The organism is Pseudorhodoplanes sp. (genome assembly GCF_035565855.1).
In the GTDB taxonomy this organism is placed as follows: domain Bacteria; phylum Pseudomonadota; class Alphaproteobacteria; order Rhizobiales; family Xanthobacteraceae; genus Pseudorhodoplanes.
Genome location: NZ_DATMRX010000365.1, coordinates 1 through 50,591, shown reverse-complemented (window position 1 = coordinate 50,591; position 50,591 = coordinate 1). Strand labels below are relative to the sequence as shown.

The following is a 50,591-nucleotide window of genomic DNA, read 5'->3' as shown; positions in this document are numbered from 1 at the left end:
ACAAGCTGATGCGCGACGCGAGCAGCCGGTATGTGCTGGTCGCCGAGTATTACAATCCGCAGCCGACCTTCCTGATGTACCGGGGACACAAGGACCGGCTCTACAAGCGCGATTGGGCGGGCGAGATGATGCACCGCTTCCCCGACCTCAAGATGGTCGATTACGGGTTCTTCTACCACAAAGACCCGGTATTTCCTTGGGACGACACGACGTGGTTCCTGATGGAGAAACGGGCTGGCGCGCCCGCATAGTCGCCATTATTAAGCCTCCGCCGCTGTCCTAAGCCGGCGGGAACGACGCCAGCACCATACAGGGGAACGATTCCGTCGCCCAATCTGCGGTGATGGTCAGGCCGGTTTGAGCCGTTGCAAATTCGGCTGATGCCGATGTCCCGCGGAAGGGTGAATCGTACACCGCGTCTGCATCCTCAGCGAGACCGGTCCACGTACAGTCGTTGTTCGCGTTATTCCCGCTGCAACCAAAAGCAACCCCACGCGCGTCTATATTCAAACTCGCAGACGGCGGAGTCGCGGTCGTGGACGCAGTAGCCGTTGGCGTGATGCTCGCCCCATACATCGCGTAGACATCTATAAAGCACCCCGAGCACCCGGCAGAATACGTGACTGATATCGTTGCAGTCGTTCCGGTTGGGACGGCAGCGGCAATGATGCTCGTGTTTATGCCGGCGTTCGTTGCATCCTTGATGATACTGGCTGAGCCCCCCGCTATGGCCGCGGCCGACATGCTCCGGCCCGCGGCAGCAGCAGACCCCACACAAACGACGTTGATACGATCGGCTGCAGCCGTCCCGATATAGACCGACGTAAACGAGTAGGTTGTCTGGTTGCTGGTGTCTACCGTTCTGCCGATGTAACTTCGCCGCGCAACCGATGCGCCTAAGCTCCTGAACCCCCGCACGCTCGCCGCGCCGAACGTACCCAACAACGGCATTGCGCGATTGATATCGTCCAGCGACGCCGCACGAATGATAGCGGGTTTCGGAGGGGTCCAGAGTTTAGGCGGAAGCGCGTCGAACATCATTCAACCTCCGGCCATGTGATGACGGGCAATTCGGCGATAAGCGCCGCCAGCGTCGGAATCTCGCGCTGTCCGTTCTGCACCTTGACGAGTTCCGAGAGCGCGTAAATCCAAACCGAATCGCGCCAGGCGACGAACGTCTGCGCCTCTGCCTGCCAAAGCGGAATAACGCTCGTGACGTAGCTCGCAAGCGAAACCGCGCTCGAATAGCCGCGCTGCGCTGCGACTTGCAGAATGTGGTCCTCGATCGCCTGTTGATAGGCCGCCTGATCCGGCGCGAATGTTCGGGTAACAACGACTTTCCCGTCAGCAAATTCACGCGCAACATCGGTTTCGATGTACGGATAGTCAGGCGCCGGGACCACCTCTTGCGTCGCAACCGCCTTGTATCGTGGCGAGTGCGCCGGCTCCGCCTGTCCGATTTCGACAAAAATCGTGGTGCCGCCGTCCGGCAAGATCATGCGATGCGGCAGAGAAACGAAGGGCTCGACAATGCTGTCGTCGATAAGATCAACAATCGCCGCCATTAATTGCCTCCTGCGAACGATGCCTGCACGATAAACGTTGCGCTGCCGGTTTTGATGATGGTGAACGTATAAGTGTCGCGCTTGTTGACGGTGCCGGCAGACGGCGCCGCCGCTCCAAGCCATTGCGGCGTGACTGAGTTGCCGTCGATCTTGAAGCCGCTCTGATAATAGGCGGTGCCGGTGTTCGTGACGATTAGCGCGATGGTAATCGCCTCGCCGGTGGCCATGAGGCTGTCAAGGGAATTCGATCCGTCGCCGCGAACATTCAGCGTCCAGTTTGTATCGTTCGCGGTCGTGTAATATTGGATTGCTTGCGTCAGAACGTCGAAATTGTTGTCGCCGGAAGCCGGGTTATCGGCCGTAATCGTGACCTTTTCCAGCGCGGCTTGCAGCTTCAAACCGAGCGCCGCAAGCGTTTGCTTCGCAGTCCAAGTCTGCGCCACGTCGGTTTTTGCTGTGTCAGCGTCATATGCCTGCACAGTGACGCCAATATCCGCGGCGGACAGATCACCCTCGGGGCCATCCCCGGCATAGCGCATCCAGAACGCGGTTTCAGTCGTCGGGTTCTTATTGAGGTTCGCGGACCCGTTCGGCTTGGCGATGTAAGCTGCGCCACGCCCGGTCGAGATCGCGTCGTCGACCCAGACGAGATCGTTCGTGTTGTAGGTCGTCGCGTTGTCCCAGTTGCCGCGGGGGTTGAACCCGGTCGCAACTGGCGCGGCTGCCGAGTCCGTGATCGAGGCGTGGGCCACAATAGAACTAGACTGAGAGGCCGACATGATGATCTTGTCGCCTGCCGCCATCAGGATCGGGAACGGCCACTTCACGACCGTGTTGGCAGCGATCGAATATCCAGAGACGATCGTCGTCGTCTCGTCATCATTGGCGTTGTAGAACTTGAACGTGACGGTTCGCGCCGACCCGTTCACGTTGCCGATACCGAGCACAACCGCGCCCTGCAGCGTTGCCGGCATCTCAAAAACATCAGTATCGCTCGTCGCGACCGCGACGGCGGTTGATCTGAAAGCCATCGATGTGCCTCTGAGGTTTTAGGAGCCGAACACGATCGCCATCGCGACTGCATCAGGCAGTTCGCTTTGGTTCATGGTTGCGAGGTCGCCGAGTTCGAGCGTATCCCGTGCTGCACTTACGTCAGTCAGCTCGGACAGGTTGTTGGACCCATCCATCGACAGAACCTGTTCGAAGGTCAGATCGTCGGTATCGAGGGTGCCTGACTTCGGCGACGTGCATCGCCATTTCGTCGATGCATAGACGTCGCCTTCCATGACGTTGAATTCGGCGGCGGCATGATCGCTGTAAGCCTCCAGCCCACCATGCCGCGATGCTGCGCCGGACGACGGCGCGACATAAGCACCATCAGCGGGATCGCCCCCCGGTGTCGCGCGAAGGATGATGTCGCCGGTCTGCAGCGTTACCCCGTCAATGACCTCACCTGCCTGATAGTCGGTGGCGGGATCGCCTGCGCCGACATCGACCACACGTACACGGGTCAGGGCCGAAGCGCCGTCCGCGCCATTGAGGCCGGCCGCGCCAGGCTCTCCGGCGAGATTGATGATCCAGTTTGAGAAGGTCCCGGAATTGTTGATCTTGTCGGCGATGACGACCATCGCTCCAGTCGTCTGGTTGTATGACGACACAAGACCTTCCATCCACGCCACATCACCGACAGCAGAAAGCCGAACGCGCGCACCGGCGGCATAGGCAAGGTTCGCCTGCGTGGTGAGGTTCTTGGTGCCAGTCCCGATCGAAAGCGGGGTCGAGGAGGTTGCAGCATAGCCACGGCCGGGCTGGCCGATCAGATTGAGCACCCAGCTATTGACAGTGCCGGAGCCCTTGAAGATTTCGACCGTTCCGGTAAAGGCGCCGGTCGACGAATTATAGGCCGTGCAGACGCCTTCCAGATAAGTTTCGGCGTCGTCGGATTTACTCAGGCGATACCGCGAGCCGATGGTATAAGCCAGACCGGTCGTCGCGGTGAAACTGATCGGGGTTGTGGCGCCGACCGAAAGGCTTGTTACCGACGTACCGCGATAGCCAGGCCCCGTTGCGCCGGTCGCTCCCACATCGCCGCGCCAGTCGAAATAGAACAAAACGGTGTCTTCATCGTCGAAGAATCCGTTCGGTGCGGACGGTGACGAGATCGTGAGATCATAACTGTTCGTCTGCTCCGTCACCGTCATGACGATGGCACGGAAATCCTCGATCGCGCCGACCTTCTGGAGTCTGATGCGGCCTTTCTGGTTCGATGTGTTGGATGTGCCGATCCACGCAATCTCTGCTGACCGGTTTCCGCCGTAAATATCCGTCTTGGAAATGCGCAGGACAGTCGCCGATCCCGGCGTTGCGTGGTTGATCTTCACGCCGCCAGCGGATGGTTCGGCGCTCGTTGTATCGGCGTCGAACTCCAGCGCGATCGGAACGCCGCCATGCTCGCCGGGGATGACGTATTCGATCCAGTATTCGGATGCACCTGGCTCTTCGTTCGTGCTTTCCTGCGTCGCGATCCAGAGCTTGAAGTTGTGCCTGACGACCTTGCCGTTGGTGTAGGTTTCGCCGCTATCCCATTCGCCCGCGAATTCGATGCCTGCGGCGAGACCGGACGACAAAACCCACGCGCTGCCATCCCATGACCGAACGAGGTTCGACCCGTTCGGATCGGCCTGCGAGATGATATGCCAGCCATACTCGGGCGCTGAAAAGAACCAGCCACCCTCTTCGGTGAAGCGCGCCACCGCATTGGTCTGACCGTTGAACACGCCCGAAGGTGACGAACCCACGACCAGCATGTCACCGGCCGCATAGTCCTCCGGAGGCGTATTCACGCCGAATTCGACAACACCAAAGATCGGTTTCGAGACATCGAAGATGCGAAGCCTGTCGAGCTGATCGCGCAGCGTGCGCGCCATCGCAATGGCAGGGTTGCGGTGCGGCGAGTCCTGCAGAATGAACCAGTCGCCATCGGATACGTCTTCGAACGGCGTGTCGGGCCAATCGTACCGCAGCCGGATCTTCTGGTCGTCGATCACCTCCTCGATCCGGACGCGGCGTCCGGCGTATTCGAAAGTGTCGTCACGCACCGCATTCGTCAGCAGCAACGCGCCATCGATATGAACGATGTCGAGATCGGTGTCGTCGAGCGACGCGGTGCCGATGTTGTATAGATCGCCGTAGGCCATGCGAATCTAGGTTCCGTTCGGGGCCAGCAATACAAGCGACGTGCCGCCGGCCGGTGATGTGAAGCTGAAGGTGTGAACGATGTTATTGGGCGTAGAGTTGCCCGGAACTGCCCGGTTGAGGCGATAGTAGAGCCGCACCCGGATCGTCGATCCAGGTGCGACATCAAGATATTGTTGAATCGTTGCTCCAATAGCAGGGGCCGCAGATGAAGAACTGGATGCAACGTAGTTGTCGAATATCGGGACGCCATTCTGCGTCACCACAAGCCACGCATTGATGACAGTCTGGCTGCCGATTCCTCCAAGGCCGGCGGCGTTCACCCCGATCAGCATCACAATTCCGTTCGTGCGCGCATCAGCAACGAAGGTCTTGTCGATTAAATCCGGCGTGACATGACTAACTGCCGAACCGCCACCGGGCGGCTGCACATAGGTCCCGGTGTAATTGAAAGCCGCTACATTGCGCGCAACGAAGTTATAGATCGCGTAGTTCGAGTTGATGTTCGCGGCGGTCAGGTCGGTAATGTTGGCGATGTCAAATTGGGCAAGGATTGCCTCGATCGCGCCGGCGCTGATCATCGCGGCCGTGATCGAGCCCGGCGCGATGATGTCGCCGTTCAGATAGATTTTCGGGGTCTCCGGTTCGGTATCGACGATGAAGACCGGGACAGCACCGGCCCCCGTGCCCGTCACATAAAACCGATCGCCGATGATGCGAACCTGACCGTAGGCCCCGCCCATTCCGTCATCGAACGCGACGATGGACAGGCCGGCCATCGCACTCTCGGCCGTGGCTACCGCATCGTATTGCGCCAGCGCACCCTCTGGCGCGACACCTGCAATGAAGCGGACCTTCAGGTTCGCTTCGACGTTGCCAACCGCGGCCGAGACCTGCTCGACAGCCTGAGCGAGCGCGCTATTGGGACCAACCGCAACCGAGATATCCTTGGTCCATGCCGCCCGAAGATTTCCGCGGGCGCGGATGATCTCGTGGAGGACTCGCGCCTTGTCTTCCTGGTTGCCCGCATCCTGATCTGCGATCAGCGTTGCGAGAAGCTGATTAGACGCATCGATCTCGGCCCTGATCTGCGCAATCTTGGTGTTGACCTCGTGGCGAACAGCGGCATTGAAATCATCGAGGCTGAACGACGCATCGGGCGTCGTGACATTGACCCATTCCGACCAGTCGGTCGGTCGCGGTGAACCGGGGATAAAGCGGCCCCGCGCCTGATAGGCGGTGTTCGGCAAAAGGTCTTGCGGGACGATGCCGCTGGCAGCACCGGGGGCATTGAACCGGCCGCGAAATATCTGATCATGATTGGCAGCGAGCCGGACCTCATAGAACAGCCCGGTGACGTCGTCGGTCTGCGGGTCCCAAGTGCAGATGATGGTTGCTCTGCGCGGAAGGCCGAGGCCATCGCGCACGATATACGGCTGGGCATCAAACTCCGCTATGGCCTGCGCGGCGGGGCGGACAATCCCGGTCGGGCCGATAACCGGCGCAACATAGTGACTGCCAGTGTTCCAGTCATAGTCAGCCGGGTCGACTTCCGTGAGGTCGACCAGGACATCAAGGTTCGGCTGATCGACGACGCCGTCGACCCGGAATTTCTTCCCGGAGTAGCCGTTGCGAACCGATGTCCACTCCAGAATGTCGCCCGGCTCGATAGGCCAAAACCGCGGCGGCAGCGTGTGCGTGTGCCGCCGGGCGCGCTGCGCCTCCTGCAACGCCTCGCGCATGAGCTGCTGGACCTGCCGGTCATAAGGCACGGCATCGAGCGAGACATCGGCAAGGAGTCGCCGGCCTCCCGCCTTCGTCTCATACTCCGCCCGATAGATCGGCTTCGCCGGCTTGCTGTTCCATCCCTCTTCTGGCGAGGGATAGGTCGCGGTCAGCCCGGTGACGGTGTCCGAAAGACCGAAAAACGGCGTGAAGGTCTGCTCTTCGGTCGAAATGATATCGTCGTCGGTGAACGACATCACCGCTTCATCCGGCGCGCCGCAATAGAGTTTGTAGACGCCACCGGATTCCGTGAGCTTGCCCTGACATGCCGTCAGAAGGGTTTCGATTGCAGAAGCCAGATCATTGTTGACGAATATCTCGATGCTGGACCGATAGCGTGGCTCGGTGCCACCGCCAGGCTTGCTCACTGCCTCACGGCATTTCTCGATCTGCGTGATCCAGTGGGCGGCCGGGAGCCGTGCCGCGGTGACGCCTTGCAGGCCATACAGCCATTCCCCTTTGTAATGGACCCCGCGCAGAAGGTTGTAGATCTGCACCGCCGGCAGATGATCGCCGTCACCGCCCCACGTTTCGGGGTCATCCCAGCGTTGATCGCCGTCACCGCCGACTGACGTATCCTTCGACGGGTCATAGAGCGGGATGCCCGACAGTTCGAACTTGAACTTCGGCGCGCTGGAAAACAGATGATCGTTGAGTAGTGCGGTGACAACCGCATAAGCGACGCCCGTTCCGACACGCTCGCTTCCGTATGGACGCTCCGCCGACGATACCGTTCCGGTCAGAAACGAATCCGCTTCCGTCTGTGTGCCGTCATAGAACTTGACCCACAGATGATCGCGCGTGCCGTCCGTTTCTTCTATGCTTTTCCCAAAATACTCTTTGACTGGGCATCCGAGATTTGGAAGGGCGCTATCCCAATCGATTGTGCAGAACTCGCCGTTAACCCACAGGCCGACAAGCCCCTCGTCCGCGGGACGAACCGGCATATCGCTCAGGGCTATAACTTGGGACAAAAACGCATTCGGTGCGCTGCCGAAATTGCCCCACGTATTCGCGTAAACGAGCGAGCCCGCCGTCGCCCGCCATCCCATCACGAAAGACCGCGGGTGATCCGCGCCTGAACCAAGCGTGCCCTGAACCGAAAATCCGGGCCCGGACGACGGCCTGTCTGACGAGACGCCCGATATCTGCTGGGCAAGCAGGTTCATGCCGACGCCGGCTGCGACCTGCAGACCGAACGCTGTCGCACCCGCGAGGAATGTGCCAGCGCCGAAGATTGCAGCGCCGACGGCAGTAAAAAGCGGCATCGATCAGAGCTTCTTCAGAAAGTGCGTTTCGGCCGCGACATAGCCGCGCCGCTCATAGATGCGCCCAACCTTCGGGTCTTTTCCCATCCCGGCCATCCCCGAATAGGTGCATGAGCGCGAGCGCGCCCAGCCCTCATAGGCATCGAGCATCCCGTTCACGATCGACAGACGACCGCGGCATCCTTCCTCAATCCACCAGGCGGTGTCCTTTGCAATCCGGTGCCGCGGATCGAACGGGTGAGCGAACAGCGCCGCCATCAGAAACCCTTCGGGCGTCTCATTCGGCGCATAAACGATCAGGCACGCATCGCTATGCGCGAGATGCTGATCGAACAGCAGCACGAGCCGCGCCGGCGACGGATCGAGCGGCATGATCCCTTCCGGGCCAAAGCCCGCCGACAGATTGGCACGCGGCATCATCGCGACAACAGCGTCGCGGTCGGCAGGCGTTGCGTGACGGATCACTGGCCGAATGCCTTGCTGACGATCTCGCGCATCGTCCATTGCTGCGTCACGATCTTCCCATTGGTCTTGCCCCAGAACATTTCCCAATCACCGACAACAGCGGTGTCGGCAAAGAACGCATCAGTCTCGCTGCGGACCTTCTGCGATTCATCCGAACGGGTGTCGGAGTTCGCCCGGGTCATTTCCTGCGTGTGCGTGGTGCAGGTCAGAACAACCGATCCCTCTTCGCCCTCTGGAGGCGTCGTGATCTTGATATCGTCGATGAACCCGAAGGCCCGGCACTCCGCCTGCTCAATCATTTCGCCGGTTTCCGGGTCATACAGCGCACGGAAAACCTGCACCTTGGCCAGCTTGCAGTCATAGGTGCGAACAAGCTCATTCACGCGATCGGCGACCTGCGACAGCGTCACCGTGAAGTTCTGGACACTGACATTCGAAACGCGCTTGATCGCCGATATCTCGATCAGTCCCGCCGCTCCGTCGAATGAGCGGGACACCACATTGCCAGTCTCCGGATCGACGACATCCGCAACCGTCGTGCCAATCCCCGACCAGTAGCCATCCGGTACGGCCGCGCCGCTTTCCCGATCACGCGCGATGATCCAGAGGAAATCGCGGGCGACGAGCGAGCGGGCTTCGAGCGCGGCGATGATTTGGGGGGGACGCTGACGCATCAGAACGACTGCACGGCCTGAAACCGCACGACGCCGTGCTCGCCGCCGGTCATCTGTGACTGAACCGAGCCGGGGACGAGACAGAAGAGGCCGGTGGGGTTCTTGAACCGAACCGTGATGGACGGTGACAACGCGACAGATGGCATGATGAGGCGCGGCCGCACTTCGAAATATGAAGTCTCGCCGCCCGATACCGACGTCACGGTCTCCATGGCTTGATGCAGGGCGCGCCTGCCGTCCGGATAATCGAACGCGAGATAGTCACCACGCGAGACGGTGAAGCCGATGTCTGTTCCGTTTATCTTTATCGCCCCCCCGCCGGCCTGCACCGCGGAGAGATAGGCGGTTTCATTGAACGATCCGGTCGGGTGCGCCTTCGGGTATGGTCGACGGAGATCCCCCGCTTCGAATTGCCGGACCACGCCATCGAGCGAGTTCAGGATGGCCTCGAAATCGACCATGTCGTCGAGCGCGAGAGGCTGAGTGACGAATTCCCCCATCCAGATCGCCGGGCCAAGGTCTTTGCCGATCGTGACGCCGCTGGCGGTGCGGGAGATTTCCTGCCTCGATTGCAGGCGCAACGGCACGGCGTCTGGCTGGTAGCCGCAATAGGCCATGATATCGGTGCGGGGATATGTGATGGTCAAAGCGCGCGCCTCTGCTTCGCCTTCCGCACCGAATCCGTGATCCGCGCATCCATCTCGGGACTGCGCAGTGCGGCCTTGATCATCTTCGCGGTTTTCTCGGCGTCGATATCTCCGCCAGAGATTGAGACCGGAATGGAGATCGACATGCTGTTGTCGTTGCTCGCCGGGCGCATCGAACCGACCAGCCCGCCTTCTGCATAGCCACGATTCATGGCGTTGAGGCGCGGGACGCCGATGCGCTTTACCGCTTCCTGTCGCAGCACAAATTCGTCGCGGTGAACGACGCCGGCCGGCTCGTATTTCCCACCTGGTCCTGTGTAGCCACCGGACGCAAAGAACGTCGGCACTGCCATGCCACCGGCAGCCCCCACCACGCCAATGGCTGGCGCGCCGCCCGAAGCGCCGAAAAGCGACCCGAATATGCCAAGGCCGCCACCGCCGCCCGCCCCGCCGAACGCTGCGGCCCACAGATTATCAGCGGCCATCTGCATCAGCTTGTCGGCGATCTTGTTCAGCGCATTCGCTCCGGCCTCTCGGAACGCCTCCCATGCACTGGCTCCGTTGCGGATCGCGCGACCGAAGTCCATGAACACGCCGCGCATCGTGTCATGGGCAAAGCGCAAATCCTCTGCGCGTTGGGCGGCTTGACCCATTGCCTCGGCTTCACGCCGGATCGCCTCGATATTCTCGTGCGTCAGCGGGACGCCGTTGCGCTTGGCCTCGTTGATGCGCTCCTGTTCGGCGCGATAGGCGACGGCCTGTCCCGTGGACATGCCGATCGTCTCAGCTTCGATCCGGTACGCGTCGGCCTGCGCCTTGATCTGGTCGATTCCGAGCGCGCGTTCACGGGCAAGGCGGGTCAGGTTTTCGGCCTCCGCCTTTGTGATGTTGACGCCCTGCATCCGGGCCTGAGCGATCTGGATTTCGACGGCGCGGACCTGATCACCAACGGTAGCGGTCTGGCCCAGAAGGGTGGTCCGCTGTTGTTCAAGCGCGTTGAGGCGCTGGATGACCTCGGGGTCTACGGTCGGCTTGTTCTGCCCGCTGGCGGTGGCCGGGAGAGGCGGGAGGGCCCCGAGATTGCGGTCGTGGATCCGCTCTTGCGCCGGCGGAGTCCCCCCAAATGCCGGGAGCGATGGCGCCAAGCCTGCCGCACCCTGCCACAGTCGGCCGAGCCCCATCGGAAGCGCAGCAACCGCGGCCTGCTTCCAAACCTCCGGGTCGAAGAATGCGAGTGCGGCCTGCTTGCCGTACTTCTCCAGACGCGCCACGAGCGCCGCGAATTGCTCATCTCGCCTGCGCGCCAGTTCGATTTCGGCATCCGGGATCTTGCTCGCCTCAGCGGCCTGTCGCCGGATCGCATCCGCGCCCTGCTCCATCAGCTTGACCATTTCCCGCGTGGCGGGGAGCCCGGCTTGCTGGAGGATCGAGAACTTGTCCGCCTCGGTTCTGGAATTCCGAACCAGATCAGCGACCTTAAGGAATGCGTCCTCGGTGTCCTTGGCCGCCAAACCATTGGCGCGGAAAAGCGTGGCCAGCGAACCAAGACCGCGCTGCGCCTCCCCGACCTCTCGGTTGAATTTGAGCATCGTGTCGAGGAATTCGGCCGGGTTATTCCCCTTCACCTGCGCGGCGAATTGGAAGCCCTGCAAATTCCCCGAGTTGATGCCGGTGCGCTGCGCGGTGTCTCCGACCTTGGCGAGTTCGGTGTTGAGATTGAGAACGGCGCGCGCCGCTTCCTTCAGTTGGAGGACGAGGAATCCAGTAATGAACCTCTTGGTCAGCGTGTTCGCGAGATTCCCGGCAGACCGATCCGTCTTGTTCTGCGCCTGCTCAAGATCATAAAGCTGACCGGCGAGGCCCGCGACGGTGCGGCCATAGGCGGTGTTTGCCGTGGTGCCGGCCTGACGCAGCGCGACGAGTTGCGCGGCCTCGCGCTTCTGCCCGGCGTTCAGCAATTCGGTCTTGGCGATCTGGGTCTCAAGTGCGCGGATCGCCTTGACCTGCGACGCGGTGAGCTTTTCCTGGATGCCATAAGCTTGCTGCAGGGCCTGCGAATAGCCGCGTTGGCTCTGCCCGCCCATCGCGGCGGCGCGTTCGACCTTCTTGTATTGATCCTCCACGCCCTTTGCGGACGCGCGGAGTTTGTCGAGTTCGCGCGATGCGGCAGCGGCCGGGCCGCTGTCGATTTTGAACCCAAGTTCGGCGATCGTCATTTCTTGGCTCCGAACAGGGCGTCAAACAGGGCGGGGGACATGGGACGGGACGCAACGGATGGCGCTTTCGGATCGGCTGGCTTGTCGCCGCCGCCGAAAATGGCTCGCAACATCTCGTCGCGGCCGGCCTGTGCGTTGCGGATGTAGGAAAGCGAGGAGTCCAGAAACTGATCCTCGGTCCAGCCAAGCCAGCCCCCGCAGAACTTCTCAATCTCGTCGAGAAATTCAGCGGGGGTGATCAGTTTTTTTCGTCGCCGCCCGGCTCGTCTGCCTTGATCGGCCTTCCGCCGTTCATGAGTTGCGAGACGAATTCCGACAGCGGAGCGGTCAGGTCAGGAAGGCCAGTTTTGAAGACCAGTTCCGACACGTCGCCGGGGCGCTTGTTGAGCCCGGCGGCGATCACCGCGTCGTAAGCGTCCGCATCGAATTCTGCCAGGCGGCGGAACACGTTGGAAAATCCGCCGAGCTGGTTGACCGCCTTGAACGCGCGCGGCGTGCATCGAAGCGTGAACGGCTTTCGCTCGTCCTCCGCTCCGAGTTCGATCTCGACCTCGCCGTCAGCCATTACTCACCCGCTGCGATGCGAACGATGTTCGAGTTGATTTCGACTGTCGCGTTGAGGTTCTGGATGGTGTTCGCCTCGCCCATGGCTTCCTGAGCGGACGTGACCAGGCCGACGAACAGGCGCTTTGACGCGGTGGCCGGAGATCCCGTGGGATCGTTCAGCAGCACCTTGAACGGATAGTTGTTCTTGTTCGATGCGTCTCCGGCTGCAAGAAGCGCGGCCTGCCCGGCATCACCCGGAATGATTCCGAATACGTTCTGCATCGAGCCGGCGTTGGCTGTGCCCTTCTGCTTGTAGTCGCGGCCGCGATTGATCAGCGCGGTGGTGATGAGCGCGCCGGCATCGCCAAGCGCACCGGCCTGCGACCAGCCATCGACTTCGATCCACGTCACGGAATTGAAATCCGCCGCAACGAAATCGGTGGCCTGGGTGGCCATCGGGGCATTGCCGATATAGAAGCGGCACCCCGCAACGGGATAAAGGTCTGACATTCTCGCCTCCTATGATGCGAAGCACTGGTAGGGAATCCGGACAGGGATGAAGACCCACGGGCTGTCCGTGACCAGTGGATCGCGAAAGGGCAGTTGATTGATCTGGATCGTGAAGCCGTCGCGTTTCAGGCGCTGGTCCCGGTAGTGTTCGATCAGGGCCGATGCGGTGCGGGCGGGGGCCAGTTCGCCGCCCCCTGCCCCATAGAACGCGTCCACCTGAAACAGCCCGGAATGCGTGTTTGGGCCGGAAATGATGCGGGTTGGCCGGACGGGCAGGAACGTGGCCCGGAGCCAGCGGGTGGTCGGGGTCACAGGCGACGGCGGAGTGAACGCAACATTCGGCTGTGCTATTGTGATGACAGGCGACTGCGCAGCGGCGAAAATGCCAAGATGCGCGAGCAGCGCCGCCTCGATAGCGACCTCGACCGGATCAGCCATTTGGACGACAAGCCTTTAAGCGAGAATGAGGTTGATGACCGCCTGAAGCGGGCCTTGGATGTGCTGGGCACAGCGCCGGGCGCGACTAAGGACGCACACGTCATCATCACGGCTGCGCGAAAGGCGCTCTGGATGTATTCGATCGGTCTGATCGAGGCCGGGGTCAAGCGCGAACGCCAGCGCGATTCCGCAACTCCTGAACAACCTGATTGACCGTGACGTTCCATTGAGCCGCGGCACGGCCGACGAAGGCCACGGGCCGGGTGCCGGGGTGCTTCACGCGGGTGAAAAATACGCCCTCGCCTTTCCAATCGAAGTGAAGCGCGGCCTTTTCCTTCGGTTCGATGATGTGCGGCGCGGTCCCATATTCCAGGAACGGGGCGTAATAGGCCGTATAACCGACATAGATGGTTTGGCCGATCTCCGAACCGGAGATCACCATCGTGACGTCGCCTCCGACCGCCGGCATCGCGTCGCCTTCCTTCTGGATCTGCGGCATCGAGCTATTCGAGGCGCGGACAGAGGCCCGGAGAAATCCAGTGTCGACGTGTGGGGTCAAATACCCCTGCGCGATAGACACGGTGCGACGCGAACTTTCACGGAAAACCGCCGTGATGCGCTGTTCGGTTTCCTTCACCCACGCATCGACTTGCGCGCCGAATGAAAGGTTCGCCATGTCACGCCACGTTCGCCAAGAAATCCACGACCGGCTCGCGCCAGCAGCGGCAGTTGATCCGCTCGGACGCCGGAGCGGATGGATCGCCCGGATAGCGCAGCATCGCCCCCGAGCCTGACCGGAACGGCACGCCCATCGGTCTGGTCTGGCCTTCCATCGCCTTGTGCGAGTCCCTGACCCGCTTGTCGCGCGCGGTGCGCCACGCGAACGTGACTGCGGTCTGATCGATCGCGCCGGCCGACACGGCCTGATTGATCGCTTCGTCTTGTGCGGTGTGAAGCGCGGCCATCGCTTCGGTTCGAGCCAGCGCCTCGGCACGGAAGCGCAGGGCCCGGTTCCTATAGGCCGTCACCATCTTGGCCCGGATAGAGGCCGGAACTGGCTCGCCAGCGTCCGCAGCGCGGCGCACAGCGGCGTCAAACCGCCTGTCCCTCAATTCCCTTGCCAGAGCCGCGCCAGGCGCATCACTGGCCAGTTCTGCCTCGTAGCGGCGCACCCATTCGGCCTGCGATGATGTCAGCCCGATCACTCCGCCCTCACGCCGGCCTGTTGCGCCAATCCGGCCCACAAGATCCAGCGCGGAGGTGCGCGGGTTGACGCCGCGGGCCATCCCGTTCGCGAGATGAGTTCGGATCATGTCCCGCTGATCGTCCAGAATTTCCCGGACCAGTGTTGAGGAGTGATTGCGCAGCCATGCCTCGGCCTGTGGGTTGCGGATGTTGAATTGCACCACGAGCCGATACCCTGCGGCGTCGCGAAGCACCGGGAGCGCAGAAACCGTCGCCGTTCCTCCAGCCTCGAACGCCGCCTCAAATGTCTTGTCCCATGCCCGGAACGATGCCGGGTCAAGCCCCACGGCCCGGAGCGCGCCGTTTACGTCCCCTCGCTCCAGCGCGCGCGAGATGGCATCGAGCTGCGCCTGATCCCGGAGCCGGTAGACCGAGTCCAGAAACGCCTTGCGGAGCGTGGCGTCCCATTGGTCGATCAGTTGGTCCCAACGGTTGGCTGCCATCAGTCGTCCGGGAATATCAAGCTATGTTTGATCCGCTCCATCAGGATCATCGTCTCGCCCGCATTGGCGTTTCCGGTGACCCAGAGCGTACCGTCTTCGAGTTGACCGATCACCGCCATCTTGGCGAAGGGCTTCCCTTTCGCTTCGTCGAGAATGGTGTCTGGCTCAAACCGATATGCCTCACCAATTTCGACCGGCTCGAATTTGACGATCTCGGCGCTCACATGGCCCCCTTACACTCGAAGACCGCTTCGGCCGGGTCCGTCTTCACATCATTGATCGTGAACGTGATGCCGCGGATCGTCACCCTGTCCTGCGGCTGCGGCCGAACCGAAAGGCTCGTGGCGAGGATCAGCACCTTGCGCTCGTTGGCCGCGACCAGCCCCTCGAGCCGGAATTTGTCCGCGTAGGCTTCCACGATGGCCCTGCACGGGTATTCGACAGGGATTGGGCTTGGCGGGTCGAAAGGATCGTAGCTTGGCGAATCCGGGATAACGTCCCGGGTCAACGTCGCCGCCATAAACAGCGATTGGAACGCGGACCCGACTTGCCTCGCAAGCGATCCTTCGAGGGGCGAAGCCATCCAAAATCCCTTTGAAATGCAACCGCGTTGCCGTATTCTTCTTTGGCTCTTGGCGAGCCCCGGTTTGGTGAGACCCGATCCGGCGCGGCGCGGCGTGGCCCGGCTATGAAACCCCTCCGGCTAACCCCGGAGGGGTTTTGCTTTTACCCGCGCGACGCCTCAGCCTGGAACGATGCCATGTCACGCGCCTTGAGCAGCGTGGCGAGAATCCCATCCACGATGGAATAGACGGTGCGCGCCGTGGCGTTGCCGGCGTATTCGATCGAGACCGAACCGGCCCGAAGCGCGCGGATCGCCCCGCCCCGTTCAAGGTCCGGCATGGTCGATCCCGGCTCGGCCAATTCACGCACGGCGAATTCACAGGTCGCCTTGATCACCTCGTCGGGGATTTCGCTCGATGCGATTTCCTCGCCATCGGCATCATAAGCATCGGTGCGGGGCCATTGCAGGGCCTGAGCCCTACCGTTCAGCCGCGCGCCCGGGAAGCGGGAGCCGTAGAGCGCGTCAATGGCCGTCGTGGCCCGACGCAACGCGGCTTCCTTGGCCACAGTCTCGCCGGTCGAGAACATCAGGCCGCGCGCGTCGCAATACGACGCGGCATCCGCAACACTGACATAGCTTTCCGCGCCGGATTTCCCGGTGCCGTCCTCAACCTCAAGCGCCATCGGTCACTGGCTCCTTGCGGGGGCGGCCGGGGGCGCGCTTGATCGGCGCGGGCTCCCGCGCAAACGGTTCGGGCGAAAGGCTGGCCGCGATCTGCCGGTATTCGTCGGCGGCTGGCGCGGGATTCTTCGCCCATCGGTTCGGATCGTAGATCGCGTCGATGATGGTGAAGCCTTGCGCGCGCAATTCCTCCACCCTCTCAGGCGAAACCGGATGCGGCTCGTAAATGATTGTCTCGGACACGATGCCTCCGCGAAAATGCGAAGGCGCGGCGAGGATGGCCCCGCCGCGCCGTTTTCGTTAGCGGCTCTGGATCACCACGCCAGCGAGCGACTTGTCGTCAGTCGCCGCCTTGTCCCAGGTCGCGCCGGTTCCGATCACCGTGTCGTTCGGGTTGATGCCGTTGCCGGTCGCGTACTTGAAGCCCTTCAGGCCGATGTTGTACGCGAACTCGCCCTGCAGGCGGGTCATCAGCACTTCGAGGCCGGTGACGTCATCGATCACGATGTCCGAGGTTTCCGTCACCTCGGCCAGCGCACCGCCCGACACCAGGCCAAGCGTGTAGTAGTCGTTCACGTCCGGCGAGACGATTTTCTTCACGAGGCTGGGGGAGTCGGTGACGATCACCGGGCGGTTGAGCGTGACGGGAGTGCCGGTGCGCACGTTGAACACCGACAAGCCGTCGATATTCGCCGCGATCTGCTCCTTCACAAGGTCGAAGTAGACCTTGGAGTGCATGACCCAGCACACCACGCGGTCGGAACGGTCGCCCATCTTGGACAGGCCGTCCACGAGGGACGGCGTGGTGATGGTGCCGCCAGACGCGACGGTGTGCTTGAGCGCCCCGCCGGAGACGTTGGCAAGCGCCGCGCCGGCCGCGAGCAGGACCGAGTTGAGCATGTCGAGCTGCTGCGCAACCGCGATCTGCCCGCCCAGAATGCCGGAGAACTCCATCTCCGAATACCGGGCAAACACCTTGCGGAACGAGTCGCGCGACTGGTCCACGGGACCGATCTTGCGGTTCAGCTTGACGCGGACGAACTCTTCCTGCGCCATCGACAGCTTCGCCGCCGAGGCGGTGGACGTATTGTCACGCCGCGAGATCAGGTTCGCGATGTCCTTGAAGAAGGACTCGTATTCGTAGTCGCCCGGCTTTTCGACCGTGCGAAGGATGATGCCGTTGTTGACGGCAGCGTTGAACACGTCCGCGTTCTGCTGCAGCGTCTCCGCGGCGCGGGTCTTCAGGTACTCCTGATAGACCTTGAAGTTTGATGCGAGATAATCGGCCACGGGAATCTCCTATGTGAGCCGGGTTGATGATCCCGATCTCAGTCCGGCAGGGCCTTGTATGCGTCGAAGCCGTTTTTCTCGACCCACGCCGCACGGTCCTTCTCGGATTTGAAATCGGACTTCTTCTTCGCGCCGGCTCCCCCGGCGTTGTCAGGCTGCTTCCCGCCGCCCGATTGGTTTGCCCCCTTGAACAGCGAGGGCCATTTCGCGACGGCTTCCTTGACCAGATCGTCAAAGGTTGCGGTGCCGTCTTTCCCGCTGCCGGCCATCGGCGTCTCGCCATCGGCCTGCATGATCTTGAGGACGCGCTTGCCGTCCTCGGTTTCGTACTTGATGCGCCCGGCGAGACGATCCGGGAGAAGGTCGATGCCCTCTTCGGTCGCGCCCGCCTTCGTCAGCGCCGACATGACGCTGGTTCCGATGATCGCGCCGCGCTCCGAAGAACGGGCGGCGGTCAGTTCGGCCTCCAGGTCCGCCTTTTCCTTGGCCCACTTGTCCTGGAGCTGCTTCAGGATTTTCTGGTGGTCGCCGTCGGCTTCGGCCTTCTTGCGCTCGGCCTCCTCGGTCGCCTTGAGCAATTCGGCAATTTCTTCGTCGGACTTGCCGAGCGATTCCCACCGCTTGACCTTCTTTTCGAGGTCGGCGCGGGCCTTGCGCTCCTTGTCGAGGGCGCCCTTCAGAGCGGACGTATCCTCGACGCCTTCGACCTTGAGCTTGAAGGCGTCGCCATCCTTTTCGTAGAGCGGGCGGAACGCTTCATCCACGGATTCGAGCGCATCGATTTTCAGTTTGAGCAGCATTACAGCCTCTCGCTGTTGTGGCGTCCCTGGCGTCTCGCCAGAATTCGACGTTTGATGATGGGCGGTCCCCGCCCGAGGTTCGGCCGGCGTCCTGCCGGTCAATGACGGCCCCGGCTCATGCCGCGGCTTTCGCGACAGCCTGGCCCGCGCCTTGAAGACGGGCATGGCTATGCGTGTTTCTTCAATTGCTTGTGCGATTCCTTGAGGGAATCGAGCGTGTTTTCGATTTCGGACGCGAGGTCCGACGCGGCGGAGTTGAAGTCATCGTCCGCCGTCTCGTAGTCGAGCCCGTATTCGTCCGCGATTTCGGCAACCTTCTCATGCGCCGCTTCGATCGCCGCGACTTGCTTTTCGAGGGTCTTCTGAAGCTGGGCCAGTTCGGCCATCTTCGCCTTGATCTGTTCGGCGGCGTCGTTGATCGTGTCGCGCGCCGCAGCGATCTTTGACATCGCGGCGCGGTGCTTGGCCTGATCCTCGTCGCTGTATTCGTCCGGGCTCTGAGCCTGATCGCCTGACGCCTCGCCACCGGCCGCGGTCCAGCGGCCAATCTTGTCACGCGGGTGTTTGGACTCGTCCCATGTCACCGACATTGCGGACCTCGCTCAGCCATTTCGGGTCAGGACGACCCAGAAGCTCTGCCGTGCGGCCGCTCATGGAACGGACACGGCCTGTCATGTGCGGGATCGATTCCTTCAACCCCACGAGAAACGAGTCCAGTAGCGACCATTCCCGGCCGCGCGTGAAATGCTTGCTCTTCGTCATCGGGACGCCGGCGAGGATGACCCGCTCGCAATCCTCGAGCGCGACCTTTGCGGCGAAGATCCCTGACGAAGCCGAGGAGTTCATGCCAGGCCAGCGATACGAGACGCGCCGGTCGGGCTCGAACGTGTCGTCCTTCTTTCTCGGGTCCAGTTCTTTCTCAAGGCACGTCGCGGTGCGGAACCCTCGGGGATGGCCCAGCGCGGCGCGCTGCTGCATGTACCCTGTCATCCATTCGGGATGCAGGCCGACCCACCAGTCGAAAGGCTCAGGCCAATGCACCCCGGCCAGCTTCACGCAATAGATCAGGTCCGGTTTCTGCAGCGCGATCGCGGCGCGGGCCTCGTCGAAATTGCCCTCTGCGCAGCCGATGACGAGTCCTAGTTGAGCAAGCGCCATAGCGTGCCGTCGATCAATTCCGTCTCGTTGAACTGCGAATAGGCCAGCGCGTTCAGCCAGGGTTGCCGATCGGGATAGACCGGGCTCTCGATTTTCTTCAGGTCCGTCCGGCCGACCAGAGACGCCGCACTATCGGGGTGAACGAACACCGGATAGCCGAGGATCACGGCCTCGACCGCGGCGATGCTGCCGTGCGTTACGAGCGCGTGCGCGCCGTGCAGGTCGGATTGCAGCGACCGTTTCGACTCCTTGTCGCGGATAACCAATTGCCGATCCGTCACCCGCGCCAGCGCGTCTATCGTGTCAGCAATCCAGCTTTCGCAGCAGTGGAAGCGAGCATAGGTCCGGGTCGGCGCCGCGATGACGATGTGCCGACCGCCCACCTTCCACTTTTCGACCGGGACGTTCAGAGCCTTCCATCGATCATTCGGCACGGGCCGGATCGATTGAGCTTGGAAACTGCCGACATGCCATCGGTAATAGCCGCCGTCCTGTCCGCGCGGCAGCCAGGTTGCAAAGACGCGCCGGGCATAGCCGCGATCCCAATAAATCCACGGGCGGCCTTCGCTCCGCCATTTCGCGATCAGCGCGGTCGATTCCGGCTGGCAACCGACTATCGGGATCACGTCGCGCGGGAGCCGATCCAGCGCCTGCGCATCGTGCTCGATCACACCGCCGCCGGCGGCCTTGATATGCGTTCCGATCCGGTTGAACAGGTCGAGCTTGAAGGCGCGCAATCCAGCCGGGATGAACAGGCAGACTTGGCCGGGGTCGATCACGACAAAACCTGCGCAAAAAATTCCTGAAATTATTCCCGCCAGTGCTCACGCACCCACTTCAGATGCGTGAACTGCGCCGGATCGCGCCGTCCCGGAAACGCCACGAGGCGCGCATCAAGCGGCGGAACATCGCCGCCCGGCCATCCCAGCTTCTGAAACGCATAGACGCCATCGGCGGAGCGATACGCCGCCGCATCCGGGATCATGGCGTGCATCCAGCCTTGGTCATCTGGAAACTCGAGCCGGGGAATCCGGTCCAGCTTTTCGAGCGTGAAATCGTCCCACACGTCCGGCCGGTAGCCGGCCCTCAGCATGAATATCGATCCGTTGTACGGACACGGGTGCGTCGGTGAATTGACGCCCTGCAGGATGATGAAAGGCTCCTCGCGGTCGAATAGCGGATCGAGCGGCCCGGTGACGATTGAGTCCAGATCCATGCAGACGATGCGGTCGGTGGCGCCGATGTCGCGCTGCCAGACCTCATCGAAGATGCGAAGGCGGACGATGCAGCCCGGATGCTTGGTCAGGCCGGGGTCTTTGATCGGGGTCGTCTCAACGCCTTCGAGTTCGCGATCCGTGACGCAGAGGAAACGATGCGGCTGTTTCAGGTGGCGTTCCAGCCCCGCCTTGAGCCGGTAGACGTATTCGGGGCCGTATTTCTGGCCCCACCACCACGTCAGGACGGTCAGCATCGGGGCTTTTCGATCTTCGAAATCACGTCGAACGGACATAATCGGCGATCTTCATAGAACCATCGTTCATCACCGATGATCCGCATGACGTTCCCGGCGGGAGTTTCGCGCCCCAGTTCAATCTCGGCGACCGTGAGCTCGCCAGACCGGCGGTCACGAACCCAGTAGAAACCCTCGCTTATTCGCGCCACAGCACACCGATCCCGTTGAACGGCCCGTCGAGGCAGCATTCCTCGTGCCGATATCCGCCCTTGATCACGTTCCAGAGCTTGTCGACTTCGATCGGCTTCGGAGGCTTGTTCGGCTTCGGCCGGTAGGCGATGTCGTGGAACGCCACGATGCGCCCCATCGGGCCGTAATTCTCCCAGTCCTTGGTGACGTAGGGCAGCGTGTGGTTCGCATCGATGAACACGGCATCGAACGGCCCGTGTTGCTTCACCATGGCGACGGTGCGTTCCGAGGTGCTGTCGCCCCAGACCATGTGGACGTCGTAGCCGTCACGGGACAGGTTCGTCACGACGTTGACCAGCGAGGTTTTGGAGTCGGCTTCCCCGGGCAGGTCAACCGAAACAACCTTCGACCCCTTCGGCATTGACCGCGCGATGCGGTCCAGCGACGCGCCGAACTTCGACCCGATTTCGAGATAGGAGCGCACGCCCTCGCGCTGCAACAGCGCGACGAACCAGGCGAACTCTTCCTCGCGCTGCAGGAGTTTCATTCAGATGATCCCAAGCGCCCGCGCTTCCGCGATCATCGACTGAAAAGCGGCCGGCGGGGTCACGATGAACCACGCATCGTCAAGGCGCTCTATGCCCGGATCGAAGGACGCGATCCGGCACGATTCCTCGAACCGGCGCTCGAAATCCCGATACTTCTCGCCGTGACACTTTGGCAGAGCACGCCAGATCATCTCCATGTCGCGAGCGGCATCTGAGATTAAGTCCGCCTCGAAACGAATGCTGAGAGTCCGCACGGAGGCCATCACTTCCGCTCCCAGATCGCCGCCACGCCAAGGTCTTTCGAGAGATACGAGGTGTGGACGCGCTTCAAACCCAGATCGCGGTCCAGCGCCCGCATTTCTTCCTCATTTGCGGCATGGTCGAATGACGTGGCCCGCCACGCGAAATACTTGCCGGTCCGCCGCCCGATCCGCCCGATCAGCGCGCTCATCTCGCCCGCGCTCATCACCCGTTTCAGCTTGTGATACGTCGCGAGCATCACGACGATGGTGTATTGCGCGTCGCACCAGTCCAGAGCATCCGGCTTGGTCAGGTCGCGGACCTCGAACCGGGACTCGCAATTCCGCAGATCGCAAAACAGGTGCCGCGCCGTTTCGATCCCCTCGGCATAGATATCGACGCCGTGGACCTTGGATGCCCCGTTGGCGAAGAACTCGAAGCCGACCAGGCCGCGATTGCAGCCGATGTCGAGAACCGAGGCCCCCGGGGCGCGCAACAGAAGATCGGTCAGGCCGTCAAGCCGGATGTCGTGGTGCCCGGCGACGCGGCGGTGAAGGCGCTCGGTCATGCGGCGCGGTTAATCACCGGTGACGTTCCCATGCCGGTGCGCTCGGCCCGCCTCCAATCACTGTCACCCGGCGCCATCTTTTTCAGAGCCTCGACCGCCTTATCGACCTCGCGCTGCGCTTGGTTCAGCTTGTTCAGCGCGTCGGTGCGCCGCGACCGCGCGATGCTTTCCGCTTGGATGGCCTTCTCGTAGTCCTCTTGCGCTTCCTTCAGTTCCGCGATCAGCTTTTCCATCTCATCCTCCCAAGATCGAGGCCGCGGCCTCGTAAACCTGCTCAACCGTGATCGCGTCCAGCGCGCGCCGGCAGTGCGGACAAGCCGAAAGCGACCCGCAATAGCGCGTGTCCGATCCGATATTCACATGCATGTCGTAGCCCGTGACCTCTGGCGGTATCCACGAGCCGAAGATCACCACGCCTTTCACTCCGACAGCCGCCGCCGCATGGTGCAGGCCGCCTTCAGGACCAACATAGAGCGCCGCGTTCGCAAGGACCGCCGCCGCGTGACGGAACGATGGAGTCGCGATGCTCTCCACATCAGGAAGCGGCATCGCATTCGGATACGAAAATTGAACCACGCGCGCGCCGTCTTTCTTGAGGCGTCGCGCAACCTCTGCAAATCGATCACGCGGCCATTGCTTGTTCGGGGCGCAGGATTTCCAGGCCTCAATGTGCGGCTCGATCACCACGAAGCCGGCACCGACCTTCCGGGCAAAGACCAGTTCCTCACCTGAGAAGAACAATTCCCCCGGCGTGCAGCGCCAGTTCATGTTCCAGCGCCAGCGGTTTCCGGGGACGTCGTGTTCGTTGTAGAGGCGGTTTCCCTTGCGGAACGGATTCCACTCGATATCGCTGTCGCGTTCCGATCCGGGCGGCGCGATGTTCGGGTTGCCCCGGAAGATCGGCTCGCTGTTGTGGTCCCAGATGATCCGCTTGCCGTCACCGAACGCGATGCGCTTGCCGCGCGCCGCCGCACCGCGGGCGAGCCCGGTCGCGATTACATTGTCACCAATACCGATTTTAGCCTCCCGACCCTCGCGCGCGGCGTTTGGCGTCATAAGCGCGATACCGTTCACGCTCTTTCTGCAGGCGTTCCGGGCTCCATGCAGCCCGCCGCGCCGCTTGCTCCAAACGCCGCTTTTCTCGGTTTATTTCGGAATATTTCCGCTGTGCGGCACCGTTTGTCTTGCGGCGGTGGCGCTTCGCGAATTCGTTCCGGCAGGTTTTGCAAGCCCGGTAGCCGCTGGCGTAGAGGTACAGATTGTCGCCGCTGAGAGGGTGCCCGTTCTTGCAGTGTGCTTTGTTCTTGCGCGAGCCGCGCTGTGTGTTCTCACGGGTCGTCACCGGCTCAAGATGCGCCGGGTTAAGGCAACAGCGGCGGCGGCACAGGTGGTCGATTGTGAAGCCTTCCGGGATCGGCCCTACGGTTGCCTCGTAGACCAAGCGATGCGGGCGGACCATCCGGCGGCTGTTGTCTGTTCGGCTCCCGACCTTCATCTGGCGGGCATAGCCGTCCTTATCGAAGGGGCCGGTCCAAATCCAACAACTGTCTATGGTGATCTCGACTGACTTAAAAAGCCGGTCAAGGTCTGATACGACCTTCTTAGCCATCTCGACCTCCTACAAGGTGGGGCTGGTTAGAGCCGGCTCAGTGCTTCCAACACTGCGTCGGCTCGCTGATTCTACGGGCTCCTATGACTGGCGGCAAGCATCATGCCGCCCACCTGCTCAACTCTTCGCGCCATTCGTCCGCGAACTCGCAGCCGTGGTAGCCGGTCATTGACGGCAGCCCGAGCGTGAAGTGCGCGATCTTCGCGTCCGGGTTCACCTTGTTGACGCCAACAAGGTGATTCCACTCGCGCCCGAGTTCGCCGATCGCCTCGTCCGGCATCCAGCAGAACCGGTGCAGATCACGGCCGGGCAGCGTGTTGACCATTTCGAGGGTCAGGGCGCGCGTCGCGGGATGATCGCAGTTCCAGAGGCAGACCGATGACCAGTTCTTGCGGGCGTAGGCGGTCTGCTCCTGCCCATCCATCTTCACGCCTTCGCCCGGCTCGTGCCGATGCTTCACGACCCATACCGCTTTTGACGGATCGGCCCGGGCGATCTCGAACAGCGGTTGCAGCGAGGCCCTGACCAGTACGTCGCAGTCCATGAACAGCGCCAGGCCGTGCCGCTGGATGATCGGGACCATGAATCGGGACACGGCGTGCTGCGTCGCCATCGGCGCGCCGCTGATCACGTCCCACATCACGGGCCGGTCGACGCCGCGCCGCGTTTCGATCGGCCGCGTGTAGAGCCCGGACTCTTTCAGCTTGTCCAGCACCACGCCGCGGATTTCCATGTCGCGCGGCGGCGGGTTGTGCCGGCGGATGCTATGCCTCGCCACGGCGAAGGCGTCCGCCTCCCGCGGGTCGAAACCAAGATAGATGCGGTGCATGTCAGGCCGGATCGCCCGCGGGCTCACAGCGGAACGCGGATCGCACCTCGATATTCCAGTCCGCGTTGAGCCTGCCACGCGCCCAGTCCTGCAGGCGCGGCGTCATTTCAGCCCCGAACGCCTCACACGCGGCCCGGTCCTTGAACGTGGTGCTCTCCGGGATAGTGCCCTGCATCGGTCCTTGAGCGGTCATAACGGCGATGGCCCACAAGAGCTTAAACATCGGCTGGCTCCTTTTTGATCGGCTGTCCGGTGCGAGGGTCGATCTCCTCCTCGCCTTCCATGCCCTGCTGTTCGCCGGCGATCAGTTCTTGCTCTTCTTCGAAGGTGCGCTCGGTCACGATGGTCATCCGGCGCTTCAGTTCGTCGAACCCCGTTTCCTTCGAGATGAGGCCGGCGGCGACCGCCTTGATGATGGCGTCGAGTTCATTGCCGCTTTCCATCTCGACGGCGAAATCGGTGTGGACGACGATCTCCGGCTCAATGGTCTGACCGAGCCACATGCCGGTCAGCTTCCAAGCCTGCTCAAGCGCATCCTGGAAGAGATAGGCCCACGCCTGCACCGCGCTCGATGCCTTTTTCGACACGTTCGCGGTGGTGACGACGGTCAGAGCCGATTGCGTCAACGGCTGCATCCCGAGGTCGCGCATCTCCTTGCGCGTGAGTTCGAGCTGTTCTCGATTTTCCTTGATCGATCCTGCCGAGGGTTCGACGAACTTTGCCTCGCCGGCCGGGCCGGTCCCGTTCTGGTTGGGCGGGATGATGAATGCCGCGTTTGGGCCCACCGCGATCTTGCGCGGCTTCCCGGCATCATCGTTCTCCGACATCCCCGAAATGCAGAGCATCGGGAAGCAGGTCATGATCTTGACCCACTCCAGATTCGACTCTTGCCGGTATTCGGTCATCTGCATGTGGGCCAGGTCCCGGAGCGGCGGCTCTACGACCCACGACCCACCCCGGCGCTTGCCAAACACCACGGGGACGAGCGGGATCACGCCAATCGTGATCGGGCCGCTATCGACCATCGTCCACGCTGTCTTTCCGTCCGTCCCGGTGCGCTGCTCCCAGAGCTCCCACACGGCCGGGCCGAGCCCGACCACGTTGAGCATTTCGTCCCGGATCAATTCCCGCTTCAGGAACCGGATGCGATCGACCTTCGTCTCTTTCAGGTTGTCGTCTACCTCGACACCACATTCCCTGATCCTGGCGTGATAGATCGTCTCGACCCCGCCGATGAACACGGAATAGACCGCGACCATGCTTTCGCACGGGATGCGGACCCAGTAAGGCCGCAGGCCCTGCTCACGCTCATCGGCTAGGGTCAGGGGCTTGCCGTCCGCTCGTGGCCTGGCCCGCGTGTAGTCGACGAGGATCCAGTCGATGCCTTTCTCCAAGGCGGACTTGAACACGACTGAGCCGAACACATGCAGGTTGTTGCCCTGCCCGTCGATATTCTCCGCCAGCTTCTTGTGCTGATCGGTCGCGCCCTTGCCCATTTCGAGGGGCTTTGAGAACGGCTTCGACGCCAGGTTTTTCGAGATGTCCCCGAAGATGTTTGTGAACGGGGAATGCTCCAGCCGCGCCGCGTATTGCGCATCGGTTTCCGACACGAATTTCGGCAGATAGCGTTGCTTCCCGGCCTTGACCGCGGCCTCCCCGCTCAGGATCGCGCCGACCATGGTCCAGAACGCGATCTGCTCGGAGTAATCATCCGACACCGCGTCTGGCTTGAACTCGTCGGACATTTACTCAGCCCCAAGCGGATTGGATGACGATGCGCGGCTCGGCCGGCAGCAATTCAGCGAAGGCCCGGCTCAGCGCGTCGGTCTGGTCTTTGTATGTGCCGGCCGGGAACGATGTGATCTCGTCGAGGAAGGCGTCGTTCCACGGGCCCTTGACGATCTTCACATTGCCGACTGCGGCCTGAGCTGAGACCGGGAGGGCGCGGGATTCCTTGTCGCCCGACTCCGGTGAGAACCGGCAATTGAACCCGGCCAGCAGCCTTGCGAACGCCGCGACCTGGGCCTTACCGGCCTGTCCCGGGTCTTGCGGGATGCTGATCTTGCACCCCATGCCGTCCAGCCTGGCCGTGTTGAGGATCATCCGCTCGACGCCGGCCGCTTCCTCGCGCCCTCGCGCCACGTCCTCGATGTAATAGACCCCGTTCAGGACCGAGAGGCGGACACCAGCGGTATAGGCCGACGTCGACGATTTGCTCGCGGCCAAGTCCCATCCGCGGCACCGGCGGGCATTCGCCGGCGCGGCCGGCACGATCTCGAACCAATGCCGCTTGAAGATGCCGCCCTCGCGCGGCGCGGGCCTCTGCTGGTACTGGCCGGCATAGGCGTACTGCCCCATGCCGTCCTTGAGCCCTTGCACGACCTCACGCGGGAAGCGCCCCGGGTCGAGCAGATCACCATCCCATTGCCGCGGGTCTTTGCCGATCGGCGTGACGCAGGCCCGCTCCGGTTCGAATTCCATCGGCAGCATGACGTGCGTGAAATCCATCCCGAGTTTCAGGATGGTCCCCGCGATGTCGTCCTCATGCAGGCGCTGCATGATGACCACGATTGCCGATCTGGCCTGGTCGTTCAGGCGGTTCAGCGCGCCTTCCCGGAATTTCCGGGTCGTGTTGGCCCTCTCCGTCTCGGACTCGGCGAGCTCGACCGAATGCGGATCGTCTAGGATCAACCGGTCGCCGCGCTGTGAGGTGAGCGACCCGAATGGGACACCTTCCCGCGTCCCCGTCCCGCTATTGGCGAACGAAAGCTCCGCGGTGCGGGTCAGGCTGACCTCTGGCCAGAGCGATTGATACCACTCGGACAGGATCAGATCGCGGGTCTTGCGGGTGTCGCGCTTGACCGGGATCTCGTTGAACGCGGTGGTCAGGTAGCGCATCGAGCGCATACCGCGCGGGCCCCATTCCCACGCCTGCCAGAACACCGAGACCAGCAGCGATTTCATCGAGCCGGGCGGCACGTTGATCAGGAGCCGCGGGTTAAGCCGTCCCTCCGTTACGGCCTGCAGATGGTCGCAGATGAAATCGATGTGCCAGTTGTGGACGTAGCGGGCGTTCGGCTCCAGCACATGCCATGCCTCGCGGACGAAGCCCGCCAAGGTCTGGCACCGGGCCCGGATCGCATCGGCATTCTGCCGGACGCGCTCGCGCTCGCGTTCAGCCTCCCGTCTCCGGATCTCCGCCTGTATCGCCGCCAAGGGCGGCAGCCCCGAGGATTGCCTCAAGGCGCTTGAGGTCCGCATCCGAAACCTTTGTCAGATCGTATTGGCCGACCGCGCCGGAATGCTTGTGCTCGGCCGGCGGCTCTTTCCAGCGGGCGCGGGTCTTGAGCCAGAATATCTGGGCCGTGACGTTGCCGGCCTCGGCGTTCTTGTAGAGGAAGCCCGCCACCTTGGCGTTTGCCATGGTCGAGGCGCGGTCCAGTTCCTCCCGGTAATGCCGGTCGAGCGTTGCGCGGTGGATGCCCAGCACCTTGGCGATCTCGGCGCCAGGGATGCCATAGGCGCTCATCGTCTCGACCTGTTTGCGCTGCTCAGGGGTCGGTGTGTAGGGCTTGCGGCCTGCCATTTTTGTTAGGGAACTATATACATGACTCCCTCGGGAGCAAGTTCTAGTGGATAAGCTTCGAATTTGCGAAAGCGCGCAAGCGAACCGGCTGGTTGACGCCGCAGGCGCGGTCAATGGCGGCGGCCCCGCTGGGCGTGAGCCGCCATGGCGCTTGATGTTCGATGTAGCCGACCCGCACCAGCGAGAGCAGCGTCCGCATCGGCTTATGGAATGCAAGCGCCGCGCTGCCCTTGTGCTTGGCAGACAGGAGCGCACGAAACTGTCTATCGGTCAGGCGTACCGCCGCACTGCCCGTTCTGTGTCCTTCCCGCATCCTTCATGCTCCCCGATGTCCCACTCGCCATCACGGCAAGGCCGGATTCCAACTACTCCGAACATGGAGCCGTCTGCGTCGCCTTGGGCGACGATGGTTTCAACAAAGTCGCCCTTAAGCACGGGGCCATTCTCCTGAGGAAAATCAAAGACGTGGGCGGCAGAGAGAGTAAGTGCGGTGCGCACGTCCATTGGCGTTTCGCATCTGTGCCTTCCGAGACGTTCTTCGGTGCCGTTCGTTTTTCGAAACACGGTAATCCAGCGGGTATGCCGCTCAATCATCGGATTTATTCCTTTCGATCTTTCGGCGCGCACGTTGGCGCTTTTTGGCGGGCTTGCTCGCAGGTTTCGGCCGATAGGCGAGAACTTTATCCACGATGGCGTCCAGCGCCTTTGGGGTCTTGCGGGGCTTCCTCATTGGATCAAAGCCTTGTAGGTCAAGCGCTTGCCCTTCGTGCCTCCCACAAAGCTGTCCAGCCGCTCCATGGTGTGACGCTTCACGTTGCCGTCATTCAGGCGGAAGGCAAACTCGTCAACGTAGCGGCCAAGGTGTTTCTTGCTGGCGTGGTGATAGACGCCGATCAGACCACGCTTCATGACCGCGAACACGCTCTCAACGCCGTTGGTGGTCACGCCGTCGCGGACGTATTCGCCTTCGCTGTGGTTGACCGTTTCGTGGTTGAAGAACAGCCCGCCAAGGCCACGATAAACGCCAGCCTCATCGGTGTGCAGGGTGGAACCGACTACGACGTGCTGGTGGATTTTAGTATGCAGGGTCGCCATATCGGCGTCCTCTACCGCCATCGCCTTCATGCGGCCCTTGCGCTCGCGCATAGCGACAACGGCAGTCTTCCCGACCGTGCCGCGACCCGCCTTGAGCTTTTTGGACTCGTGCTTGTTCTTCTCAATTCCGCCGACATAGGTTTCGTCGATTTCCACAATGCCTTGCAGCTTGGTGAGGTCGTCACCGCAGGCTTCTCGGAGCCGATGCAGGACGAACCACGCGGACTTTTGCGTAATGCCGATTTGCTTGGACAGTTGCAGGCTGGATATGCCTTTGCGGGCCGTCACAAGCAGATACATCGCGTAAATCCACTTGTGCAGGGGAACGTGGCTCCGCTCGAAGATCGTGCCGGTGCGCACCGTGAAGTCTTCCTTGCACTGGTTACATCGATAGAACCCGCCAGCGCGTGCCGTGATCCGCTCGCCAAGGCCGCAAACCGGACACTTCGGCCCTTCCGGCCAAAGGCGGCTTTCAAGGTACGATCGCGCGGTCTCTTGGTCAGGGAACATCTCAAAAAGCTGGAAGGTAGAAATGGTGCTCTTGGACATCGTTTACCCCTCACTCTATGGCGAAAGAATGCCAATAAACGGCGAGGGAGTCAAGTATATAATTCCCAAACCTTTCCGGTCCCGGACGTCGCCCACGACAAAGCAGGCAAACCGATCGGGCTTTAGCAGCGCGCAGGCCGCCGAGATGATCGCCGAATAGGCCGCGCGGAAATCCGCGTAATCCATAGTCGAAAGGTCGGCCGGGTCGTCGCTGTAAACCTCAAGGTCCGCATAGGGCGGGCATGAGAAAACGAAATCCGCCCCGGTCCCGGCCGCGAGCGCCGCTAAATTCCGGCTATCCCCTACGATCCAGCGCGGGGCGGGATCGCCGCATATCCGCGCCGCTTGCGCCTCGTTTGCCGCGATTTGTTCCGGGCGAAGATCAATCCCGAGATAGGCGCGGCCGAGCTTTGAGGCGACGATGCCGCGAACCGAGCCGCCCGCGAACGGGTCAAGGATCAAACCGCCCGGCGGGCAGAACCAACGATAGGCCAGCTCGCACAAGACCGGATCAAAGATCGACGTGCCGTTTCCGGCGGTCTCGCCGGCAAGGCCGGATTTTCCTTGTTCGCGAACCCATTCGGCCGTGCCGACGGCACGGCTATTGGCTTTCCTACCTCCCGCAAGATTCTTGCGGGAGGTTTCGTCCAGTTCCGACGGGGCGCGGTCGCCGCCGACCCATGTTAGATTCTTGGCGGGCTTATTCACCTTGCCCCCCCCCAACAACATGCTCGCCGCGCATAAGGTCTTGGCCGAATGTCCGGGCGTTCTTACCCAATGGCTTGGCCCTTGCCGTTCCCGCGCCGGCGCCTCGAATAATCAGCGGCGGGCATCAGCGATGCCGCCGGGCGCTGCGTTCGCGGTCAAGCGGCATTGCCCCCCAGGGATCGCATTGGTCTTGCGCTTGATGGCCTCGCGGCGCTCAATAGCCCCGCCCATTTCGGCGAGATTTTCGCCGCGCCCAAGCTCGCTTTGGATGCCCAGCGCGATCCAAGCCCGCTTGCGATCCTGCCACCAGCCCTCACGGGCGTTTAGAACCGAGAATGGCGGGATGCCGAATTTCTCCGAAAGCGACCCCGCCCCGGATTGGCCGGCGCTCGCCGGGCCGTCCATGACCGCCGCGAGTTGCGGCCCATCGAACCCGAGCGCGCCGATATCGAACCCCTCTGCCTGCAGGTCCGTCAGTTCCAGCTTGAGCAGGTCTTGGTCCCAGCCGGCATTGAGCGCGACCTGGTTATCGAGAATGACATAGGCGCGGCGCTTTGCGGCCGACCAGCCCTTTGCCACCATGACCGGGATTTCGGCCAGGCCCAGCGCCTTGGCCGCCATGATCCGGCCGTGGCCCGCGATGACGTTGCCCTTGGGGTCGATCAGGACCGGGACGGTGAACCCGTATTCCTTGATGCTGGCCGCGATCTGGGCGACCTGCGATTCCGAATGCGTCCGGGCGTTCCGGGCATAGGGGACGAGGCTATCGACCGGGCGGCGCTCGACTTTATCGGCGGGCCAATCAATGCCTTTTATATTTCCGCTTTTTGCCATTCGTGCCGATGATGGGTTGAGCGGGAAAGGGCCGCCCCGTTTCCGAGGCGGCAGTCTAGGGAGGAAACGCCCAAGGAGGGCAGTCACCGTCGGAGCCTCCAATGAAAAACCCGCCGCGATTTCTCGGGGCGGGCTCACAGGACTGGCCAATGGGTGGATTTATGGGGTGAGTGAGTCCGCGCTGTCAAGCGGTGGTGGCGTCCGTGTCTTGCGAATACCCCATGTTGCGGGTCGGTTTCGGAACAATTTCGATCCTAGATCAAAGCCCTATGTATAATGTCACACGGGAAACAGGCGGTGACGGGGATCAAGATGTTGGGCCTCCTGATTTGAACGGGAGGGGGGCGTCAGTGCGAATCATGCGCTGATGGGTACGCTTTGGCCAACGCCGCGCGCGCGTCCCGCATCGCGACCAAAAGCTCGGCGCAGTCTTCTTTGCGAACAACCGCCGCCCAAGGCCGCCGGTCGATTATCATCTGCAGCCTGTCAATTGCGCTTTTCAGACCGACGATACTGCTGGCCTCCGGTCTGGACGGCGGGCATTTGTGAAAATTCCGGATGCCATCATCGAAACAGTCGCCGCCGCACCGGGTGCAATACCCGCAAAGCTTAGGGGTGCGGTTGGCTGTGATGTTTCCCATCGCGCCTCTCCTTCGGCTTTCCGTAAAGCTTCGTTCCAACCTGTTTCAGTGTTTCCCGCTGGACCCAATCGAGCCTCGGATCGTCGACCGACGCGACCAGCATCCCGTATTCCCGGAAGGCTCGTTTCTTGGTTTCCTCAGCGGATTCCCGGGTGTGGGGGAGATATCTCTGCAAACTCACGACTGGACCGCCTCCAGCGCCTTCGCCCGGTCCTCGTTGAATTTCGCGAACGCGATCCACGTCCGGTCTTTCCGCGCGGAGGCGTGGTAGAAATCGTCCAGCTTGTCGAACGCCGCCGCCATGTTCTGTTTCACGGTGCGGTGGTCGTGTCCGCCGAGCCGGTGAATCTCGCGGGACGTCGCGCCATGGATCACGACAGCGACCACGATTTCCCATTCTCTCGCCCCGAGCGCGGCCTTGCAGTTCTTGAGACGGTTCTGGGCCGATACCCGGGCGGCGTGCGGGCCGTGCAGCGACTTTCCGCCGTCGACGCCGGGCTCGTAGCCCTGCGCTTTCAATGGTGAATACGCGACCTCCCAGTCCTGATTGAACCGCTCGGCCGCTCGGATCTGATGATCCTGAAAGCCCATGACGTGATAGGAGGCGTCGAAGGACCAGACCTCCTGAATGGACCCGTCCGGCGCCCTGACCTGGCGCTTTTTCATCCCGGCGGCTTTCGCCCGTTCGGCCACGGCTTGGCTTTGCTGCGCCTTCACAGCTGATAGTTCTGCGTTGTGGCGCGCGATTTCGTTCCGGGATGCCGGCTCTCCCCTGCGCTCCCGGTTGCGCGCGCGCTGATCTGCTTCGATCCGCTTGCGCTTGGCTATCTGCTCCGCCGTGAGATGCCGGCGCGGCGTGACTTCACTCACTGGGCATCCCCGAAACGCATCCGGCCCCCGTCGAATCTCAACTCGCATTGCTGAAATGCCTTTCTTCTCCGGTGTTTCAAGGTGATCGCCTCCGCCTTACCCTCAAGACGGCGCATCTCGGCTTCCCATTTGTCCGCTTCCTCGGACACGTTCCGCTTTGGCTTCTGCCGGCGCATCCAGTTCGCGGGGAACCACAGACCGACAATGACGTCAGCGTCCCGCTCGATAGACGGGGCATCGGCGTCATTGATTTCGGGTGTGGGATCGTCCCGGCGCTGCGCGCCACGGGTGCGCTGGCCAAGGACGAGGAACGTCACGTTCGGCATCGACTTGGACAGGTTTTTCAGGTCGAGCGTTATTTCGGCCAATCGCTCGAACCTGTCCTTGTGCTTGCCCTCGGCCTTCACCTTGTCGAGCTGGTCGATCACGACGAGAGAGAGTCCGGTGGTGCGCTCCATCGCTTTGCACTGTGCCCCGATTTGCCGAACCGTCATGCCCTCGGTGCTGATCACTTCGACGGGTATCGCGGACAGATCCCGCGCGGCCTGCATGATCTCGGCAAGGTTGAACGCATCGCCCTGCGGCTCTGTGATGGACTCGACGGATAGTCCGGTGCGGGCCGATACCTCACGGGCACCCATTTCCTCCGCGTCCATCTCGAACTGAAAGATCAGAGCGGGCCGGCCTGATTCCGCGGCATGGATCGCGATCTGAGCGGCCAGAGCGGATTTCCCTTCGCCTTGGGACGCGATCAGAAATGACAGCCCGTAGAGCCTGCCGACGATGGCATCCAGTGCGGGGATTCCGGTTGGAATGCCCGGCACGGCACGGTGGTCGTTGCTGGCCTTTGTCGATCGCTCCGCGGCTCGAGCAGCGGCAGCTCCAAGCCGTTCCCGCTGGACCGGGGACGTGATCTCCATGACCTGCTGGAGCTTTCGCGCCGCTTCCGCCGCAATGATATCGGCGTCGCGCTCGCCGCGTTTCGATTCCTGCGCGACCCATTCGTTGATCTCAGCGATGCGGCGCACCGCTTCGCGTTCAATGATGGCCTCGGCATAGTCTGCGGCGGACCCGGCATCCTCCGCATTTGCCTTGAGCGCGGCGATAATTCCCGCGGTCGGGCCCTGCCCTTCAAATTCATCGGGGAGGACGGAGAGGAGCGTTGTCAGGGTGACGGGCCGCCCCGCTTCGGTCAGGTCGAGCGTGGCCTTGTGTACGGCCTGCAGATGCGGCTCGGACAGCATCGGCGGAGTCACAACCGCGACCTGCATCACCTCCTGCGGATTGCGGAGGAGACAGCCGACGAAGGCGCGCTCGGCTTGGCGGAGGTTGCGGGTCAAGGCCGCCGCTCCCTCTCGATCAAACTCGACGCCGCCTGATCCGCCATGTTTTGCAGAAGATCGTAGGTGTATCTCGGGCCATGCTTTGCGATGCAGTGGCAGCAAATCGCGGTCAGGGCGCCTAGCGCGTAATTCGTCGCGACGTGCTCCCCACCAACGGACAGGGGCGCGATGTTCTCCTGCATGTGACGCTTACCGAGATCGTAATTGTCCGCGCTCATGCCGCGCTCCGCTGAGACTGGACCCAGAGGTCCAGGTAATCGGCCCCGGCCGGGGGTTCGGACGCGATGACACAGGGTATGGATTGAGAGTGAAGGCGCTCGCGCAGCTTGCGCGCTGCGGCGCGGCCCGGCGGTTCTGACGGGACGTATTCGCCATCCTTCCGGCGGATGCCCTTGTCGCCGTCGGGGAAGCAAACAATCCGCTCTACGCCTTCCGGGACGTTGAAGCCCACGAGGCCTGACGTGCTGAGAGCGGCCCACACCGGGAATTTGCGTCCGGTCAGGAACCAGGCTCCGAGAGCGGATTCGACGCCCTCAGCGATTCCGATATGCGGGCCTGTGCCGCCGATCCGAACCGCGCACCCGCTCGCGGGGCCAAGCCCGCGCTTCGTCTGTATCAGATCCGCCTTGCGCCCCTCGTTCGTGATGTAGATGCGCCATATCGCGTGCGGGACTCCGCGCGGATTATCGACGCGGCAGATCAAAGCGGGATGCTTGCCATGCTGCGGATAGTTGACCGATGGATTGAACCGGAAGACGTCCGGCCAGCCTTCCGGTGGTCGAGGGATGCCGCGATTGAGGAGATAGCGTTCCGCCGGAGTACCTTCGATCGGCAGGCTCGCATACCAGATGCGTCCAGCAAGCCTCTGATTGTCGCGCTCGTTCGCTTCCTGCTCCTGCCGCCTTCTCTCGCGCTCTGCGGCGGCATGTTCGCGCTGGCGGTCGAGTTGCGCCCGGCGCTCCGGATCGAGCCTTTCACCACGGCGGCGGCTGCCAGGGACGCCCTCTCCCGTGATCTCTCGCACCGCTTGCAGAAAGCCGAGCCCTTCGATGTGCTCGACCATTTTGATGATGTCGCCGCCGACCGCGCCGCGGCAGTTGAAGATCTGCTTCGTCACGTTGATCGAGAATCGATCCGTCCCGCCGCAGAGCGGACACGGCCCGGTCCATTCATGGCCGTGGCGTTTCAGTTGCGCGCCATGCGCCAAGGCTTGCTCGAGAATATCGGCCTCGCGAGCGCGCTGGACCCATGCTTCGAACTCGGGCGAGCGAGACAATCACCCCTCCCGCCAGTAGAGCCAGACGAAGCCGGTGGGGATGGGCTGCTTGCGCCGCTTCACGATTCCAGACGCAAGAGCCTCGAACAGATAGATGCCGCATGAGGACTGCGCTCCGACATCCGCGCGCTTCCATATCGCGCGCTGGCTGATCGCGAATGCCTCTCCGACCGGGACCGCCGCAATGATCTTGTCGCGCGTGGGTTCGGTCATGCGGCCCCCGCGAACAGATCACCGGGCCGCGCCATCTGCGCTTGCTTCAAAACGCCCGAGAGGTGCCAAACGATGCCGATCGCCTCAGCCGCGTCTTTCGATTTCAGGCCGGGCACGATCTGACGCGCAAGTGCGAGCGTGTCCTCTTTCGAGGCCCGGCCGTTCCCGGTGAACGATTTTCGCCAGCTCGACTGGTGAACCTCGATCCATGCGATATCGAGCGCATCCGCGATCTGGATCGCATGGGCGCGCAGCCCGTAGAGGCGAAGATAGGTTTTCATCGTGACAGGGTTGTGCGTCTCGCCCGGTGCGGCACCGGCCCGGCGATCCGGCGCCCTGATATCGGTGACGAGCGGCTGCTCGACAGCGAGATTGGTGACGCCGTTATCTCGCAGCGTGGCGCGGAACCATCGGCGGAACGATGTGAAGATCTCAGCGTCCGTTTCGCCGGTGGCCTTGAATGCGCCTGCAAAAACGATCTTGCCCCCGGACATGAGGGCAAGGCCGCTTGTCGTTGCGCAATCGAGGCCGGCGAGCATGGCTAGTCGTCGTCCCCGTCGTCGTCCGCATCGCCTGCTTCCGCCGGCGGCTGCATCGCCATGACGGTGGCGCGCTCCGATGCGCCCTGCCGAAAACCGTCCAGCCACTTCATGCCTTTCGGACTATTCGCGTCATAACGGTTGTCGGATTCCGACCCGCCGCCGAGGGCGCATTGCCGCCCTTCGATCTCGGCGCGTTCCGACTCCGGGGCCGATTGCGGGATGATGTTGAACAAATCGAGTTGCGCGCGCTCGACCACGATCCCGAGCAAGCCGCATTGACGGACAATTTCCTGCACCTCGTCGAGAAAGTCCTCGACCTCATCCTGGCCGCCATCTGCAATCTTCAAAGCCCGCTTCGCCGCCTTGATGTTGAGTCCTTGCATGTCTGCCTTTGCATAGGCGGAGCGGAGCGAACCGTCCGCACTCGATTTGTCTTTCTTCGCCGCGCGGATGCGTGACAGGTTCACCGTGTCGATCGCAGTCTGGTCAGGCTCGTTCTGTCGCGTCTTGTCGAGCATCCCGCTCTCCTTTGGGTTATGCCGCGGCGAGCGGCGTTTAGCGTTGCTGTTCGACAATCATGTCGATCAAGGCCACGGCGACCGGAAGGCTCACACCCTTTTTCTCGATTAGCCGGCAGACTTGGTAATCGGCGTCTTCTTTGGGCATGTTTTCGTTTTTCATCACGCGGGCGGCCAGGTCCGTCCACATGATCCGATGGCGGTAAACCGCTTCGTTCAATCTTTCGGCGCTCGTCATGCGACCCCCTGCGTTACGCCGCTCTGGCCGCGTGCCAGAGGGAGCTTTTCTCGGAAGATTTCTGCCGCCGCTGGTCGACCGGCTGATAGGCGATGAGGCAATGCGCCTTGCAGTAAGGAAGGCCGGGCGCGGTGGCGTGGCCGCAGAACGTGAAAGGTGTCTGCGTCCCGAATGGGAATTTGCATGTCGCGTCGGTCAGATCGAACAGGCCGATATGCAGCGGCCCGGCATCGGCTGCGTGCGTTTCAGGCGGAAGCGGCACCGACCGCTTCACGAAGAACACCCGCTCCTTGCGCGGGCGCTGTTCCTTTTGCGACTTCGGGCGTCCACCGAGTTGCGCCGGCGCCTCTCGATACAGGCCGAGCCGGTGTGCTTTGCCGATTGCGGCGTTGCGCGTGATGTTTAATTCCGCTGCGATAGCGGCGAACGAAACTCCGGCTTCGAACAACCGGCGCAGCGTGTCGACGCGTTCCTCGGTCCAGCTCACCGCTGCTTCTCCTTGTCGCGATGCAGCCAGCGGGTCTCGGCGCGGCCTTCAAAACCGCGCAAAAACACCAACCAGGCGAAGTCCTGCTTTCCCCCTCTCGGCTCCTTGCCGTTGCGCTCGTATTCAAGCGCGACACGGCCCGGCGGCATCGATGGGCGCGGGGTCAAAAACCATGTGCGGTAGAGCGGGAGCTGCTGGAGCCACACCCCGGCGGCGTTCAACCGGCGCGTTGGAAAAATGATCGCGACCTTGCGCTCTGCGATGGTGCAGGCGTGGCGCGCGAATTCCTCGATCACGTCAAAAGGCGGATTGCTGCACACGTTGACCGCGCGCGTGATGCTGCGGAAATCAACCCCGCCGCCGCCATATCCGCGTGGCTTGATGTCAGACCCGGAAGCGATGAAGCCCGCGGCGCGCGCCGCCTTCACGATCCGTCCCGATCCGCAGCAAGGGTCGAGGATCTCACCGTCGAAGCGTTCCTCGACGAACAGGCGTTCCGAGCACCAGCGATTCTCTATGTACCAGTCGTCCTCGTCGCGCTGCCACGAGTGCGCCCGCACTTCGGTTTTGACATGCGGGACGGCGAGGCTCATGCCGCGACCTTCCCGAGATATTCGGCGAGGAGTTCGTTGACCGCCGCATCCTTGCTCGGCGATCTCGTGCGGGCGGCGTAATCCGCGATGAACCGCGAGACGTGCGGGCTCAATCGCACCAGGTCGTCATCGTTCTCGACCAATTCGATTGCGCGGGCGCGGCGCGGGATGCGCCGGATATAGCCGCGCTCCTCAAGAGCAACGACAAGCCGCGTGACTCCTCCGCGCGACTTTAACCCGAGCCCTGCGGTGATCTCCGCGATGGACGGCGGATAGTCCCGCTCCGCAATGAACGACCGGATGAATTGCAGCGCCTGCGCCTGCTTTCGCGTGAGGCCCATCATGCCGCGGCCCTCAACAGCAGGAAGCCGAACGCGGCAAAGACCATGCCCAAGAGAAAAACCCACAGCGGCAATCCCTCCGGGCACTTGTCGTCTTCAATCGCGACGCCAAAAACGACCGCCAATCCGTAGGAACACAGGAGGAGGAAACACGCCGCTGCGAAGATCATGCCGCCTGCTCCCGCGCTTCCAGTTTCTTTGCGACTTCGATCAGCCAATCAGAGACCGAGAAAATCGCATCGGCGGTGAACAGCGACCGCAGATGCGCCCATTCCTTTTCTGACGGGGGATTGTCCTTCCGCAGCATCGCGCTCAGATGCGCGACGGCGTGGCTTGCGTTGCGAACCTCAGATGGCGTCGGGGTCGTCATTGGCCCCTCGCCTGCACGCGCCGCATGTCGGCGCGAAGATGGGCGACCTTGTCCTCTACCTCATCGGCCTTGCGATCGATCCGCTCGGCCTCCGCAGGCGTCACGGCTCCATCGGACTTCGCCTCGCACATTTCCGACAGAAGATTGCCCGAGGCTTTCCCGATATCGCCGACGTGCTGGTAAAGGTCTTCGGTCGCTTTCCCGCGTTCCGCGCGCACCAGTTCGTATCCGAGCGCAGCCGCATATGCTTTCAGGATGCGCGCGCCGCCGGACAATGCATCCAGGTCCATCGCAACATCGAGCGGGATGAAAACGGATTCCTCCGGGTTGCCGTAGCGGCTGAGGATTGGAGCATCGACGCGGGTGTGTGACGCTATCTCACTGAGGGGCCCCGCTGCTTCACATGCGCGGCGCGTCGCTGATTTGATTGCGAGATAATCGGCACGAGAGAAAGGACGTCCGTTCATCTGTGCGCCCCTTGGTGAAAAGCTTCTCGCGGGCCGGTCGCTACTCCGGCGATGTGTTTCGCCCTTCGGGCTGGCGGCACATGCCTCGCCATTTCCGGTTGGATTTCCGAGGTCCGGCTGATCCCTCTTTGCGTGTCGCTTTCCACGCCGCCGCGAGATTCCGAATGGACTGGACCGCTCGCTACCCATCCCGGCTTGCCACGCCCATCAGCGGTCAGACGGCCCCGCGTGGAACGCGACACCTCCCGCCGACAGGCGCAACTCACGGGCCAAAGCCTCGTCCGTCCGCCATTCGAAATGAATTGGTGGTGAGAGCATTTGCGCTCTCCCCTGCTGAATGGGGCCGGCGGCTGGTGCGGATTTTCTTCCCGGCGGTCACATAGTCCGACCGCCTTGTGTGTCAGGCAGCACCAGCGCTGTGATCCCGACACCATCATGCCCTCGCCACCTTTCGGCAAAGGCCCCTCGTGGATACTCGTTCGCGCAACGTTCGCGCGCGAGATTGCATTGCCTCGCCCGCCACAGCGCGCAACGATTCGCGGCATGGGACGACGAGACGAAATCGTGGAGCCGACCGACGACACGGTGAGACACCGATCGGCTCCAGTCGCGGCAGACGGTTGGGACGTGGCCGCGAAGCGAAAAGGCGAAGGCCGCTCGTTGCCTTCGGGGGGACGACGGATAGAACGAGCGGCCCCGCTCGACACGGACGCGATACCGGCCGTGCAAGCTGAATTGGAATTGATCGCGGCGCGGATCACCGTGCTCGCGTGGGATCTGAACGAAGCGCAGGCGCTGCTACCCGCGGCGGTTCTCGTGCATGAAGCGGCGGTGCGGGTCATGCGGCGCTTGCCTCCCGCGCAAGGAGGTTTGCCTTGAACATCTCCTCCGGGCTGGCCCCGGCCAGCGGCATCACGAGCGCCCAATGACGATCAGGGATGCCAATCTTCGTCCACTTGTAGACGGCCTCAGCCGTCACCGTGCCATTCGAGGCTTCGGCGATTTTGACGGCGCCACCGGCGGCTTTGATGATCTCGGAGATGCTTCGCATGAACTGGAATATCGTGGAATTTAATTCCAGATGCAAGCGGAAAGATTTCCATACCGAAAAAATTTCCAAGACTTAAAAGGATCGCGCCTTTTGGAGTCGGGAATGGTTGTGCCCAAAAAGCGAAAGCGGTTGCCTGATTGGGTGCGGCGGGCGGACGCCCTACGGGAGCGCCGCGGCTGGTCGCTGCGGCAGCTCGCCGCAGTCATGACGGAGATGGGCAACCCGACCGATGTGGAGACTTTGTACAAGATATTTCAGGGTAAAGTCGCACAGCCGCGAGGCTCAACGGTAGCTGACATCGCTGCGGCGCTAGATGTCACCGAGCAATTTTTGCGATACGGTCGAGCATCCGGCGTGGAGGACGACCCGGACGACATAACGCTTCCAAGAAACGGAATTCTGGAAATCGACTTCCGCGCCGGCCTTGGCGGCGGAGGAACCATGGAAGGGCGTGAAGTAGTACGGGACGGTAGTTACGCCGACCCGATCAAGGAGGAGGCTTGGCAGCTCCCGGCGCGATTTATCCGGGAGGAAATCCGGGTCAGCGAAAAGAACCTACGGGTGGTTGAGACTTACGGGGACAGCATGGCGCCGACCCTGCTGTCCGGAGACCGCGTGATCGTCGATACCGGGCACCAGATCCCCTCGCCGGACGGGATCTACGCGCTCCGGGATCAGTTCGGGTTTCTGGTGGTGAAGCGGCTGCAGGTTCTACGGACCCAGCCGCCGGTGGTGCGGATCATTTCCGACAACACCGCGCACGCGCCGGAGGACGTCCCGATCGACAATCTCGCCATCGTTGGCCGCGTCGTCTGGGCGGTGAAGCGGATATGAGACGGTGCGGGGCGGTAATTGCTGGAATGGCGATTGCCGCCCTTGTCGTGCCCGCTGGTGCGTCCTGGCGGATTTCCGAGGCCAAGGACCGGATGACGGGGAAAAACGAATCCTGGGCCGCCCTAGCCGCAAAGAACCCCGATCAGGGAATGACCGCCGATCTGGAATTGTCCTGCGCCGCCGGCGGGCGCCTCTTCACCGTGAAGCTATCCGCGCCCCTGACCCGCGGGAAAATCTCAGCCCGGCTCCGGGCGGACGATGGTCCCGTTCAGAACCTCGCCGGCCTCCGGGTCTATTCCGACCCGCACCGGATCCCGATCGTCACGGCGCCCCGGCTCGACCTGGCCGGGCGGAAGCGGTTCCGGGTCGAATTATTCCCGACCGGCTCCCCGCCCCTGTTCTACGATTTCGACCTGACCGGGATCGACCGGGCCATGGCGGCGGTGCGCTGCCGCTAACCGTTGAGCAACGCCTCGGCCGCCTTGACGTGATCCGGGAGCCATTCCAGCCGCTGCCGGGCGCTTCGCAGGTCCGATTCCGCGGCGCGCAGCGTTTCGATCACCTCGGCAATGCTCGGGGTGAATTTGGCCGCCAGCAAAACCCGGCGCATCGCGATCGCCAGCCCGAGCCGCGTCGGCTGTTCGTCCGCGATGAACTGCACGAGCGTGCGCTGGAAAATCTCGCCGTCCGTCTTGTCGAGGTGCTTGGTCACGGCGATCAGCACGCCGGCGGCCTCCGCGATTTCCACGGCTGTGGCGCGCGGCGGATCGGCCAGCAGCCGCTCGAGCCCGGCGACGTCGACCGCGCGCACCGCGGCCAGCCCATCCCGCATGTCGGACGCCCGCCGCTCCATCACCCCGTCCCGGAGCTTGTCGTAGGCCGGCAGGAAAGCAGCCACCGCATCGGCGATCCGCCTTTCTCGCTGGACCGGTAGAACGGTACTTCCTTGGGTCAACTCGCCGCTTTTGGCCATAGCGTCCCCTCCTCCTCGGGTTGCGTGAACTGAGCGATTTGCCGGCGGGCCACCTCGATCGGGTCATAGGCGGCGCGCTCCGGTCGCCCGCCTCCGTTGGCCCGCCGGTCCCGGCTGTATTTGATTTCGTTCTGCACCCAGGTCCGCCATGCGGCCCGCCAGTCCTTGAACCGCGATCCCTTCGCCTGATGGTGGTTTTTGAACCGCTCCCACAACCTCGGAATATCTTGGAATGGAATTCCAGCCTCTTCCGCGTAGCGGTGCAGGTCGCCGTCGAGTTCGAGTCCTTCCGGCCATGACGATTCTTCCCTCGCCAGCTTCTTTCCGGTCTTTCGGCTGGGAGAGACCTCCGTTGTGGATGGAAGATTTCCAGCGGGTGGGATCAATTCGGCTTGCGCGCTAGCGGAGTCCACGGTCCTAGGTCCATGGTCCACGGTCCTAGGTACTGGTCCAAGGTCAGCATCGAGGCCTCGCGAATGCTCGCGAGTGTTCGGCGAGGCCTCGTCGAATGACGGCAGTCGGCTTTCGGACGGCCGGTCAATCTTCTGATGTTTCAACCAGTTAACGACTTCGAGGTAATGCGACCCGTCGACCTCGTACCTCCGGATGCACCCTTTGGCCTCTAATTCGTCCAACCACCCCGGCATGAGGCCGGGCGCATCATCATCATACGGGTAGAGAAGGCTCGCGAGCATTCGCGAGGCTGCGCGAGACCTCCCCGCATCGTCGGCAATTGTCCAAAGTTGGACGAAAAGCAGCCGGGCGTCGCGAGACAGATTTCCTATCGTTTCAGATTGAGGGAACTCCGGCTTGATTGTGCGGATGCGGGCCAAGTCCGGCCTCCATGTTTGGGGTCTGGAATCGGCTTTACCTCAACGTGGAATTAATTTCCAGATTTATGTTGACACTCCGTTTTGCTGGAAATATATTCCAGAACATCAGAACGGAGATGACGCGATGACCAGCAACGTCAGAAACCGAGCGATAGCGCACCTCGCCTTCCGGGCCGGCGGACAGCCGCTCTGCAAGTCCCGGCGCGGTCACATCGTGGTCGCCATTGATGACTGCGCCGGCTGGGACATCTGCAAGCGATGCCAGGCCAAGGCGGACAAGATGAAGCCTCGGGCCAAAGGCCCGACGGCGGCGCAATTCTTCGCAAGCAATCCCGACATTATGGGCCGCATCGCTGCAGCGGTCGCGGAGTGACAGCCATGCGATCCCCTACCGACAAGATCGAAGCCGCCCGCCGCAACCGGAACAACAGCCCGGCGTCGAAGTCGATCGACAGGCTGGTCCGCCGGGCCGCGCGCAAGGGCGTGCTGTTCGAGGTGATCGACCACAAGGGTTTCGACGATCCGGTCGAGGCGACGTTCCGCAGCCGGTGGTCATATCCCGGCCGGTTCCTGACGGTGTGGCCGCAGACCGGCGTCATCACGCAGCGGATTGATGCGACCAAGGACGGCGAGACCGACCCGAGCGCGGACGCCTGCTATCACCGCTGGTTTTGGGGCGAGATGGCGTCCGTCGCGTTCTGGCGCACGCGCGGCGAATACCGGATGGCCCGCCGCGTTCTCAAGAACGCCCGCAGCTTTCGCGAACTTGCGGAAGGCGACAACGTCATTCGGATGGCCGCATGACCGCGCCAAACCCCGTCTCCGTCCGCCGCCGGCACAAGATCATCGCGCAGCCCAAAGCTCGGGTTGAACGCCGCCGCGTTCTCGAAACCGCAAACCGGCTCGTCACGGAATCCGACTGGCGCGGTGATCTCGCGAGAAGCGTGCTGGACGTGATCGAGACGGAGGAGCACGCGTGATGATCTACATGAACAGCAAAACACTGATGGAGAAATTCAAAAGCAACACGCATCGGCCGGGTGTGGTTGTGACGGACAAGTTGCCGGACGGGGAATTCCGAGCGAGCGAATTGCCTCGCGAAATTCTGGAGGAGTTGCTCGACAATTTCGCGTCCATGGGTGCCGGAGCCATCGTCCAAAGCCATCACGGCTATTCGATCGAGATGGAGAACGGCATCCGCCTGAGCGGCAAGACACTCTCCGATGTGGCGGCCGAAGTCAGGGCTTACGACGAACTCTGCGAGTTCAGAGAAAATATTCGGTTTGTGAGGGTGCCTCGCGCCTAACTAAAGGGGGATCAAACAGTGGAACTAGCCCAATTCCTTCGCCTCGCCGCCGAGACGGTGCATCAAATCGACAGCCGGTTCGCGAAGGCGAATCTGCACGTGGTGATCACGCCGTTGCCCGGTAAAGCGCCCGCGGACCACGAGGTACGGTTCACCGACCCAACGGGACGCGTGGTGAGCCCGCCCATGACGTATTCGGGCCAAGAATTCCCATGGCCGCACGGCGCGTGGACTGGCCCGCTGTCTCAACTCCCAGAAGATCGCATCCAATGACCGAGGATAAGCCCAAATTTGAAAACCCGATCACGCACGGGCCTATGACCGAAGAAACGGCGCGCCTGTCACGCATCCATTGGGCGCTAGTAACGCACGGCGAGCGCGTCGCATCGACGCAGATGGTCGTCGACATGTCTGAGATTATCCAGTTCGCGGTTGATGGGCTTCGTGAGGTTTCCGAAACCAAAACGATAGGCGCGGCAAAGCACGTCGCGTCACGGACGATCCGCCAGATTCAATCTCGCTTCGAGGTCTCATAATGACCACCGCAAAGGATATGCGCAGATACGTTGTCGACGCTTTTGAGCAATCGCGGCTCGCCTACCAGTTTAGCCCCGGCTCCTACACATACGGCGCGATGGCAGCGTGCCTGTTGGCGCTTTCTGCGTCCGATGAGCCGGATTGGATCGCCGAGTTTTCCGAGTGGATGCAATGAACCCCATCGGCAACGCCGCAGCAGCGGTGGTCAACAAGCTGGAGAGGAAAATGGATCGCTACGCATATTGGCGCGCGGCGTTGCGCGGTGAAAGGCCGGAGGCCAACCCCGACAATCCGCAGGACGGCTATTATCGCGTCCGCGATCGCAAGGGCGGCCCACTCGTGCCGGTCGCGGTGTGGTTCGAGAACGATCGCCAGCTTTGCGTGATCGGCGGGAAGCTCGTCGACGAAACCACGGCCTGCGAACGCTGGCCCTATTTCGCGGACAAACCGATCAGCCACGAGGTCTACACGGCGGTCGCGGACCGCGGCGAGAACTGGCCCGATATCGACGACACGGTAGCGGATCAGCAGCGTGCCGGGATCGGCGGGAATAACCCGCCCGAGGACGAAGCGATCATTCTGCAGGAACAGATCGAAGCCGCGGCGGCCGGCGCAAACGCCTACGCGAAGATCACAGACGACGCCACGCTCGCGAAGGCGCAAACGCTGCGGTCCCGCCTCCTGGAATTGTCCCGCACCGCGGACAAGCGCCGCGAGGATCTGAAGCGCCCGCACATGGAAGCTGGCAAGGCCGTCGACGCGAAATGGCAACCGCTGGTGAAGATGGCGAAGTCGTTTGCCGACAGCATCGCGGCGGCGATGAACGCATGGGAAACCGAAAAGCTCCGGCGCGAGCGAGAGGAGCAGCGCAAGGCTGAGGAGGCCGCTCGCAAGGCCGCTGAGGCCGGGAGGCCGGCGCCGGTCGCACCCGCCCCGCCGCCCGCTCCCGCGCCGATCAAGGGCGCCGCGGGTCGTGCCGCATCGGTCAAACTGGTGCGCATCGCCACCGTCACCGATCAGGACGCCGTGTACCGCTACATGAGGGACCGGCCGGAAGTGGTCGAACTGCTGGCCAAACTGGCCCAGCGCGCGGTCGATGCCGGCCGCGACGTCCCCGGCGTCAAAATCGAGGAGGCCCGCCGTGTCGCATAGCTCCGCACCGACGCAAGAACTGGAACGCGATCCGATCGACAAGCGCACCGGCGATGTCATCGCCTTCGCCCCGCCTCGCCTCCCCTATCATCCCGCAATCCAGGATCGTTTCGGGATCGACAAGGCCGGATGGAAAGCCTTGGTCGAGGCGGTGTTTCCCTCGGCGAAGTCTATCGACTCCGTCGCGATGGTTCTGTCCTACTGCAAGGCGCGCAACCTCGATCCGTTCAAGAAGCCGGTTCACATCGTTCCCATGTGGGACAACAAGTCCGGCGGCTACGTCGAGACGGTATGGCCTGGCATTGCCGAACTCCGCACCACGGCGTTCCGCACCGGGCACTACGCCGGATGCGACGAGGCAGAATTCGGCCCGATGCAGAAGCGGGCATTCACCGGCAAGGTGAAGGAATGGAAGGACGGTCGGCAGTCGTGGGTCGAGAAAACCGTTGACGTCGAATTCCCCGAGTGGTGCCGCATCACGGTCTATCGCGAGCTTGGCGGGCGCCCGTGCAAGTTTGTCGGGCCAAAGGTCAAGTGGCTGGAGAACTACGCCACGATCGGCAACAGCGATGTGCCGAACGAGATGTGGCAGACGCGGCCGGAAGGTCAGCTTGAAAAATGCGCCGAGGCCGCGGCGCTGCGCAAGGCGTTCCCGGAAGAACTCGGCGGTGAACTGACCGCAGAGGAGATGGAAGGGCGCAGACTGCACGACGCGGCCGCCGCGGCGCGCGACGTCACGCCGAAGCCGCCGGCCCCACCCGCGCCTCCGCCGCCCGATGACTTGCCGCCGGCCGCAGAGGCAACGCCACCCGCGCCGCCCGCAGAGGACAAGCCCAAGACCACGCGCCGGCAGCGCCAGCATCAGGCCGCCGCGGAGCGCGCCGAAAACATCCCGCCGGCCGACACCGACCCGGACGGGTTCACGAAGTGGGCCGATGACATGCTCGCGACGATCGACGACGCAGCAGATCTGGAGACCGCGTTCAATGAGCAGATCGAGCCGCGCATGGCCGGCATGTTCCCGCCGGCGCGCGAGGACGTCATGGCCGTCTACCAGAAACACGAACGCCGTCTCGGGGGAGAGTGATGCAACCGTTCTTCATGGTCTACGGCATGGGGCAAGGCGCACCTACCGCCCGACACGACAGTTTCGGCCGGGCAAAGGCGGAAGCCGAGCGATTGGCACGCAACAACCCCGGCATCGAATTCTACGTGCTCGCCACGGTCGGATGCGCGCGCAAGACCGATGTCGAATTCACGCTGATCAAGCGCGAACTCGATGACGAGGTACCGTTCTGATGTCGCGCGCGCTGGTCGTTTGCAGGACTGACGCGGACCGCCAGCGCGCGGCGTCATGGGCATTGAAAGCGCCCGACGGCACGAGGATCGAATTCAAAGCCGTGAAGCGCACCATGGCCCAGAACGACCGCATGTGGTCGATGCTGACCGACGTCGCCCGCCAGGTGCGCTGGCATGGTCAGAAGCTGACCGCCGACGAATGGAAGCTGATCTTCCTGGACGGACTCGACCGCGAGACGCGCACGGTGCCGAGCCTCGACGGGCGCGGCGTTGTCAGTCTCGGCCGGTCATCATCGGATCTGACACGTCAGGAAATTTCCGACCTGATGGAATTGATCGCGGCTTTCGGCGCCCGCCGCGGCGTCAAGTTCAAGGTGTTTGCGGAATGACCATTCTCGACCGCCCCCACCCAGACTGGAAGCGCCCGGCTATTCCAACACGGGTCAAGCTCGACGTCGTGATCCGCCAGGAAGGCAAGTGCAAGGCCACGGGCGAAAAGCTCGGGACGTTGAGCAACACGCAATTCGATCATCGCCCCGCTCTCTGGGAGCGTAAGTTCGACACCGAGGCATGGGACACCATCCCGCCGGCGAACGATCCGAATTATATCGAGGCCGTGACGATCGAAGCGCACGACAAGCGCACCAACGGCCCAGGTGGAGAGAAGCGCATCACCACAGCCGGATCAGACGCACACCGGCGCAAGAAGGATCGGCGCGCGGCCGAATCCCGCGACGAATTCCGCCGCAACGTGATTGAGCGCGAGTGCGGACAGAAGCGAAAGCCGAAAGGAACGATCCGGTCTCGTGGATTCGCAAAGCGAGAACGCACGCTGATACCGAACTAACGGAGAATTACACCATGTACGCTGATGCACGCTTTGAACAGAATACCGAGACCAAGCCCGATCCGTTCAAGCTCGAAACGCTTATCGCGTGGCTGGAGAAGCAGCCGGCGGACACGCCGTACAACTACGAATGCAAAGAGCATTGCCTCCTTGCGCAGTATTTCTGCGCGCTTGGGTATCGCGTTCAAAGCATGGGGCCATTCAGTTTCTGGACGGACACCGGCAATTTCGGCCTCCCGGATGGATTCAACGACGTTGCAGTCGGAGGCGAAGACTACGTCTCCGGTTCCAATCCGATTGAGTTTTACTGGACCTTCGGAGCCGCCCTAGAGCGCGCCCGCAAGCTCTCGCGTGCCGAATAATCCGCTAACCACCCCCGTACAACATCACTGCAGAGGATGAGATGATTACAGCAGAGCAAGTGAAGGCAGCCGTCGAAGCGGCCGGGATCACTCGCATTGAACACCACGATTGCGGGATGTGCGGATACATGACGGCTTATCTGGTCGAGGATGGGAAACTGTATTTTGACCCAGGGTGCGACTGTCGTTGGGCTGGTGCGCCCGAGCCGCGAGATTGGCGGGACGCAGCCGATTGGATCAACATGCAGAGCCAGCCGGACATCAAGGCCCGACTCGCCAAAGCGTTCGGCATTGACCTGCCGCCAGCCGATGCTGCGTAGCCGTTAAACCGCCGTTACTCAAATGACCGCACGAGCCCATTGCACCCAAGCCGAGATCCAGCGCCGCATCCGTGCGGCGAAGGCCGAAGGCTTGCGCGTGCGGGGCATCGCGCCGGACGGGACCATTCTTGTGGACGGGGCCGGTCTCGAGCTCGAGGTCGGTGCTACACTGCCGCCCGAAGCCTCCAAATGGATGGAGGTCAAGGCATGAAGCCGATGAAGATCGACCTGCCCTATCTCTATAATGAGCCAGATCACCGGGGAAACCCCCGCCTGTACGTTCGCAAGGCTGGCCGGCGCGTCCGCATCAAGGAGCGCCCGGGCACTCCTGAGTTCATGCTGGCCTATTCGGCCGCGCTCGAGACCGTTGGCACCCGCCAGGATGTGCGCCGGCAGTCGGCCGCCCCGGGGTCGTTCGGCTGGCTGGCCGCTCAGTATTTCTCGAGCTCCGCCTTCGACCAACTGGACCTGCAATCGCAGCGGACCCGCCGCCGGGTCATCGAGGAATGCCTCGAGGAGCCCCGGGTGCCCGGCTCGAGCGACAAGCTACGGGACTGCCCGATGCGCCTGCTAGGCCCGGATCACGTCCAGATGCTGTTAGACCGCCGAAAGGGGTTTCCCGGGGCGGCCAACAACCGCCTGAAATACCTGTCCGCCATGTTCGGCTGGGCCATCCCGAAGCACCTGAAGGCGAACCCGGCTCGAGACATCAAGCCCGTCCGGTACTCGAGCGACGGCTTCTACACTTGGACGCTCGAGGACGTGCGGCAATTCGAGGAGCGGCACCCGATCGGCACCAAGGCCCGGCTGGCGCTGGCGCTACTGCTCTACACCGGAGCTCGGCGCGGCGACGTGGTGACGTTCGGCCGGCAGCATGTCAAGAACGGCTGGCTGCGCATGGTGCCCAAGAAAACCCGGCACCTTCGGGCAACCGCAATCGAGCTCCCCATCCTCCCCGTACTCGAGGAGGCCATCCGAGAAGCGCCGACCGGGGATCTGACATTCCTGGTGACGGAATACGGCAAGCCGTTCACAGCAGCCGGATTTGGGGCGTGGTTTCGGAAGCGATGCGACGAAGCCGGGCTCGAGCAATGCACGGCGCACGGACTGCGGAAGGCTGGGGCGGCTCGAGCGGCTGAGGCCGGCGCGACTGACCGGGAGCTCATGGCCCTGTTCGGATGGACGAGCTCGAGCCAAGCGACGACCTACACCCGGGCGGCGGATCAGAAGCGATTGGCCGCCGAAGCGGTACGGAAGCTCGAGCAAACCGGGAACGAGCTTGGTCTCACCACTTTGTCTCACTCAAAAAAGATCGGATAAAACAATGGCTTATGAATGGGCTGGCAGGAGTGGAGGGACTCGAACCCCCAACCCCCGGTTTTGGAGACCGGTGCTCTAGCCAGTTGAGCTACACTCCTACGAAGCGCCTGCGGCGGACCGCAAGGCCCGCCGCCAGCGGGGATATGCCCGAGGGATAGG

74 protein-coding genes and 1 tRNA gene (1 of these 75 running past the window's edge) are annotated in these 50,591 nt (G+C 62.6%); 18 read left to right on the top strand and 57 right to left on the bottom strand.

Going from position 1 to position 50,591, the window contains the following annotated elements:
- Positions 1 to 251: the end of a pseudaminic acid biosynthesis-associated methylase gene (locus VN004_RS21150; protein WP_325614153.1), read on the top strand. Its footprint begins 385 nt before the window's first position; 251 of the gene's 636 nt are visible here — the last part of the coding sequence; the start codon falls outside the window, past its left edge; it ends in the stop codon at positions 249 to 251.
- A 786-nt stretch (positions 252 to 1,037) separates the two neighbouring features.
- Here VN004_RS21150 and VN004_RS21145 read toward each other — a convergent pair.
- From VN004_RS21145 to VN004_RS20880, 54 genes are all read right to left on the bottom strand, one after another.
- On the bottom strand, positions 1,038 to 1,565 hold the full coding sequence (locus VN004_RS21145; protein ID WP_325614152.1) for a hypothetical protein: 528 nt from the start codon (positions 1,563 to 1,565) through the stop codon (positions 1,038 to 1,040).
- Complete coding sequence (locus VN004_RS21140) at positions 1,565 to 2,539, bottom strand: hypothetical protein (protein ID WP_325614151.1); 975 nt, start codon at positions 2,537 to 2,539, stop codon at positions 1,565 to 1,567. The genes VN004_RS21145 and VN004_RS21140 overlap by 1 nt, the downstream gene beginning before the upstream one ends.
- A gap of 75 nt (positions 2,540 to 2,614) precedes the next feature.
- The gene (locus VN004_RS21135) at positions 2,615 to 4,762 is read right to left on the bottom strand and encodes a DUF2793 domain-containing protein (RefSeq protein ID WP_325614150.1); all 2,148 of its coding nucleotides are present in this window, start codon (positions 4,760 to 4,762) and stop codon (positions 2,615 to 2,617) included.
- Between the two features lie 6 nt (positions 4,763 to 4,768).
- Positions 4,769 to 7,813 (bottom strand): phage tail protein, encoded by a 3,045-nt coding sequence (locus VN004_RS21130; protein ID WP_325614149.1) that lies wholly within the window; start codon positions 7,811 to 7,813, stop codon positions 4,769 to 4,771.
- A 3-nt stretch (positions 7,814 to 7,816) separates the two neighbouring features.
- Positions 7,817 to 8,278, bottom strand: coding sequence for a GCN5 family acetyltransferase (locus VN004_RS21125; protein WP_325614148.1), 462 nt, complete (start codon positions 8,276 to 8,278; stop codon positions 7,817 to 7,819).
- On the bottom strand, positions 8,275 to 8,952 hold the full coding sequence (locus tag VN004_RS21120; protein WP_325614147.1) for a hypothetical protein: 678 nt from the start codon (positions 8,950 to 8,952) through the stop codon (positions 8,275 to 8,277). Before VN004_RS21120 ends, VN004_RS21125 begins: the two co-directional genes overlap by 4 nt.
- Positions 8,952 to 9,569, bottom strand: coding sequence for a hypothetical protein (locus tag VN004_RS21115; protein WP_325614146.1), 618 nt, complete (start codon positions 9,567 to 9,569; stop codon positions 8,952 to 8,954). Before VN004_RS21115 ends, VN004_RS21120 begins: the two co-directional genes overlap by 1 nt.
- Positions 9,570 to 9,595: 26 nt before the next feature.
- Complete coding sequence (locus VN004_RS21110) at positions 9,596 to 11,815, bottom strand: hypothetical protein (RefSeq protein ID WP_325614145.1); 2,220 nt, start codon at positions 11,813 to 11,815, stop codon at positions 9,596 to 9,598.
- A 238-nt stretch (positions 11,816 to 12,053) separates the two neighbouring features.
- Positions 12,054 to 12,380 (bottom strand): hypothetical protein, encoded by a 327-nt coding sequence (locus tag VN004_RS21105; RefSeq protein WP_325614144.1) that lies wholly within the window; start codon positions 12,378 to 12,380, stop codon positions 12,054 to 12,056.
- Entirely contained in the window at positions 12,380 to 12,871 is a 492-nt protein-coding gene (locus VN004_RS21100) for a hypothetical protein (RefSeq protein WP_325614143.1), read from the bottom strand. The genes VN004_RS21105 and VN004_RS21100 overlap by 1 nt, the downstream gene beginning before the upstream one ends.
- A 9-nt stretch (positions 12,872 to 12,880) precedes the next feature.
- A complete protein-coding gene (locus VN004_RS21095) occupies positions 12,881 to 13,309 on the bottom strand; it encodes a phage tail terminator-like protein (protein ID WP_325614142.1) in 429 nt (142 codons plus the stop codon).
- Positions 13,310 to 13,472: 163 nt separating this feature from the next.
- Positions 13,473 to 13,808, bottom strand: a complete 336-nt coding sequence (locus tag VN004_RS21090; RefSeq protein WP_325614141.1) for a hypothetical protein — start codon at positions 13,806 to 13,808, stop codon at positions 13,473 to 13,475.
- A 178-nt stretch (positions 13,809 to 13,986) separates the two neighbouring features.
- Complete coding sequence (locus VN004_RS21085) at positions 13,987 to 14,997, bottom strand: phage minor head protein (protein WP_325614140.1); 1,011 nt, start codon at positions 14,995 to 14,997, stop codon at positions 13,987 to 13,989.
- Positions 14,997 to 15,221: a phosphoribosylformylglycinamidine synthase gene (locus VN004_RS21080; RefSeq protein WP_325614139.1), complete on the bottom strand. Its 225-nt coding sequence runs from the start codon at positions 15,219 to 15,221 to the stop codon at positions 14,997 to 14,999. The genes VN004_RS21085 and VN004_RS21080 overlap by 1 nt, the downstream gene beginning before the upstream one ends.
- A complete protein-coding gene (locus tag VN004_RS21075) occupies positions 15,218 to 15,415 on the bottom strand; it encodes a hypothetical protein (protein ID WP_325614138.1) in 198 nt (65 codons plus the stop codon). Before VN004_RS21075 ends, VN004_RS21080 begins: the two co-directional genes overlap by 4 nt.
- A 308-nt stretch (positions 15,416 to 15,723) precedes the next feature.
- Positions 15,724 to 16,245 (bottom strand): DnaT-like ssDNA-binding protein, encoded by a 522-nt coding sequence (locus tag VN004_RS21070; protein ID WP_325614137.1) that lies wholly within the window; start codon positions 16,243 to 16,245, stop codon positions 15,724 to 15,726.
- Positions 16,235 to 16,486: a hypothetical protein gene (locus tag VN004_RS21065; RefSeq protein ID WP_325614136.1), complete on the bottom strand. Its 252-nt coding sequence runs from the start codon at positions 16,484 to 16,486 to the stop codon at positions 16,235 to 16,237. The genes VN004_RS21070 and VN004_RS21065 overlap by 11 nt, the downstream gene beginning before the upstream one ends.
- A gap of 57 nt (positions 16,487 to 16,543) precedes the next feature.
- Complete coding sequence (locus VN004_RS21060; RefSeq protein ID WP_325614135.1) at positions 16,544 to 17,533, bottom strand: major capsid protein; 990 nt, start codon at positions 17,531 to 17,533, stop codon at positions 16,544 to 16,546.
- A gap of 38 nt (positions 17,534 to 17,571) precedes the next feature.
- Complete coding sequence (locus VN004_RS21055) at positions 17,572 to 18,333, bottom strand: hypothetical protein (protein WP_325614134.1); 762 nt, start codon at positions 18,331 to 18,333, stop codon at positions 17,572 to 17,574.
- 167 nt (positions 18,334 to 18,500) lie between these two features.
- Complete coding sequence (locus VN004_RS21050; RefSeq protein ID WP_325614133.1) at positions 18,501 to 18,923, bottom strand: hypothetical protein; 423 nt, start codon at positions 18,921 to 18,923, stop codon at positions 18,501 to 18,503.
- Positions 18,886 to 19,491: a hypothetical protein gene (locus tag VN004_RS21045; RefSeq protein ID WP_325614132.1), complete on the bottom strand. Its 606-nt coding sequence runs from the start codon at positions 19,489 to 19,491 to the stop codon at positions 18,886 to 18,888. Before VN004_RS21045 ends, VN004_RS21050 begins: the two co-directional genes overlap by 38 nt.
- Positions 19,473 to 20,270 carry a hypothetical protein gene (locus VN004_RS21040; protein ID WP_325614131.1) on the bottom strand — a complete coding sequence of 266 codons (798 nt, stop codon included), beginning with the start codon at positions 20,268 to 20,270 and terminating at the stop codon, positions 19,473 to 19,475. The genes VN004_RS21045 and VN004_RS21040 overlap by 19 nt, the downstream gene beginning before the upstream one ends.
- A gap of 29 nt (positions 20,271 to 20,299) precedes the next feature.
- Positions 20,300 to 20,962 (bottom strand): hypothetical protein, encoded by a 663-nt coding sequence (locus VN004_RS21035; protein WP_325614130.1) that lies wholly within the window; start codon positions 20,960 to 20,962, stop codon positions 20,300 to 20,302.
- Between the two features lie 178 nt (positions 20,963 to 21,140).
- Positions 21,141 to 21,680 carry a class I SAM-dependent methyltransferase gene (locus VN004_RS21030; RefSeq protein ID WP_325614129.1) on the bottom strand — a complete coding sequence of 180 codons (540 nt, stop codon included), beginning with the start codon at positions 21,678 to 21,680 and terminating at the stop codon, positions 21,141 to 21,143.
- A complete protein-coding gene (locus VN004_RS21025; RefSeq protein WP_325614128.1) occupies positions 21,681 to 21,944 on the bottom strand; it encodes a hypothetical protein in 264 nt (87 codons plus the stop codon).
- On the bottom strand, positions 21,944 to 22,489 hold the full coding sequence (locus tag VN004_RS21020; protein ID WP_325614127.1) for a class I SAM-dependent methyltransferase: 546 nt from the start codon (positions 22,487 to 22,489) through the stop codon (positions 21,944 to 21,946). Before VN004_RS21020 ends, VN004_RS21025 begins: the two co-directional genes overlap by 1 nt.
- Positions 22,486 to 22,722: a hypothetical protein gene (locus tag VN004_RS21015; RefSeq protein WP_325614126.1), complete on the bottom strand. Its 237-nt coding sequence runs from the start codon at positions 22,720 to 22,722 to the stop codon at positions 22,486 to 22,488. Before VN004_RS21015 ends, VN004_RS21020 begins: the two co-directional genes overlap by 4 nt.
- A 1-nt stretch (position 22,723) precedes the next feature.
- Positions 22,724 to 23,545 carry a glycosyltransferase family 9 protein gene (locus VN004_RS21010; RefSeq protein WP_325614125.1) on the bottom strand — a complete coding sequence of 274 codons (822 nt, stop codon included), beginning with the start codon at positions 23,543 to 23,545 and terminating at the stop codon, positions 22,724 to 22,726.
- Positions 23,508 to 24,098 (bottom strand): HNH endonuclease signature motif containing protein, encoded by a 591-nt coding sequence (locus VN004_RS21005; RefSeq protein ID WP_325614124.1) that lies wholly within the window; start codon positions 24,096 to 24,098, stop codon positions 23,508 to 23,510. Before VN004_RS21005 ends, VN004_RS21010 begins: the two co-directional genes overlap by 38 nt.
- Before the next feature lie 100 nt (positions 24,099 to 24,198).
- Positions 24,199 to 24,831: a hypothetical protein gene (locus VN004_RS21000; protein ID WP_325614123.1), complete on the bottom strand. Its 633-nt coding sequence runs from the start codon at positions 24,829 to 24,831 to the stop codon at positions 24,199 to 24,201.
- A gap of 97 nt (positions 24,832 to 24,928) precedes the next feature.
- Positions 24,929 to 25,150, bottom strand: a complete 222-nt coding sequence (locus VN004_RS20995) for a hypothetical protein (RefSeq protein ID WP_325614122.1) — start codon at positions 25,148 to 25,150, stop codon at positions 24,929 to 24,931.
- Positions 25,143 to 26,672: a DUF4055 domain-containing protein gene (locus tag VN004_RS20990; protein WP_325614121.1), complete on the bottom strand. Its 1,530-nt coding sequence runs from the start codon at positions 26,670 to 26,672 to the stop codon at positions 25,143 to 25,145. The genes VN004_RS20995 and VN004_RS20990 overlap by 8 nt, the downstream gene beginning before the upstream one ends.
- Positions 26,673 to 26,676: 4 nt before the next feature.
- The gene (gene terL, locus VN004_RS20985) at positions 26,677 to 28,044 is read right to left on the bottom strand and encodes a phage terminase large subunit (RefSeq protein WP_325614120.1); all 1,368 of its coding nucleotides are present in this window, start codon (positions 28,042 to 28,044) and stop codon (positions 26,677 to 26,679) included.
- A gap of 58 nt (positions 28,045 to 28,102) precedes the next feature.
- Entirely contained in the window at positions 28,103 to 28,513 is a 411-nt protein-coding gene (locus VN004_RS20980; RefSeq protein ID WP_325614119.1) for a hypothetical protein, read from the bottom strand.
- A gap of 43 nt (positions 28,514 to 28,556) precedes the next feature.
- A complete protein-coding gene (locus tag VN004_RS20975; protein WP_325614118.1) occupies positions 28,557 to 28,826 on the bottom strand; it encodes a hypothetical protein in 270 nt (89 codons plus the stop codon).
- A gap of 413 nt (positions 28,827 to 29,239) precedes the next feature.
- Complete coding sequence (locus tag VN004_RS20970; RefSeq protein ID WP_325614117.1) at positions 29,240 to 30,157, bottom strand: IS1595 family transposase; 918 nt, start codon at positions 30,155 to 30,157, stop codon at positions 29,240 to 29,242.
- A 15-nt stretch (positions 30,158 to 30,172) separates the two neighbouring features.
- Entirely contained in the window at positions 30,173 to 30,865 is a 693-nt protein-coding gene (locus tag VN004_RS20965; RefSeq protein ID WP_325614116.1) for a DNA methyltransferase, read from the bottom strand.
- Positions 30,866 to 30,976: 111 nt separating this feature from the next.
- The gene (locus tag VN004_RS20960) at positions 30,977 to 31,699 is read right to left on the bottom strand and encodes a ParB/Srx family N-terminal domain-containing protein (protein WP_325614115.1); all 723 of its coding nucleotides are present in this window, start codon (positions 31,697 to 31,699) and stop codon (positions 30,977 to 30,979) included.
- A 347-nt stretch (positions 31,700 to 32,046) separates the two neighbouring features.
- Complete coding sequence (locus VN004_RS20955) at positions 32,047 to 32,340, bottom strand: hypothetical protein (protein WP_325614114.1); 294 nt, start codon at positions 32,338 to 32,340, stop codon at positions 32,047 to 32,049.
- A gap of 177 nt (positions 32,341 to 32,517) precedes the next feature.
- Positions 32,518 to 33,258, bottom strand: coding sequence for a DUF6456 domain-containing protein (locus VN004_RS20950; protein ID WP_325614113.1), 741 nt, complete (start codon positions 33,256 to 33,258; stop codon positions 32,518 to 32,520).
- Positions 33,207 to 34,550 (bottom strand): DnaB-like helicase C-terminal domain-containing protein, encoded by a 1,344-nt coding sequence (locus tag VN004_RS20945; protein WP_325614112.1) that lies wholly within the window; start codon positions 34,548 to 34,550, stop codon positions 33,207 to 33,209. Before VN004_RS20945 ends, VN004_RS20950 begins: the two co-directional genes overlap by 52 nt.
- A complete protein-coding gene (locus VN004_RS20940; protein ID WP_325614111.1) occupies positions 34,547 to 34,771 on the bottom strand; it encodes a hypothetical protein in 225 nt (74 codons plus the stop codon). The genes VN004_RS20945 and VN004_RS20940 overlap by 4 nt, the downstream gene beginning before the upstream one ends.
- A complete protein-coding gene (locus tag VN004_RS20935; protein WP_325614110.1) occupies positions 34,768 to 35,829 on the bottom strand; it encodes a DUF7146 domain-containing protein in 1,062 nt (353 codons plus the stop codon). Before VN004_RS20935 ends, VN004_RS20940 begins: the two co-directional genes overlap by 4 nt.
- A complete protein-coding gene (locus VN004_RS20930; RefSeq protein WP_325614109.1) occupies positions 35,830 to 36,042 on the bottom strand; it encodes a hypothetical protein in 213 nt (70 codons plus the stop codon).
- On the bottom strand, positions 36,039 to 36,581 hold the full coding sequence (locus VN004_RS20925; RefSeq protein ID WP_325614108.1) for a hypothetical protein: 543 nt from the start codon (positions 36,579 to 36,581) through the stop codon (positions 36,039 to 36,041). Before VN004_RS20925 ends, VN004_RS20930 begins: the two co-directional genes overlap by 4 nt.
- 2 nt (positions 36,582 to 36,583) lie before the next feature.
- Positions 36,584 to 37,102, bottom strand: coding sequence for a hypothetical protein (locus VN004_RS20920; protein WP_325614107.1), 519 nt, complete (start codon positions 37,100 to 37,102; stop codon positions 36,584 to 36,586).
- A gap of 37 nt (positions 37,103 to 37,139) precedes the next feature.
- Positions 37,140 to 37,340 (bottom strand): hypothetical protein, encoded by a 201-nt coding sequence (locus VN004_RS20915; RefSeq protein WP_325614106.1) that lies wholly within the window; start codon positions 37,338 to 37,340, stop codon positions 37,140 to 37,142.
- Between the two features lie 13 nt (positions 37,341 to 37,353).
- Entirely contained in the window at positions 37,354 to 37,827 is a 474-nt protein-coding gene (locus VN004_RS20910; protein WP_325614105.1) for a GcrA family cell cycle regulator, read from the bottom strand.
- Positions 37,824 to 38,420: a hypothetical protein gene (locus tag VN004_RS20905; protein WP_325614104.1), complete on the bottom strand. Its 597-nt coding sequence runs from the start codon at positions 38,418 to 38,420 to the stop codon at positions 37,824 to 37,826. Before VN004_RS20905 ends, VN004_RS20910 begins: the two co-directional genes overlap by 4 nt.
- Entirely contained in the window at positions 38,417 to 38,764 is a 348-nt protein-coding gene (locus VN004_RS20900; protein ID WP_325614103.1) for a LexA family protein, read from the bottom strand. Before VN004_RS20900 ends, VN004_RS20905 begins: the two co-directional genes overlap by 4 nt.
- A complete protein-coding gene (locus VN004_RS20895) occupies positions 38,761 to 38,931 on the bottom strand; it encodes a hypothetical protein (RefSeq protein ID WP_325614102.1) in 171 nt (56 codons plus the stop codon). Before VN004_RS20895 ends, VN004_RS20900 begins: the two co-directional genes overlap by 4 nt.
- The gene (locus VN004_RS20890) at positions 38,928 to 39,131 is read right to left on the bottom strand and encodes a hypothetical protein (RefSeq protein ID WP_325614101.1); all 204 of its coding nucleotides are present in this window, start codon (positions 39,129 to 39,131) and stop codon (positions 38,928 to 38,930) included. The genes VN004_RS20895 and VN004_RS20890 overlap by 4 nt, the downstream gene beginning before the upstream one ends.
- Complete coding sequence (locus VN004_RS20885) at positions 39,128 to 39,598, bottom strand: phage regulatory CII family protein (RefSeq protein WP_325614100.1); 471 nt, start codon at positions 39,596 to 39,598, stop codon at positions 39,128 to 39,130. The genes VN004_RS20890 and VN004_RS20885 overlap by 4 nt, the downstream gene beginning before the upstream one ends.
- 838 nt (positions 39,599 to 40,436) lie before the next feature.
- Complete coding sequence (locus VN004_RS20880) at positions 40,437 to 40,718, bottom strand: carph-isopro domain-containing protein (RefSeq protein WP_325614099.1); 282 nt, start codon at positions 40,716 to 40,718, stop codon at positions 40,437 to 40,439.
- A 33-nt stretch (positions 40,719 to 40,751) separates the two neighbouring features.
- Between VN004_RS20880 and VN004_RS20875 the strand changes: the two genes are divergently transcribed.
- Both VN004_RS20875 and VN004_RS20870 read left to right on the top strand, forming a co-directional pair.
- Positions 40,752 to 41,483, top strand: coding sequence for a helix-turn-helix domain-containing protein (locus tag VN004_RS20875; RefSeq protein ID WP_325614098.1), 732 nt, complete (start codon positions 40,752 to 40,754; stop codon positions 41,481 to 41,483).
- A 26-nt stretch (positions 41,484 to 41,509) separates the two neighbouring features.
- Positions 41,510 to 41,941 carry a hypothetical protein gene (locus VN004_RS20870; RefSeq protein WP_325614097.1) on the top strand — a complete coding sequence of 144 codons (432 nt, stop codon included), beginning with the start codon at positions 41,510 to 41,512 and terminating at the stop codon, positions 41,939 to 41,941.
- On the opposite strand, the gene VN004_RS20865 is transcribed toward VN004_RS20870, so the two are convergent.
- On the bottom strand, positions 41,938 to 42,456 hold the full coding sequence (locus VN004_RS20865) for a hypothetical protein (RefSeq protein ID WP_325614096.1): 519 nt from the start codon (positions 42,454 to 42,456) through the stop codon (positions 41,938 to 41,940). The genes VN004_RS20870 and VN004_RS20865 overlap by 4 nt on opposite strands.
- The gene (locus tag VN004_RS20860) at positions 42,435 to 43,289 is read right to left on the bottom strand and encodes a hypothetical protein (protein ID WP_325614095.1); all 855 of its coding nucleotides are present in this window, start codon (positions 43,287 to 43,289) and stop codon (positions 42,435 to 42,437) included. Before VN004_RS20860 ends, VN004_RS20865 begins: the two co-directional genes overlap by 22 nt.
- A gap of 124 nt (positions 43,290 to 43,413) precedes the next feature.
- Here VN004_RS20860 and VN004_RS20855 point away from each other — a divergent pair, with 124 nt between their 5' ends.
- The 15 genes from VN004_RS20855 to VN004_RS20785 all read left to right on the top strand — a co-directional run bounded on the left by VN004_RS20855 (position 43,414) and on the right by VN004_RS20785 (position 50,432).
- Positions 43,414 to 43,662, top strand: a complete 249-nt coding sequence (locus VN004_RS20855) for a hypothetical protein (RefSeq protein WP_325614094.1) — start codon at positions 43,414 to 43,416, stop codon at positions 43,660 to 43,662.
- Positions 43,663 to 43,667: 5 nt separating this feature from the next.
- Positions 43,668 to 44,093, top strand: a complete 426-nt coding sequence (locus VN004_RS20850) for a hypothetical protein (protein ID WP_325614093.1) — start codon at positions 43,668 to 43,670, stop codon at positions 44,091 to 44,093.
- Complete coding sequence (locus VN004_RS20845; protein WP_325614092.1) at positions 44,090 to 44,269, top strand: hypothetical protein; 180 nt, start codon at positions 44,090 to 44,092, stop codon at positions 44,267 to 44,269. The genes VN004_RS20850 and VN004_RS20845 overlap by 4 nt, the downstream gene beginning before the upstream one ends.
- Positions 44,269 to 44,595, top strand: a complete 327-nt coding sequence (locus VN004_RS20840) for a hypothetical protein (protein ID WP_325614091.1) — start codon at positions 44,269 to 44,271, stop codon at positions 44,593 to 44,595. The genes VN004_RS20845 and VN004_RS20840 overlap by 1 nt, the downstream gene beginning before the upstream one ends.
- A 269-nt stretch (positions 44,596 to 44,864) precedes the next feature.
- Positions 44,865 to 45,131, top strand: coding sequence for a hypothetical protein (locus tag VN004_RS20835; protein ID WP_325614090.1), 267 nt, complete (start codon positions 44,865 to 44,867; stop codon positions 45,129 to 45,131).
- Positions 45,131 to 45,307 (top strand): hypothetical protein, encoded by a 177-nt coding sequence (locus tag VN004_RS20830; RefSeq protein WP_325614089.1) that lies wholly within the window; start codon positions 45,131 to 45,133, stop codon positions 45,305 to 45,307. The genes VN004_RS20835 and VN004_RS20830 overlap by 1 nt, the downstream gene beginning before the upstream one ends.
- Positions 45,304 to 46,284, top strand: coding sequence for a hypothetical protein (locus VN004_RS20825; RefSeq protein ID WP_325614088.1), 981 nt, complete (start codon positions 45,304 to 45,306; stop codon positions 46,282 to 46,284). Before VN004_RS20830 ends, VN004_RS20825 begins: the two co-directional genes overlap by 4 nt.
- Positions 46,274 to 47,371, top strand: a complete 1,098-nt coding sequence (gene bet / locus VN004_RS20820) for a phage recombination protein Bet (RefSeq protein WP_325614087.1) — start codon at positions 46,274 to 46,276, stop codon at positions 47,369 to 47,371. The genes VN004_RS20825 and bet overlap by 11 nt, the downstream gene beginning before the upstream one ends.
- Entirely contained in the window at positions 47,371 to 47,583 is a 213-nt protein-coding gene (locus tag VN004_RS20815) for a hypothetical protein (protein WP_325614086.1), read from the top strand. Before bet ends, VN004_RS20815 begins: the two co-directional genes overlap by 1 nt.
- A complete protein-coding gene (locus VN004_RS20810) occupies positions 47,583 to 47,972 on the top strand; it encodes a recombination protein NinB (RefSeq protein ID WP_325614085.1) in 390 nt (129 codons plus the stop codon). Before VN004_RS20815 ends, VN004_RS20810 begins: the two co-directional genes overlap by 1 nt.
- Positions 47,969 to 48,430, top strand: a complete 462-nt coding sequence (locus tag VN004_RS20805) for a hypothetical protein (RefSeq protein WP_325614084.1) — start codon at positions 47,969 to 47,971, stop codon at positions 48,428 to 48,430. Before VN004_RS20810 ends, VN004_RS20805 begins: the two co-directional genes overlap by 4 nt.
- A gap of 14 nt (positions 48,431 to 48,444) precedes the next feature.
- Positions 48,445 to 48,792: a hypothetical protein gene (locus tag VN004_RS20800; RefSeq protein ID WP_325614083.1), complete on the top strand. Its 348-nt coding sequence runs from the start codon at positions 48,445 to 48,447 to the stop codon at positions 48,790 to 48,792.
- A 41-nt stretch (positions 48,793 to 48,833) separates the two neighbouring features.
- Complete coding sequence (locus tag VN004_RS20795; RefSeq protein ID WP_325614082.1) at positions 48,834 to 49,112, top strand: hypothetical protein; 279 nt, start codon at positions 48,834 to 48,836, stop codon at positions 49,110 to 49,112.
- Between the two features lie 22 nt (positions 49,113 to 49,134).
- Positions 49,135 to 49,323: a hypothetical protein gene (locus VN004_RS20790; RefSeq protein WP_325614081.1), complete on the top strand. Its 189-nt coding sequence runs from the start codon at positions 49,135 to 49,137 to the stop codon at positions 49,321 to 49,323.
- The gene (locus VN004_RS20785; RefSeq protein ID WP_325614080.1) at positions 49,320 to 50,432 is read left to right on the top strand and encodes a tyrosine-type recombinase/integrase; all 1,113 of its coding nucleotides are present in this window, start codon (positions 49,320 to 49,322) and stop codon (positions 50,430 to 50,432) included. The genes VN004_RS20790 and VN004_RS20785 overlap by 4 nt, the downstream gene beginning before the upstream one ends.
- Positions 50,433 to 50,453: 21 nt before the next feature.
- Here the strand turns inward: VN004_RS20785 and VN004_RS20780 are convergent.
- Positions 50,454 to 50,530: transfer RNA gene (locus VN004_RS20780), tRNA-Trp, on the bottom strand.
- Between the last annotated feature and the right edge of the window lie 61 nt (positions 50,531 to 50,591).

Coding starts and splice junctions, on each gene's coding strand:
- VN004_RS21145 (WP_325614152.1), bottom strand. CDS start 1,565: ATGGCGGCGATTGTTGATCTTATCGACGACAGCATTGTCGAGCCCTTC.
- VN004_RS21140 (WP_325614151.1), bottom strand. CDS start 2,539: ATGCCGGCAACGCTGCAGGGCGCGGTTGTGCTCGGTATCGGCAACGTG.
- VN004_RS21135 (WP_325614150.1), bottom strand. CDS start 4,762: ATGGCCTACGGCGATCTATACAACATCGGCACCGCGTCGCTCGACGAC.
- VN004_RS21130 (WP_325614149.1), bottom strand. CDS start 7,813: ATGCCGCTTTTTACTGCCGTCGGCGCTGCAATCTTCGGCGCTGGCACA.
- VN004_RS21120 (WP_325614147.1), bottom strand. CDS start 8,952: ATGCGTCAGCGTCCCCCCCAAATCATCGCCGCGCTCGAAGCCCGCTCG.
- VN004_RS21115 (WP_325614146.1), bottom strand. CDS start 9,569: ATGGCCTATTGCGGCTACCAGCCAGACGCCGTGCCGTTGCGCCTGCAA.
- VN004_RS21110 (WP_325614145.1), bottom strand. CDS start 11,815: ATGACGATCGCCGAACTTGGGTTCAAAATCGACAGCGGCCCGGCCGCT.
- VN004_RS21105 (WP_325614144.1), bottom strand. CDS start 12,380: ATGGCTGACGGCGAGGTCGAGATCGAACTCGGAGCGGAGGACGAGCGA.
- VN004_RS21100 (WP_325614143.1), bottom strand. CDS start 12,871: ATGTCAGACCTTTATCCCGTTGCGGGGTGCCGCTTCTATATCGGCAAT.
- VN004_RS21095 (WP_325614142.1), bottom strand. CDS start 13,309: ATGGCTGATCCGGTCGAGGTCGCTATCGAGGCGGCGCTGCTCGCGCAT.
- VN004_RS21090 (WP_325614141.1), bottom strand. CDS start 13,808: ATGCCGCAGATCCAGAAGGAAGGCGACGCGATGCCGGCGGTCGGAGGC.
- VN004_RS21085 (WP_325614140.1), bottom strand. CDS start 14,997: ATGGCAGCCAACCGTTGGGACCAACTGATCGACCAATGGGACGCCACG.
- VN004_RS21070 (WP_325614137.1), bottom strand. CDS start 16,245: ATGGCGCTTGAGGTTGAGGACGGCACCGGGAAATCCGGCGCGGAAAGC.
- VN004_RS21055 (WP_325614134.1), bottom strand. CDS start 18,333: ATGCTGCTCAAACTGAAAATCGATGCGCTCGAATCCGTGGATGAAGCG.
- VN004_RS21050 (WP_325614133.1), bottom strand. CDS start 18,923: ATGTCGGTGACATGGGACGAGTCCAAACACCCGCGTGACAAGATTGGC.
- VN004_RS21045 (WP_325614132.1), bottom strand. CDS start 19,491: ATGGCGCTTGCTCAACTAGGACTCGTCATCGGCTGCGCAGAGGGCAAT.
- VN004_RS21035 (WP_325614130.1), bottom strand. CDS start 20,962: ATGCTGACCGTCCTGACGTGGTGGTGGGGCCAGAAATACGGCCCCGAA.
- VN004_RS21030 (WP_325614129.1), bottom strand. CDS start 21,680: ATGAAACTCCTGCAGCGCGAGGAAGAGTTCGCCTGGTTCGTCGCGCTG.
- VN004_RS21025 (WP_325614128.1), bottom strand. CDS start 21,944: ATGGCCTCCGTGCGGACTCTCAGCATTCGTTTCGAGGCGGACTTAATC.
- VN004_RS21020 (WP_325614127.1), bottom strand. CDS start 22,489: ATGACCGAGCGCCTTCACCGCCGCGTCGCCGGGCACCACGACATCCGG.
- VN004_RS21015 (WP_325614126.1), bottom strand. CDS start 22,722: ATGGAAAAGCTGATCGCGGAACTGAAGGAAGCGCAAGAGGACTACGAG.
- VN004_RS21010 (WP_325614125.1), bottom strand. CDS start 23,545: ATGACGCCAAACGCCGCGCGCGAGGGTCGGGAGGCTAAAATCGGTATT.
- VN004_RS21005 (WP_325614124.1), bottom strand. CDS start 24,098: ATGGCTAAGAAGGTCGTATCAGACCTTGACCGGCTTTTTAAGTCAGTC.
- VN004_RS21000 (WP_325614123.1), bottom strand. CDS start 24,831: ATGGAAATCCGCGGCGTGGTGCTGGACAAGCTGAAAGAGTCCGGGCTC.
- VN004_RS20995 (WP_325614122.1), bottom strand. CDS start 25,150: ATGTTTAAGCTCTTGTGGGCCATCGCCGTTATGACCGCTCAAGGACCG.
- VN004_RS20990 (WP_325614121.1), bottom strand. CDS start 26,672: ATGTCCGACGAGTTCAAGCCAGACGCGGTGTCGGATGATTACTCCGAG.
- VN004_RS20980 (WP_325614119.1), bottom strand. CDS start 28,513: ATGGCAGGCCGCAAGCCCTACACACCGACCCCTGAGCAGCGCAAACAG.
- VN004_RS20975 (WP_325614118.1), bottom strand. CDS start 28,826: ATGCGGGAAGGACACAGAACGGGCAGTGCGGCGGTACGCCTGACCGAT.
- VN004_RS20970 (WP_325614117.1), bottom strand. CDS start 30,157: ATGTCCAAGAGCACCATTTCTACCTTCCAGCTTTTTGAGATGTTCCCT.
- VN004_RS20960 (WP_325614115.1), bottom strand. CDS start 31,699: ATGGCAAAAAGCGGAAATATAAAAGGCATTGATTGGCCCGCCGATAAA.
- VN004_RS20955 (WP_325614114.1), bottom strand. CDS start 32,340: ATGGGAAACATCACAGCCAACCGCACCCCTAAGCTTTGCGGGTATTGC.
- VN004_RS20950 (WP_325614113.1), bottom strand. CDS start 33,258: ATGCGAGTTGAGATTCGACGGGGGCCGGATGCGTTTCGGGGATGCCCA.
- VN004_RS20940 (WP_325614111.1), bottom strand. CDS start 34,771: ATGAGCGCGGACAATTACGATCTCGGTAAGCGTCACATGCAGGAGAAC.
- VN004_RS20930 (WP_325614109.1), bottom strand. CDS start 36,042: ATGACCGAACCCACGCGCGACAAGATCATTGCGGCGGTCCCGGTCGGA.
- VN004_RS20925 (WP_325614108.1), bottom strand. CDS start 36,581: ATGCTCGCCGGCCTCGATTGCGCAACGACAAGCGGCCTTGCCCTCATG.
- VN004_RS20920 (WP_325614107.1), bottom strand. CDS start 37,102: ATGCTCGACAAGACGCGACAGAACGAGCCTGACCAGACTGCGATCGAC.
- VN004_RS20915 (WP_325614106.1), bottom strand. CDS start 37,340: ATGACGAGCGCCGAAAGATTGAACGAAGCGGTTTACCGCCATCGGATC.
- VN004_RS20905 (WP_325614104.1), bottom strand. CDS start 38,420: ATGAGCCTCGCCGTCCCGCATGTCAAAACCGAAGTGCGGGCGCACTCG.
- VN004_RS20900 (WP_325614103.1), bottom strand. CDS start 38,764: ATGATGGGCCTCACGCGAAAGCAGGCGCAGGCGCTGCAATTCATCCGG.
- VN004_RS20895 (WP_325614102.1), bottom strand. CDS start 38,931: ATGATCTTCGCAGCGGCGTGTTTCCTCCTCCTGTGTTCCTACGGATTG.
- VN004_RS20890 (WP_325614101.1), bottom strand. CDS start 39,131: ATGACGACCCCGACGCCATCTGAGGTTCGCAACGCAAGCCACGCCGTC.
- VN004_RS20885 (WP_325614100.1), bottom strand. CDS start 39,598: ATGAACGGACGTCCTTTCTCTCGTGCCGATTATCTCGCAATCAAATCA.
- VN004_RS20875 (WP_325614098.1), top strand. CDS start 40,752: ATGGTTGTGCCCAAAAAGCGAAAGCGGTTGCCTGATTGGGTGCGGCGG.
- VN004_RS20870 (WP_325614097.1), top strand. CDS start 41,510: ATGGCGATTGCCGCCCTTGTCGTGCCCGCTGGTGCGTCCTGGCGGATT.
- VN004_RS20865 (WP_325614096.1), bottom strand. CDS start 42,456: ATGGCCAAAAGCGGCGAGTTGACCCAAGGAAGTACCGTTCTACCGGTC.
- VN004_RS20855 (WP_325614094.1), top strand. CDS start 43,414: ATGACCAGCAACGTCAGAAACCGAGCGATAGCGCACCTCGCCTTCCGG.
- VN004_RS20850 (WP_325614093.1), top strand. CDS start 43,668: ATGCGATCCCCTACCGACAAGATCGAAGCCGCCCGCCGCAACCGGAAC.
- VN004_RS20845 (WP_325614092.1), top strand. CDS start 44,090: ATGACCGCGCCAAACCCCGTCTCCGTCCGCCGCCGGCACAAGATCATC.
- VN004_RS20840 (WP_325614091.1), top strand. CDS start 44,269: ATGATCTACATGAACAGCAAAACACTGATGGAGAAATTCAAAAGCAAC.
- VN004_RS20835 (WP_325614090.1), top strand. CDS start 44,865: ATGACCGAGGATAAGCCCAAATTTGAAAACCCGATCACGCACGGGCCT.
- VN004_RS20830 (WP_325614089.1), top strand. CDS start 45,131: ATGACCACCGCAAAGGATATGCGCAGATACGTTGTCGACGCTTTTGAG.
- VN004_RS20825 (WP_325614088.1), top strand. CDS start 45,304: ATGAACCCCATCGGCAACGCCGCAGCAGCGGTGGTCAACAAGCTGGAG.
- VN004_RS20815 (WP_325614086.1), top strand. CDS start 47,371: ATGCAACCGTTCTTCATGGTCTACGGCATGGGGCAAGGCGCACCTACC.
- VN004_RS20810 (WP_325614085.1), top strand. CDS start 47,583: ATGTCGCGCGCGCTGGTCGTTTGCAGGACTGACGCGGACCGCCAGCGC.
- VN004_RS20805 (WP_325614084.1), top strand. CDS start 47,969: ATGACCATTCTCGACCGCCCCCACCCAGACTGGAAGCGCCCGGCTATT.
- VN004_RS20800 (WP_325614083.1), top strand. CDS start 48,445: ATGTACGCTGATGCACGCTTTGAACAGAATACCGAGACCAAGCCCGAT.
- VN004_RS20795 (WP_325614082.1), top strand. CDS start 48,834: ATGATTACAGCAGAGCAAGTGAAGGCAGCCGTCGAAGCGGCCGGGATC.
- VN004_RS20790 (WP_325614081.1), top strand. CDS start 49,135: ATGACCGCACGAGCCCATTGCACCCAAGCCGAGATCCAGCGCCGCATC.
- VN004_RS20785 (WP_325614080.1), top strand. CDS start 49,320: ATGAAGCCGATGAAGATCGACCTGCCCTATCTCTATAATGAGCCAGAT.